Raw genomic sequence first — 56585 nt, 5'->3', positions numbered from 1 at the left:
GGACGGCTGGCGGCTGGTGACCGGACCGGTGCCCGCGCCGGAGGTCGTCGAGGCCGACGCCGTGGTCCTCGCCGTCCCGGCCACCCCGGCGAGCCGCCTGCTGGCGGAGGAGGTCCCGGCGGCCGCGGCCGAGCTGGCCCGGATCGAGTACGCGAGCATGGCCATCGTCAGCCTGGCCTACCCGCGCGATGCGTTCCCCCGGCTGCCCGAGGGGAGCGGCTACCTCGTCCCGGCGGCCGACCGCCGCCCGGTCAAGGCCGTCACGTTCAGCTCCGTCAAGTGGCCGCACCTGACCGAGACCGCCTCCGGGCTCGTCCTGCTGCGCTGCTCGATCGGCCGCCTGGGCGAGGAGGCGGTGCTCCAACGTGACGACACCGAGCTGGTGGCCTTGGCGACGGCCGAGATGGCCGAGGTCATGGGCGTGCGCGGGCTGCCGCTCGACTCCCGGGTGACCCGCTGGGGCGGCTCCCTGCCGCAGTACGAGGTGGGCCACCTCGACCGGGTCGCCCGCATCCGCGCGGCCGTCGCCGACCGGCCCGGCCTGGCGCTGTGCGGCGCCGCCTACGACGGCGTCGGCATCCCGGCCGTCGTCTCCACCGCCCGTACGGCGGCGGCCCGGATCCTGGACCACCTGGACCCCACGGGAGAATGGCGGAAGGAGTCGTCGAAGGCACGCTGACCGGGCGGCCCGAGACGGCCGGCACGACGAACACGAACACGACGCACACGAAGAACACGTCGGGAACGACGAGGACGACGGAGCCCCGCGGGGCTCCCGGAGGGGTGAGGACGACGGACGGGAACCCGAGGCCCAAGGCGCGCGACCTGAACCAGGTGATCCGCTACACGATGTGGTCGGTGTTCAGGATGCGTGAGCGCTGCCCGGCGACCGGACGAGAGGGCATGGCCGAGGAGGTCGAGGCCCTCCTGGCGCAGGCGGCGGAGAAGGACGTGGTCACCCGCGGCCTGTACGACGTGGCGGGCTTCCGGGCCGACGCCGACTTCATGTTCTGGTGGCACGCGCCGACCCCGGAGGACCTGCAGGAGACCTACTCGCGCTTCCGCCGCACCGCGCTGGGGGAGCTGACCGAGCCGGTCTGGTCGGTCATGGCGCTGCACCGCCCGGCGGAGTTCAACAAGTCGCACATCCCGGCGTTCCTCGCCGAGGAGGAGCCCCGCGGGTACGTGAGCGTCTACCCGTTCGTCCGTTCCCTGGAGTGGTACCTCCTGGACGACGCCGACCGGCGCCGCATGCTCGCCGAGCACGGCCGGATGGCCCGCGACTACCCCGACGTGCGGGCCAACACCGTCTCCTGCTTCTCGCTGAACGACTACGAGTGGATGCTCGCCTTCGAGGCCGACGACCTGCACCGCATCGTCGACCTGATGCGCACCCTGCGCGGCGCCGAGGCCCGCAGGCACACCCGGGTGGAGATCCCCTTCTACACCGGCATCCGCAAGCCCGTCGGCGAGCTGGTGGCGGCGCTGCCGTAGGCCGCGCCGGCGAATCCGGTGAAACGCTCGATTAGTTCCCCGGGCGTTGTCATACTCGGGGAAAACACCTGTCTATTTGACATCCTCCTCCGCCTGAAGGCGGGGGATTCCAACCGTTCCTACGCCGCTGGGGGGAGGTCGGGTTGAGGTTCACGGTTCACGAGCGCGCCCAGCGGCGGGCCTCCCCGTGCAGCCACCGCATGCCCTGCGGCGGTGTCTTTGATGTTGCGCGCCGCGTTGACGTCGGCGTTGGCCTGGTGCCCGCAGGCGACGCATCGGAAGAGGGCTTGGCTCTCGCGGCTCTCCCGGGCGGTGTGCTTGCAGGCGTTGCAGGTCTGCGACGTGTAACGCGGGTCGATTCTCTGGACGCGGCCCGGAGCCTTGTGCTCCAGCCGGGTCACGAGCCGGCCCCACCCGGCGGCGAGGATGCCCCGGTTCAGGCCCGCCTTCTGGCGGACGTTGCGGCCAGGTGCTTCGATCGTGCCCCTGGCCGCCCTGGTCATGGTGCGGACCTTCAGGTCTTCGACGGCGATCACGTCGAACCGGCGGGCCAGATCGGTGCTGGTCTTCTCGGCCCAGTCCTTACGCCGGTCGGTCTCGCGCGCCTTCAGCGTGGCTATCGCCTGCTTGACCTTGACGCGCCGGTTCGACCCGCGCTTGGCGCGCGAGACCTTGCGCTGAAGCCGCAGCAGACGGCTCTTCTCGGCCTTCCGCAGGCCGGGGACGCGCAGCATCTCCCCGGTGGACAGGGCGGCCGAGACGGTGACGCCCCGGTCGACGCCGACGATCTCGCCGGTGCCGGGTGCGGGGACCGGGGTGGGGATGGCGGCGAACGCCACGTGCCAGCGGCCGGCCCGGTCGCGGGTGATGCGGTAGGACTTCACGCCGTCGGGGACGAGGCGCGACCAGCGGAACCGCACCCAGCCGACCTTGGGGACCTTCACCTCGCCCGCGTTGCGCGAGAGGCGGCGGACGTCTCCGGCCTTGACCGCGACGATCCGGAATCCCTCGCCCCGGCCGCGCTTGCGCCACGTCGGCCGCTTGTGGGTCTTGCTGAAGAAGTTGCTCATGGCCTGGGCGAAGTCTTTGAGGGCCTGCTGCTGCACGATGATCGACCCGCCGCGCAGCCACGCGAACTCGGTGCGTGCCTCGGTGAGCTGGCGGCACTGTTCAGCGAAGCCCGGCGCGGACGTGCGTCCCGGCTTCCAGTGCGCGTGCTGTTCCACGGCGAGGTTCCACACGAACCGGGCGTGCCCGCAGTGCTCCGCCAGCGCCGCTTCCTGGGCGGGCGTCGGGGAGAGCCGGTAGCGGGACATGACATCATTCTACCATTATGAAGGCGGCTCGCTGCGGGTATTCTGATGTCATGAAACAGATCACACTGCGACTTCCCGACGACTTCCACGCGCGGCTCAAGGAGCTGGCCGAACATGAACACCGATCCCTGCACGCGCAGGTGCTGCACATCCTCCAGCAGGCCGTCCCGCCTTCGGCGGGCCGTCCCTGACGGGGTCCGGATTCCTCCCCGGCCTGAAGGCCGGGGCATCCTCCGGAGGTCATGGTGAGGCCGAAGGTGAACACGGGCGCGGGTCTGGCACGGTCCACGGGGCGCGGGGGCGGGCGCCGCAGAAGAAGGGCCCGGCCGCGGGTCCTGGAGGTCTCGGTCGGCGCGACCGCGCTGGCGGTCGCGGTCCTGGCGCTGGGCCGCTCGATGCTCGCCGCGGACCCGCCGCCCGTCCCGGAGGCGCAGAAGCACCTTCTGGCCGCGCCGCAGCAGGGCGCCGGGGACGGCAGGGCGGTGGGCGTGCTGCCCGGCGGCAAGGCGGGCAGCGGCCATGGGTCCGGCGACGCGGCCAAGGCGGACGGGCCGTCCAAGCACAGCGATCCGAGGGCGTTCGCCTACTTCGCGGCGCACAAGGCGACGAAGCGGGTCAAGGACATCCGCGTCGTCGGCGGCTACCTGCGGATATACACCGACCTGCCGGACTCTGCGGACAACTCCAAGCAGGCGATCAAGCTGTGCGAGACCGGTCTCGACTATCTCGTGGGGGAGCTCGGCTCGGTGAACCCCGTCGTCTTCGTGCAGGCGAGGTTCGGTGAGAACGGCAATCCCGTCCTGGCCAACATCCTGGGCCCCGGTGACTCCGACTGCCGCGTCACCTATCCCAAGCCCGGCGGCTGAGTTCTGTTTCGTGGATCCGCGCCGTGGCGAGGACCCACACCACAGAACCTAGGCCCCGCCTCGCGGGGCTTCGCCGTACCGGGGGTGCGGCCGGGGCGGGCCCGGCCGGGAGGGGTGCCCACTCCGGCGGGGCCGCCCGTGCGAGGCCGGGGCCGTCAGCCGTCGGCCGGCTCCAGTCGCAGTGACACGGAGTTGATGCAGTAGCGGTCGTCGGTGGGGGTGCCGTACCCCTCGCCGTGGAAGACGTGCCCGAGGTGCGAGTCGCAGGTGGCGCACCGGACCTCGACCCGGACCATGCCGAGCGAGCGGTCCTCGATGAGGGTCACCGCGTCCGACTTCGACGGCTCGTAGAAGCTCGGCCAGCCGCAGTGGCTCTCGAACTTGGTGTCGGACCGGAACAGCTCGGTGCCGCAGGCCCGGCAGCTGTAGACGCCCACGGTCTTGGTGTCGACGTACTCCCCGGTGAAGGGGCGCTCGGTGCCTGCCTGGCGGAGCACCTGGTACTCCTCGGGAGAGAGCTGGGCGCGCCACTCGGCGTCGCTCTTGACCACCTTGTCCATCCCCCCAGCCTATGCGGCGGGTGTTCCCGCCGGGACCACGTGCCTGCCGGGACTGCGCGTCCGGAATGCCGGGAAAAAAATCTTTGTGATGAAGCATCCATTTATGTCGGGTTTTGCGTCTTAGCAGATGTGGAGGGTTCTCCCTCCCGCTGAGGGGTCAGACCACCCGTCGGGCCGTCCATGGGCCAACAGGACGACCAGGTGGCCGTCGGCCGGACGACGCGCCAGCGTCCGGGCCGGTGAGCGGGCGGGTGGTCGCGCGGTCCGCCCCGTCGAGAGCCCGGTCCCGCCGCCGAGGTGACTCCGGGACGGGCCGCCCGACCCCCTCTCTCGTGATCCGGGGTGACCGGACGGGAACGGCGTGTTCTCCGGTGCCGGAATCGATGATCGCGGCTTTTGCTATGGTCTGCGGGATCGATCCATTCGGTTCCCGGGGGAGACCGCATGCCAACGATCCGGCCCTTACGCGCTGGGGATCCCAGCCATCTGGGCGGCTACCGCCTGCTCGGGTGCATCGGGCAGGGCGGGCAGGGCGTGGTCTACCTCGCCGAGACGTCCTCGGGCGAGCGGGTGGCGGTCAAGGCGATCCACCCGGAGAAGGTCGCCGACCCCCGCGCGGTGGAACGTTTCCTCCGGGAGGTCCGGACGGCGGGCAGCGTCGCGGAGTTCAGCACGGTCAGGGTGCTGGACGCGGCGGTCGACCACGAGCGGCCCTACGTGGTCAGCGAGTACGTCGACGGTCCCTCCCTGGCGGAGATCGTCGAGGGGGAGGGGCCCTACGGCGCCGGGGCGCTGCACCGTCTGGCGGTGAGCACGGCCGCCGCGCTGGCCGCCATCCACCGCGCCGGAGTCGTCCACCGTGACTTCAAGCCCGGCAACGTCCTCATCGGCCCCGGCGGCCCGCAGGTGATCGACTTCGGCATCGCGCGCGCCCTGGACTCCGCGGCGTCGACCACCGGGGGGATCGGCACCCCCGCCTACATGTCGCCCGAACAGCTCTCCGGCGGCGACGTCGGCGCCGCGTCGGACGTCTTCGGCTGGGCCGGGACGATGGTCTACGCGGCCACGGGACGGCCCCCCTTCGGCCGCGACTTCCCCGCGGTGATGTACCGGATCCTGCAGGCGGACCCGGATCTCTCGGCGCTCCCCGCGGACCTCCGGCCGCTGATCGCCCGCTGCCTGGACAAGGACCCGGCCGCCAGGCCCTCCGCCCGGGAACTGCTGATGGCCCTCGTCGGCGGCGATCCGGCCGCGGACCGGCTCCCGGAGGAACCCATTCAGGGCGTACCCATCCAGGAGGAACCCGCCTGGGACGGACCCGGGGAGCCGGAGACGGAGCCGTCGAGCCCTTCCCTCCGCCGGAGCCTCCGAAGGACCGTGTCCGGCGGGAAGGCCGCACCGCTCCGCCTGCCGGCCGCGGCGGTCCTCGCCGCCTCGGTGGCGGGCGCGGTCTTCCTGTACGTGAACAGCCGGCCCGCCGACGACTCGCAGGGAGACGACGGGGCCGCCGCGTCCTCCTCCCTGATCACCCTGGCGGGCTCCCGGCAGGCCGCCGGGGAGGTCGTGGCGGAGTGGACGCCGGAGGCGCTGGAGGCGGCCGTGCCGTACGAGGGCGCCGCCGGATCCGGGTCGCGGGGGAGCGGCGCCGAAGCGGTGGACGTGGGTGACCCCGCCACGGTCTCCCCGTACGATCTGGAGCCGTTGCGAGGGGAGGAGAAGCCCAGCCACATCGGGGCGTACACCCCCCAGACGGTCGGCAAGGTGTTCTTCCGGGCAGGGGAGCGCCGCCACTGGTGTTCGGCCACCTCGGTGAACTCCGAGGCCGGCAACCTCCTGGTGACCGCGGGGCACTGCCTCTACGACCCGAAGCGGCGCGCGGCCGTCGCCTCGCTGGTCTTCGTGCCGGCCTACCACCGGGGCAAGGCCCTCTTCGGGATCTACCCGGGCTCCTCCGCGGCCGTCCACCCGAAGTTCGTGGCCTTCGGCGACCGCGGTCACGACTACGCGTTCGTCACCGTCTACGGCGCGGGCGGCAAGCGTCTGGCCGAGGCCGTCGGGGCGCAGGGGCTGGCGTGGAACGGATCAGGTCGCGAGAAGGCCGATGTCTTCGGCTACCCGGAGGGGGCCCATCCCGACGGGGCGCCCTCCCGCACGGGTGACATCCCTTTCCGGTGCTTCCGCACCCCTCCCTTGAAAGCGTCCAGGGGCGCCGAACAGGCGCTGGGGTGTCCGATGACCCCCGGCGCCGACGGCGGTCCGCTGATCATCCGGTACGAGCCGGACCGCAAGACGGGATACGTCAGCGGCGTCGTCTCGGCCTTCGAGGACGCCAACGGGAACGGCCGCTACGACCGGTCGGTGTCACCGTACTTCGGGGAGGAGGCCCGCCGGACCTACCTCCGGGTGGCGGGCCTGTCCACCGACGTGCTCTGAGGGGGCATGGGGAGCACGGGGGAGTCAGGGGGAAGTCCCGGGGGAGTCCCGGGGAGAGGGTCAGCGGCGGGAGCCTGCGGCGAAGGCGATGTTCACGACGACGATCCCGATCCAGACGAGGATCATCGGACCTCCGTTCGCGCCGGTGACGGCGAAGGCGACCGTGCTGCCGACGCCGAGCACGATGGAGACGATCGCCAGGGCCAGGCGCTGCCCGGCGTCCACGCCCGGCCGGACCCCGGGGGCCTTGGGCTGCCGCTGCGGGACGCGGGCGGCGACCTGCTCCTCCACCCGCCGGTCGATCTCCTGGCCCATCTTGTCCAGGAATCCCTCGATGAGGGAGTCCTCGTACTCGGGACCCAGCTCCCGGCGGGCCTCGACGGCGGCGCGCAGCTCGTCACCGGTGGATGATCTCTTCTCCATGGAGCGAGATATATCGCTTATTTCACCCACTGTCCACGGGAGTCCGGCGTCCGCGGGAGCCCGCCGTCCACGGGGTCCGGCACCTGCGGGGGCCCGCCGTACGCGGGAGCCCGCCGCCCGCCGGGGTCCGGCGGCCAACGGCACGGCGCCCGGGACGCGGCCCCTCAGCCCTCCCTGACGTACCGGGTGAGCAGGAACCCCTCGTCCTCCAGGACGTGGGCCAGGCGCAGCCGGGTCGACGAGGCCGGGCCGTGGAGGATCCGGGCGGCGTCCCCGCCGATCATCAGCGGGCTCACCGTCAGGCACAGCTCGTCCACCAGGCCGGCCGCGGCGAGCTGGGCGTTGAGCCTCGCCCCGCCCTCGCACAGCACCCGCCCCAGGCCGCGCTCGCCCAGCTCCCCGACCGCCAGGGCGAGGTCCACCCGCTCCCGGCCGGCGACGATCACCTCGGCGTGCCGGGCCGCCTCCTCGCGCCGGCCGCGGGGGGCCGCCTCGCAGGTGACGACGATGGTCCGCGCGTCCGGACCGGTCTCGGCGAACAGCGGGCCCGACAGGTCCAGCTCCAGGCTCGCGGTGACCACCGCGATCGGCGGGGCGGCCGTACGGCCCGCGCGCAGCGCCTCCCACGACCTCCTGGGCTTCGCCGGGCCGTACCCCTCGGCCCGCACGGTCGCCGCCCCGGCCAGGACGACGTCGGCCAGCCCGCGCAGCACCCCGAAGACCTTCCGGTCACCCCGGCCGGACAACCCGCCGGACAGCCCGTCCAGCCAGGTCCCGCCGTCGGCGCTGGCCACCATGTTGAGCCGGAGCCACCGGTCGCCGGGGTAGGCGTAGAGCTCCGCGAGCTCCGTGAGGCCGGGCTCGCGGGGCTCGCGGAGCCCGGCGTCCCCACCGGGGACGGGATGGATGAGGCGCATCCCCCTACCCTGGCACACCCTCCGGGTCCCGGCGGTGGCGCAGGACCCGCACCGAGCGCGAGGTCACCGCGACCTTGGCGTCGGCCGGCCAGGACTCCCCGGCCGACCCGCCGGGCCGCTCCTCGGCGGTGTCCAGCACCGACTCCCACCGCGCCCCGTACCGCCCCCCGGGGACGGTGAACGTCATGTCCTCGTGGTGGGCGTTGACCAGCAGCAGGAACGAGTCGTCGGTGATCCGCTCGCCGCGCGGGCCCGGCTCGGTGATGGCGTCGCCGTTCAGGAAGACCGCGAGCGACTTGGCGTAGCCGGTGTGCCAGTCGGAGGCCGTCATCTCCTCGCCCGACGGGGTGAACCAGACGATGTCGCGCGTGCCGTCGTCGGCCCGGCGGCCATGGAAGAACCGGCGCCGCTGGAGGACGGGGTGCTCGCTCCGCAACTGCGACAGGCTCCGGACGAACTCCAGCAGGTCGCGCTCGCGCCCGGCGAGCGACCAGTCGACCCAGGAGACCTCGTTGTCCTGGCAGTAGGCGTTGTTGTTGCCGCCCTGCGTGCGGCCGAACTCGTCTCCGGCGGAGAGCATCGGCACCCCCTGCGAGACGAACAGGGTGGTCAGGAGGTTACGGCGCTGGCGGCGGCGCAGGCGGTTGATCCCCTCGTCGTCCACCGGCCCCTCGGCGCCGCAGTTCCACGACCGGTTGTCGTCGGTGCCGTCGCGGTTGTTCTCGGCGTTGGCCTCGTTGTGCTTGCGGTCGTAGGAGACCAGGTCGTTCAGGGTGAACCCGTCGTGGCAGGTGACGAAGTTGATGGAGGCCACCGGGCGGCGCCCGGAGGAGGCGTACAGGTCGGCCGAGCCGGTCAGCCGGGAGGCGAACTCCGGCAGCGCCGATCCGTTGCCCCGCCAGAAGTCGCGTACGGTGTCGCGGTACTTGCCGTTCCACTCCGTCCACAGCGGCGGGAAGTTGCCGACCTGGTAGCCGCCGGGGCCGACGTCCCACGGCTCGGCGATCAGCTTCACCTGGGAGATCACCGGGTCCTGCTGGATCAGGTCGAAGAACGCGCTCAGCCGGTCGACGTCGTGCAGCTCCCGGGCCAGGGCGGCGGCCAGGTCGAACCGGAAGCCGTCCACGTGCATCTCCAGCACCCAGTAGCGCAGCGAGTCCATGATGAGCTGCAGCGCGTGCGGCGAGCGGACGTTGAGGGAGTTGCCGCAGCCGGTGTAGTCGAGGTGGTAGCGCCGGTCGCCGTCGTGCAGCCGGTAGTAGGCGGAGTTGTCGATGCCCCGGAAGCCCAGGGTGGGGCCCATGTGGTCGCCCTCGGCGGTGTGGTTGTAGACCACGTCGAGGATGACCTCGATCCCCGCCTCGTGCAGCGACCGCACCATCGCCTTGAACTCCATCACCTGCTCGCCGCGCCGGCCCGAGCAGGCGTAGGCGGCGTGCGGGGCGAGGTAGGCGATGGTGTTGTAGCCCCAGTAGTTCGTCAGGCCCCGGGCGACCATGGCGTGCTCGGGCACGAACTGGTGCACCGGCATCAGCTCGACCGCGGTGACGCCCAGGCTCCGCAGGTGCTCGACGACCGCGGGGTGGGCGATCCCGGCGTAGGTGCCGCGCTGCTCGGCCGGGACGGCCGGATGGCACATCGTCAGCCCGCGCACGTGCGCCTCGTAGATCACGGTCTGGTGGTACGGCGTGCGGGGCAGCCGGTCGTCGCCCCAGTCGAAGAACGGGTTGACCACCACGTTCTTCGGCATGAACGGGGCGCTGTCGTCGTCGTTGCGCGCGGACGGGTCGGTGAAGGCGTAGGCGAACAGGGCCTCGTTCCACTCGACCTCGCCGTCGACGGCCTTGGCGTAGGGGTCGATGAGCAGCTTGGCGGGGTTGCAGCGGTGCCCCTGGGAGGGCTCGTAGGGGCCGTGGACGCGGTAGCCGTACCGCTGTCCGGGCATGACGCCCGGGAGATAGCCGTGCCAGACGAAACCGTCGGCCTCGGGGAGGTCGATCCGCTCCTCGCGGCCGTCGTCGTCGAAGAGGCACAGCTCTACCCGCTCGGCCACCTCGGAGAACAGGGAGAAGTTGGTCCCCGCACCGTCCCAGGTGGCACCGAGGGGGTACGGCTCTCCCGGCCATATTTCGCGCATGTAGCCCTATTCTCCTCCAATCACACCCTCGTGTGCAGGGTGCCACGGACCCGTGTCCCATTCGCGCCACGAGAGGGGCATGAGGGGAGGCGGACGGCCACGCCGTCGTGGCCCGTCCTCGGCGGCGGCGCCGCGCCCACGGGGGGCTCCCCGGCCGCCCGTTCCTCACCCCGGTGGGCGGCGGGCCCCGGCCGGGCCGCGGGGACCGGGGGCACGACCCTGGGCGCCCGATCCCCCGCGCGGCGCGCCGCCGGAGAGCTTCCGGCAGAGTCTATGCGCCCGCCCGCGTCCCGCCGCCCGCAAGGAACCGGGCGGCGGGACGCGGGCGGACAGGACGGACCGGGCGGGACGGCGGTCAGTCCACCAGCTCGGCGTCGAGGGTGATGGTCGTCCCCGCCAGGGCCTTGCTCACCGGGCAGTTCGCCTTGGCGGTCTCGGCGGCGGTCCGGAACTCCTCGGCCGACAGCCCAGGCACCTGGGCGCGGACCGACAGGACGATGCCGGTGATGCCCTCGCCGGGCTGGAAGGTCACGTCGGCCTTGGTGGCGACCGTCTGCGGCGGGGTGCCCGCCTGCGCCAGGCCGTGCGACAGGGCCATCGAGAAGCAGGCGGAGTGCGCCGCCGCGATCAGCTCCTCGGGCGAGGTCTTGCCGTTCGCCTGCTCGGCCCGGGAGGGCCAGGACACGTCGAACGTGCCCACGCCCGAGGTGTCGAGCGAGACGGTGCCCGAACCGTCGAGGAGGGCGCCCTTCCACTGCGTGGTCGCGGTACGTGTCGTCGCCATGGCGATAGTCCTTTCGATCATGGGTGCTACCCGATCGACCCTACTCCGCGCCGCGGGGGCGACCGGGCCCCGCCGCCCCCGGAAATCCGGCCCCGTCCCTCGCGGGGACCGGCGCCCGCCCGGCTCAGGATCGGGCGCCGGGAGCGCCGGGAGCGCCGGGAGCGCCGGAGTCGCCGGAGGAGGTGTCGGCCGCGAGGTCCCGGGTCGCGGTAAGCCCGGCGTCGGCGGCCTTGCGGAGGAAATCGGCGAGCAGCTTGAGTTGCCGTTCGTCGTATTCGGCGCAGATCGAGTCCATCGCCGAGTTCATGCCGGCGAACAGCCGGTGCATCTCCCTCCCGCGGTCGGGCAGCGCCCGGACGGTGACGGCGCGCCGGTCCGCGGGGTCGCGTTCACGGGCGATCCAACCGGCATGCTCCAGCCGGTCGAGGATCCCGGTCACGGTGGCCGGATGCAGCCTGGCCCGGCGGGCCAGGGCGCTCGGACTCAGCGGCCCGTGCCGGCTGATCAGGTCGAGACAGTCCATGTCGATGTCTTTGAGGGAGAGGTGGACGCCGACCTGGCGGTTGAGCATCGACAGCCGGTTGTTCAGGTCGCGAAGGGCGTCCTTGATCTGGCCGGTGAGCCGCCGGTGAATGCGCCGGTCTCCGGACTCCAGGTGATCCATGGTGTATCAGTACCCGATCCATATATTATGAGTTTCGTATTATATGACTTCAAAAGGAGACTGCCGTGATCCTGATCACCGGAGCCACCGGGGTCGTCGGCCGGGAGGTCGTCCGGCTGCTGGTCGAGGGAGGGGCGAATGTCGCGGCCGTCACCCGCGACCCGCACGCCGGCCTCCCGGCGGGCACCCGGCTCGTCCATCCCGCCGAGATCGCCGCCATCGACGGCGTGGAGGCCGTCCTGCTCAGCCCGCGTGCCGTCGGAGCCGCCGTCTCCGGCGTCCTGGCCCACGCCCGGGAGGCGGGCGCGAGAAGGGTCGTGGTGCTGTCCGCCGTGACCGTGCGGTACCCGGCGGGGCAGGCGCGCTTCCGGCGGGAGTTCCAGGAGGCCGAGGACATCGTCAGGGCGTGCGGCCTGGACTGGACGATCCTGCGCTGCGCCGATTTCGCCGCCAACACCCTGGCCTGGGCCGGACAGATCCGGGCGACCGGAGCGGTGCGGGGGGCGTACCCGCAGGCGAGGACCTCGACCGTCGACGAGCGCGACATCGCGGCGGTGGCCGCTCTCGCCCTGACCCACCCGCGGCACGCCGGCCAGACGTACCTGCTCACCGGCGAGCAGTCGCTGAGCCAGCCGGAGAAGACGGCCGCGATCGGGGTGGCGCTCGGCCGGGCACTGTCGTTCGTCGAGACCGCACCTGAGGAGGTGCGTCGCGGCATGCTCGCCGCCGGCCTGCCCGAAGAGGTGCCCGACCGGCTGCTCGGCTCGCTGGCCGACTACGCCCGCGAGGCCGGACCCACCACCGGCACCGTACGGCGGCTGCTGGGCCGGCCGGCACGGACGTACGCCGCCTGGGCGATGGATCACCACGCCGCCTTCGCCGGGGAAGGACGCCGATGAAACCCGCGATCACGGCCATCGGCATCGGACGGCGCCTGGCCGGGCAGGTGGTGACCGGCGGGCACGACGTCGCCCCTCGCCTCAGCCGCGGGAGTTCCCGGCCGGGGGAGCCGCGGGCCGTACGGCGGCGCGGTCGATGATCGCGTCCAGGTCCAGGCCCGCCGGGAGCGTGCCGAACGCCCGGCCCCCCTCGCCCGCGAGACGCGAGGCGCAGAAGGCGTCGGCGACGGCCGCGGGCGCGTGCCGCACCAGCAGCGAGCCCTGCAGCACCAGCGCCATGTCCTCGGCGACGGCGCGGGCGCGCAGCTCCGCCCCGTCCGGGTCGGCGAGGGTCTTGCCCAGCCGCCCGGCCGCCTCGTCCAGGCGCCGGTCGGCCCCGGCGGCGAGCGCCACCTCGGCCAGGAAGGCGTCCAGGGCGTCCGGCTCGCGCCGCAGGGCACGCAGCACGTCCAGCGCGGCCACGTTCCCCGAACCCTCCCAGATGCCGTTCAGCGGCGACTCGCGGAACAGCCGGGGCATCTGCGACTCCTCGACGTAGCCGTTGCCGCCCAGGCACTCCATCGCCTCGGCCGCGTGCGCCGGGCCGCGCTTGCAGACCCAGTACTTCCCGGCCGCCAGCGCCGTACGGCGCAGCGCCGCCTCGGCGGCGTCCCCGGCCACCGCCCGGTCGGTGGCGCCGGCCAGCCGGGTCATCAGCGTGGTCGCGGCCTCCGACTCCAGCGCCAGGTCGGCCAGGACGTTGCGCATCAGCGGCTGGTCGGCCAGCCTCCGGCCGAACGCGGCGCGGTGCGCGGTGTGGTGCACGGCCCGGGTCACGCCGTACCGCATGCCGGCCGCCGAGCCGATCACGCAGTCGAGCCTGGTCATGTTGACCATCTCCAGGATGGTCCGCACGCCCCGCCCCTCCTCGCCGACCGGCCAGGCGAGCGCGCGGTGGTACTCCACCTCGGCGCTGGCGTTGGACCTGTTGCCCAGCTTGTCCTTCAGCCGCATCAGCCGCATGGCGTTGCGGGCGCCGTCGGGCAGCACGCGGGGCAGCAGGAAGCACGTCAGCCCGCCGGGCGCCTGGGCCAGGACGAGGAACGCGTCGCACATCGGGGCGGAGTTGAACCACTTGTGCCCGGTCAGGGCGTAGGAGCCGTTGCCCAGGGGTTCGGCGCGGGTGGTGCCGGCGCGCACGTCGGAGCCGCCCTGCTTCTCGGTCATGCCCATCCCGGCGAGCACGCCGCGCTTGCCGAGCGGCGGGCGCAGCCCGAAGTCGTAGTGGCCCGAGGCCAGCAGGGGCTCCCACTCGGCGGCCAGAGCGGGGGAGTGGCGCAGCGCCGGGACCGCGGCGTAGGTCATGGAGATCGGGCAGCCGTGCCCGGCCTCGGCCTGGCTCCAGACGTAGAACCCGGCGGCGCGGGCCACGTGGGAGCCGGGCCGGGCGTCGGCCCACGGGGCGGCGTGCAGGCCGTTCTCCACGGCGACCGTCATCAGCTCGTGCCAGGCGGGATGGAACTCCACCTCGTCGATCCGGTTGCCGTAGCGGTCGTGCGTGCGCAGCACCGGCGGGTGCTCGTTGGCCAGCCGTCCCCACTCGGCGGCCTCCTCGGAGCCGGCGAGCACGCCGAGCCGGCCCAGCCCGCCCGCGGCCCAGCCGGCGCCCTCGCGCGTCACGCCTTCGAGGAGCGCCGGGTCGGCCGAGACGTCGTGGCCGGTGAACGGGGGTGCCTGGTTGAAGACCTCGTGGGTCGCGTCAGGGGTCACGGGTGCCTCCGAGGATGCCGGACCGGCCCTTTCGCCGGGTCCCGGCATCATCTCAAAGCCCTCGCGCGGCCGGTGCGGCGCGGACCTCCTCGCGGTGCCTCCGCCCGGTCCTCCCGCCTCCCGCCTCCCGCCTCCCGCCTCCCGAGCGACCGGAGGTCCTCGTGCGACTCAGAGCCCCCGGGCGGCGAGCGCGGCGCGGACCTCCTCACGGTGCTCCGCCAGACCGGCCAGGCCCGTGGAGGCCCAGTGGCGCACCTCCTCGTCGGGGTCCCCGGTCATCGAGACGAGCAGTTCCAGCCCCTCGGCGTGGCCCGGCGGCAGGACGGCGGCCAGCGCGGCCGGGTCGGCCTGGGTACGGGTCCAGCCCTCCGCGGTGATGATCGACAGCACCTCGGGCAGGGCACGCGGGTCGGCCTGGCCGCCGAGCGCGCCGAGCACCGAGCGCAGCACCCGCTCGTCGCCCTCGGTCACGGCCATCCGCCGCAGGATCGCCAGCGTCCGCTCCAGGAACGGCCGGTCGTCCCCGTCACCGTCTCCGTCCGCGTCCGTCCCCGCCGGGGAGGACCCGTGGTCCCTGTGGGCGCCGAGCTGGGACAGCACGTCGGCGGCGAACTCCCGCCTGCGCGGGTCCTCGCTCACGCACAGCTCCGCCGCCGCCTCGAACGTCTCCTCGTCGGCCCGCCCGCCCAGCGAGTCGGCCACCGTCCACCAGGTCTCGGCCTCCTCGTCGAGGTCCCGGTACGGCAGCGCCCGCTCGACCAGGTCCCCGAACGGCGCGCGCTCATCGGTCGCGTCCTCCAGGAGGGTCGCGACGGCCGCGTGGCCGCGCTGGCACACGATCTCGGAGGCCCCGCCGTCCGGCCGCAGCGCCGTGACGGTGACCAGGTCGGTGCCGTCCTCGGCGCGGGCGCGGCTCACCGTGAAGTCCGCGTCCTCGGGCGCCCGCTCGGCGAGCTGCTCCAGCAGCGCGCTCTCCAGGTGGGTGCCGAGCCAGTCGTAGGCGATGGACAGGGGCGTGTCGCCCTCGCCGTCGGCCCGGGTGGGGTCGGCCCCGGCGTCCAGCAGGAGGCGCACCACGCCGAGCGCGCCGCGCCGGGTGGCCAGGGTCAGCGCGGTCTCCCCGCCGTCGTTGGCGTCCTCGGCGGAGGCACCGGCCGTCAGCAGGGCCCGGACGGTCCCGGCGTGGCCGCCGGCCGCGGCCCACAGCAGGGCGGTCCAGCCGTGGCTCTCCCTGCGGCCGGGGTCGGCCCCCGCGGCCAGCAGCGCCTCCACGGTCTCGGTGCGGCCCCAGGAGGCGGCGCCGCACAGCGGCAGGCCCTCGTCCTCGCCGCCGCCGATCCGGTTCGGGTCGGCCCCCGCGGCCAGCAGCGCCCGTACGATCTCCACGTGGCCGCCGGTCGCGGCCCGGTACAGGGCCGTCGTCTCGTCGGCGCCGTCCGGGTCGGGGGAGGCGCCGTCCCGGAGCAGGCGCCCGACCTCCTCGGCGTCGTTCCCGGTCACCGCTTCCAGAAGTTCTGCGTACATCCTCCGGATGATAGGCGCCGGACGGGTTCTCCTGCTGGAGAGGGATCCACGGACCGCCTGTATCGCGATATGTTGTGATTCATGAGTGATCCGGGTGCGATGCGAGTCTCCGACGCCGAGCGGGAGGCCGCGGTCGAGCTGCTCCGCGTCGCCTCCGTCGAGGGACGGCTCACCCTCGGAGAGCTGACCGAGCGCACCGAGGCCGCCTACACCGCCGTCACCCACGCCGACCTCGCCGTCCTCACCTCCGACCTTCCCTCGGCGCAGGGCCCCGGGCCCGCCCCGGCCCCGGCCCCCTTCCCGGCTCCGGCCTTCCCGGCTCCGGCGCGGCCGGAGGGCGGCCGGCCGCGGCGCTGGCTCGTGGCCGTCATGAGCGAGTCCAAGCGCCGCGGCAAGTGGCGGATCGACCGGGCGCTGGGCGCGGCCGCGGTGATGGGCGAGGTCGTGATCGACCTGCGCCAGGCCGAGGTCCGCACCGACGTGGTCGACATCATCGCCACCGCGGTCATGGGATCGGTGAAGATCATCGTCCCCGACGGCGTGGACGTCGAGATCGACGGCTTCGCGATCATGGGAGAGAAGAAGGTCCAGGTCATCGAGGCCCCCGAGGGCATGCGGGCGCCGCTCGTCCGGGTGCGGGCCTACGCGCTCATGGGCGAGATCAAGGTGGTCGGCGACTCGCGGGCGCGCCCGATCGAGAAGGCGTGGGCGGCCTGGAAGGAGCACTGGCAGCGGGCGTACGGCGAGCTGTCCGAGAGGCCGCGGCCGCCCCTGCCCCCGCGCGGATGGGAAGACCGCCGGGAGGACCGGTGGGAGCGTCGCGAGGAGCGCCGCGACCGCCGCGACGAGCGGCGCGACCGCCGCTACTGAGCCTCCGGCCCGCCCCCGTCCCGGGCCGTTTCCAGGAAGATCCGTTCGAGGCGTGCAACGTCCCGGGGCCGCCGGAGCGTAGTGATCGGTGGAAGGTCACCGAGACACCGAGGACGGCGAGTGCGAGACAGAGCCGATTTCGAGCGGTACGTCGAGCAGCGCTCGGCCCGCCTGCTACAGGCCGCCTACCTGCTGTGCCGTGACTGGGGCACGGCCGAGGACCTGCTGCAGACCGCGCTGGCCAAGGCGTGGCTCGCCTGGCGGCGGGTGGGCGACGACCCCGACCCCTACGTCTACCGCATCCTCACCAACACCCACGCCTCCTGGTGGCGGCGCCGCTGGCGGGGCGAGGTGCCCACCGGGGCGCTGCCCGACACGGCGGGGGAGGACCGCACCGGCGAGGTCGGCACGCGCGAGGCCGTACGGCAGGCCCTGGCGGCGCTGCCCGACCGGCAGCGGGCCGTGGTCGTGCTGCGTTACTTCGCCGACCTGCCCGACCCGCGGATCGCCGAGATCCTCGGCTGTTCGGTGGCCACCGTCCGCAGCCAGGCCAGCCGGGCCCTGGCGAAGCTGCGCGTCGATCCCGCGGCGATCGCCGCGACCACCTCAGGGGAGCCGAGTTGACGATCACAGAGCCGGAACTGCGCGAGATCCTGGCGGCCGAGGGCGACGACGGCCACCGCGGGGGCGTGACCGTCGCCGCCGTCGACCGGCGGGTCCGGCGGATCAGACGCCGCCGCGCCGCGGCGCTGGGCGGGACCCTCGCGGCGGGCCTCGCCGCCGTCGCGGCGCTCACCCTGCCGGGGACCGGCGCCACCGTCGTCCCCGACGACGTCTGGACCGGCGTCATGGCCCAGCCGACGCCCCGGTACGGCGCCCGCTACGTCAACGACGTCATCCTGGAGAAGCGATTCTCCAGGATGGGCGAGCGGCTGCCCCTCGACCTGCCCGCGCGGCAGTACGGGACGATGACGCAGGTCGCGGTCCACTGCCCGTTCGGCGCGGAGCTCCTCTACTGGGAGGACGGGAGATATCGCAACGCCCAGACCTGCCGCGAAGGGCTGGAGGACCAGAACCGTTCGAAGAGTATGGCCATGCTGTTCCCGGAGTCCGAGACCGGGCGGCTGGAGATCGCGGTGGTCCCGCCCGGCTCGGTGCGGCGGCAGGGCCTCCCGTTGGCCGGCGACCGGGACGCCCGGCAGGTCGTCGCGGACGCCCCGAAGACCCGGGCCGACATCGGCGTCACCGTCACGCTCACCCGGACCGAGCCCTGCGACGGCGGCCCCGGCTGCCGCTTCGCCGACGAGATCCGGGTCGAGCCCACCTGTCCGGGCGCCGTCGTCGTGACGGACCCCCTCGACGGCCGGATCGTCGCGGTGCGCTGCCCCGGGGACGGCCGGGACGGCGCGAAGCCGAGTCCGGGAAGCGGCGGGGAAGGCGGCTGAGACACCGGGCCCCGGGGGATCGGACCCCGGAATCGCTGGTCTCGGGGCCTCGGAGTGCGGGAGCCGCCGAGGTCTGCGGGCCCGGCCCCGGCGGGCCCCGGTCCCACCGGGAGGTCAGGCCGCGGTCCCACCGGGAGGTCGGGCCGAGGTCTTACCGGGAGGTCAGGCCGAGGCGGACGCCGGGCGGCGCCGTACGGCCTCGTCGTAGCGCTCCGCCAGGACCGCCGCGACCTCGGGGGCCGCGCCGAGCACCCCGGCCACGACGGCCGCGCCCGCGGCGAGCGAGGCGTCACGGGTCCGGTCGGCGAAGTGGCCGGGGGCCAGTAGATAGGGAGCCACCGCCACCCGCGGGGCGCCGGCCGACAGCAGGCGGCGGACCTCCCGTTCCGGGGTGGGCTCGGCGGCCGAGGCGTAGGCGACGCCCACCGACCACCAGCCCCGCAGGCGGGCCCAGTCGGTGGCGACGGCGGCGACCGTCGCGTTGGCCCGCGGGTCGCTGGAGCCCGCCGACACCAGCACCACCGCGGTGTCCGGGTCACCGGGCTCGACCCCGGCCTCGGTGAGCCGGCGCTCCAGGGCGGCGACCAGCAGCGGGTGCGGCCCCAGGGTGCCGCCGACCCGGGTGCGCAGCGCCGGGCGGCGGGCGGTGATCTCGGCCAGCGAACCGGGGATGTCCACCCGGCTGTGGTAGGCCGCGGTGAGCAGCAGCGGCACCACCACCGCCTCGTCCAGCCCCGACAGCGCCGCGGCGAGCGTCGGGGCGGCGTGGTCTAGGTAGGCGGCGCGCACCGGAAGCTCCGGCCGCTCCCGCCGCAGGAGGCCGAGCAGCTCCTCCACCGTCGCCGCGGCGCGCGGGTCACGCGACCCGTGCGCCACCGCGACCAGCGGCGTCACCGGCGGAGAGCCGGGGACGGGCGGCGTCACAGATGCAGCCCGCATTCCGTCTTGCCCATCCCGGCCCAGCGGCCGCTGCGCGGGTCCTCGCCGGGGGCGACCTGCCGGGTGCAGGGCGCGCAGCCGATCGAGGGGTAGTCGTCGTAGTGCAGCGGGTTGATCAGCACGCCGTTGTCGGCCATGTAGTTGTCGACGTCGTCCTGCGTCCAGCGGGCGATCGGGTTGATCTTCACCATCTGGCGCTTGGTGTCCCACTCCACGACCCTGACGTCCGAACGGGTGACCGCCTCGTCGCGGCGGATGCCGGACACCCAGGCGAGGTACGGCTCCAGCGCCCGGTTGAGCGGCTCCACCTTGCGCAGATAGCAGCACAGGTCGGGGTTGCGGCCGAACAGCCGCGGCCCGAGGTCGCGCTCCTGCTCGGCGACCGTGCGGGACGGCTTGACGTCGATCACGTTCACGTCGTAGACCTGTCGCACCGCGTCCCGGGTGCCGATCGTCTCGGCGAAGTGGTAGCCCGTGTCGATGAACAACACGTCGATCCCCGGCTTCACCCGGCTGACCAGGTCGATCAGCAGGGCGTCGCTCATCGAGGAGGTCAGGCAGAGCCGGTCGCCGAAGGTGGCCGCCGCCCACCGGATGATCTCCAGGGCCGGGGCGTCCTCCAGGAACACGGCCGCGGACTCGGCGATGTCCTGCAGGTCGAACCCGGCCCGCTGCCGGTTCAGACCGATCTCGATGTCAACGATGCTCACGTTCATCACTCCCAATCCGCCGTGAGGGTCGCCCGTGCCGCTCGCGCCGCACCGGCCGCCCCGTTCGCCCCGCTCATCACGCCGTTCGCCGAACCGCTCGGCGAGCCGTCCGCCGCGCCGGTCCCGCGTCGTCCCGTCCCGCCCGCCGTATCGTCCGCCGTGCCGTGGCCGGTCACGACCGCACCCCGATCCCGAGGAACTTCAGCCGGAAGGCGCGGGCGCACGAGCGGCAGTACCAGCCCCCGTCGCCCTCGTAGGGCTCCAGGTCCTCCTCGCCGCAGTACGGGCAGTGGAAGGGGGCCATCCGCTCGCTCATCGCCGCCCCCTCCCGGAGCCCCGCCGTACGGCGCCGCGTCTCACTTGAGGTCCGCCTCGTCGGCCCGCCGCACCCACTCGGAGAACGTCTCGCCCTCGTCGCGCTGCTTGGTGAAGTTGCGCGCCACACGCTCGACGTAGTCGGGCAGCTCCGCGGCGGTGGCCTTCAGGCCCCGGACCTTGCGGCCGAAACCGGCGTCGACCCCCAGGGAGCCGCCCAGGTGGATCTGGAAGCCCTCGACCTGCTCGCCCGCGTCGTTGACGACGAGCTGGCCCTTCAGGCCGATGTCGGCGACCTGGATGCGCGCGCAGGAGTTGGGGCAGCCGTTGACGTTGATGGTCAGCGGCTCGGTGAAGTCCGGCAGCCGCCGCTCCAGCTCGTCGATCAGGTCGGACGCGACGGCCTTGGTCTCGACGATCGCCAGCTTGCAGAACTCGATGCCGGTGCACGCCATGGTCTGGCGGCGGAAGGTCGAGGGGTTGACCCGCAGGTCGGCGGCCTCCAGCTCGGCGACGAGGCTGTCCACCCGGTCGGGCGCGACGTCCAGGATGACCATCTTCTGCTCGACCGTGGTGTGCACCCGGTCCGAGCCGTGCCGCTCGGCGATGTCGGCGATCAGGTGCAGCGTGTCGCCGCTGAGCCGGCCGACCCTGGGCGCGAAGCCGACGTAGAAGTTGCCGTCCCTCTGCGGGAAGACGCCCACGTGGTCGCGGCGGCCGCCGCGCGGCGTCTCGGGCGCCGGGCCGTCGGGCAGGGCGTACCCGAGGTACTCCGTCTGCAGGACCTCCCGGAACCTCTCCACGCCCCAGTCGCTGACCAGGAACTTCAGCCGCGCCCGGTGGCGCAGGCGGCGGTAGCCGTAGTCGCGGAAGATGCCGATCACGCCGCCGTAGACCGCCGAGACCTGCTCGGGTGTGACGAAGACGCCCAGCCGCTTGGCCAGCATCGGGTTCGTGGACAGGCCGCCGCCCACCCACAGGTCGTAGCCGGCCTCGCCGCGCTCGTTGACGACGCCGACGAACGCCACGTCGTTGATCTCGTGCACCGTGCAGTGCGCCGGGCAGCCGCTCACCGCGGTCTTGAACTTGCGCGGCAGGTTGGAGTACGCCGGGTCGCCGATGTAGGCGTCGTGGATCTCGCGGATGTGCGGGGTGCCGTCGAGCACCTCCCCGGCGTCGATCCCGGCCAGCGGGCAGCCCAGGATGACGCGCGGGGTGTCGCCGCACGCCTCGGTGGTGGACAGGCCCACCGCCTCCAGCCGCTCCCAGACGTCGGGGACGGACTCGATCTCGATCCAGTGGAGCTGGATGTTCTGCCGGTCGGTGACGTCGGCGGTGCCGCGGCCGTACAGGTTGGAGATGTCGGCGATGGCACGCAGCTGCCGCAGGTCCAGGCGTCCGCCGTCGATGCGGACCCGGAGCATGAAGTAGCGGTCGTCGAGCTCCTCCGGCTCCAGGATCGCGGTCTTGCCGCCGTCGATGCCGGGCCGGCGCTGGGTGTAGAGGCCGTACCAGCGCATCCGGCCCCGCAGGTCGGCGGGGTCGATGGAGTCGAAGCCGTGCTTGGAGTAGATGTCGATGATCCGCTGACGGACGTTGAGCCCGTCGTCGTTCTTCTTGTTCTCCTCGTTCTTGTTCAACGGTTCGCGGTAACCGAGAGCCCACTGACCCTCGCCGCGCGGGCGCTTGTGGTGCCGGTTTGCCGGCCTGGCCGGGGTCGTCATGCGCGCGTCCTTCACGATCGATGAGGTGATCTCGGGCACGCGCGGGCGGCGCACCTCCCGCCTCGCCGTCGAGTACGGGGGTCGCTTCGCTTCAGAGAAGGCTTCGCTTCAGGGAAGAAGGACGCCTGTCGCGCGCCCGCAGCCGGATGGAATCAGCGGTGGGCGTCGGTCAACGGACGTCACAACAGATGGCGCTGCGGACACGCAGGAGGTCGACGTGGCGTCGCACGACGAGCAACGGGTCCGCTGGCATGTCTCTGACGATACCGTGATGGTGGGAGATGTCCAATGTGCGGTCCACACTCTGGACCGCCGCCAGGGCCAACCTTGGCCCGCCGCGGAGCCCTTCGCGGGTCCCGGGCGCCCTCCCGGCCCGCGACCCGCCCGGTACGGCGGGCGGCTCACCTGGTACAGCGCGCGACTCATCCGGTACGGCGCGCGGTTCGCCCGGTACGGCGCGCGATCCATCCGGTACCGCGGGCGGTTCACCCGGTACCGCGGGCGCCGCCTCACCCCTGGCGTGGCCAGCCCAGCTCCGACTCCTTGTCCTTCCCTGCCTGCTCGGTGGTCTTGTGCTGGCAGTCGCACCACGAGCCACCCCGGCACTCGTCGTGGCGGCGCTCCTTGCACAGGTCGCAGATCATTCTTCCATTGTGCCGTCTTCATCCGGGCGGCCCCGGAATCCCCGGCTCCGGGTCCCGCCGCGCCCCCGGACGGGTCCCGGAAGCGTCCGGGGGCGTTCCTCATGGAGCTTTTCCGGGACTCCTCCCCGGGACTCCTCCCCGGGACTCCTTCCCGGAGCCTTTCCGGGCCCCTTCCCCGGGGTCTTCGTGGAAGGGGCCAGGGAAGAGTCCGGGACGTACCCGATGGAACCGTCCGGATCCGGCCTGCCATCCTCGAAATATGAGGACCCTGCTCAACGTGATCTGGCTGGTGTTCGCCGGAATCTGGATGGCCGCCGGTTACGTCCTCGCGGGCATCATCTGTTGCGTTCTGATCGTCACGATCCCGTTCGGCATCGCCTCGTTCCGGATCGCCGCGTACGCGCTGTGGCCCTTCGGCCGGACCGTGGTGCGCGACCCCCGGGCGGGCGCGATGTCGGCGATCGGGAACGTGATCTGGTGCGTCGTGGCCGGGATCTGGCTGGCCATCGGGCATCTGCTGACGTCGATACCGCTCTTCCTGTCGGTGATCGGCATCCCCCTGGCGATCGCCAACATCAAGCTGATCCCCGTCTCCCTGCTGCCACTGGGCGCCCGGATCGTCCCGGTGGACGACCCGGACCTGCTCTACCGGCGCTGACGCGCCCCGGCCCGGAGCCCGGAGAGCCGGCGGCGTTCGGCGGCGTGCCCGGCCCGGAGCCCGGGGAACCGTCGGCGTTCGGCGGCGCGCCCCCGACCCGGAGCCCGGCGCGCCCCCGACCCGGAGCCCGCCGTGCCCCCGGACCGGGGCAGAAGGGTCGCCGGACACGCGCCGGCACCATGGCCGGACGGTTCGTGATCAAGAGGCACTGGGCATACCGTTGTGTGGCATGACGTCCACTGATGCCCAGGCGCACCGGCCGGGGCCGGAGAAGCCCACATCGCGTGGACGCGTGGCCCGGCTGCGGGCCGGGCTGACCTGGCTGCGCGGCACGGGCACCTGGGCCCTCGCCACCGCCACCACCAACGCGGGCATCGCCTACCGCGTCACCGGCCTGGCCGGGGAGGCGGCCTTCTTCGCGCTGCTGTCGCTGCCGCCGTTCACCCTCGGCCTGATCGGCCTGGTCGGCCGGCTCACCGGGGTGTTCGGCCCGGAGACGGTGCAGGACGTCCGGAGCTGGATCCAGTCCCAGGCCCACCTGCTGTTCACCGACAACGCCGTGAACACCGTCGTCACCCCGCTCGTCGACGACGTCCTGAACCCGCAGAAACAGGTCCCGCTGATCTCCGTGGGCTTCGTGCTGGCCCTCTGGTCGGGCTCGCGCGCCCTGTTCGTCTACGTGGACCTGATCTCGGTCGCCTACGGCCTCGGCGACGAGCGCGGCATCATCCGCACCCGCCTGATGTCCTTCGGCCTCTACGTCGCGGGCCTGCTGATCGGGCTGCTGATCATGCCGGTCCTCGTCCTCGGGCCGGTGGTGCTGCACGGCGTCCTGCCCCGCGACTACGCCTCCCTGGTCGACGGCCTCTACTGGCCGGTCGTCGTCACCGGCTCGGTGATCTTCCTGACCCTGCTCTACCACGTGAGCGTCCCGGTGCGGACGCGCTGGTGGCGGGAGCTGCCGGGGGCCCTGCTCGCCCTGATCATCTGGATCGCCTGCGCCGCCGTGCTGCGCGAGGTCCTCGCCGCCTGGTTCTCCCCGGTGTCGGTGTACGGCTCGCTCGCCGCCCCCATCGCGCTGCTGCTGTGGCTGTACATCACGGCGCTGGCCGTCCTCATCGGAGCCACGCTGAACGCCGAGGTGGACCGCCTGTGGCCCGTCGACGGCGCAGGCCGCGCCACTCGCACCGGTCAGTCCGCTATCGTCTGAAGCGCGACTGGCGCATTGGGTGGGAGCGACCACCGGGGAGCGGAAAGCGGAGGGCCGCGCGCCTGGGTCCTCCGCGCGATGTCAATGCCGACAGGGGAGTGAAGGCGCATGAGTTCTCTTTCGAGCGTCGATCCGCAGATCGCCGAGCTCATCAAGGCCGAGGAGCGGCGTCAGGCCGACACCGTCAAGCTGATCGCCTCCGAGAACTACGTCTCCAAGGCGGTTCTCGAGGCCACGGGCACCGTTCTCACCAACAAGTACTCCGAGGGCTACCCCGGCAAGCGGTACTACGAGGGCCAGCAGGTCATCGACCAGATCGAGACCCTCGCCGTCGAGCGGGCCAAGTCCCTGTTCGGCGTCGACCACGCCAACGTCCAGCCCTACTCCGGCTCGCCCGCCAACCTGGCGATCTACCTCGCCTTCCTCCAGCCGGGCGACACCGTCATGGGCATGGGCCTGCCGTTCGGCGGCCACCTCACCCACGGCTGGTCGGTCTCGGCCACCGGCAAGTGGTTCAACCCGGTCCGCTACGGCGTGCGCCGCGACACCGGCCGCGTCGACATGGACGAGGTCCGTGAGATCGCCCTGCGCGAGCGGCCCAAGCTGATCTTCTGCGGCGGCACCGCGATCCCGCGCACGATCGACTTCCCGGCCTTCGCCGAGATCGCCCGCGAGGTCGGCGCGGTGCTCGCCGCCGACATCGCCCACATCGCCGGCCTGGTGGCCGGAGGCGCCCACCCCTCGCCGGTCGGCCACGCCGACGTCATCTCCACCACCACCCACAAGACGCTGCGCGGCCCGCGCGGCGCCATGCTCATGGCCACCGCCGACGAGCACGCCACCGCGCTGAACAAGGCCGTCTTCCCCGGTCTGCAGGGCGGCCCGCACAACCACACCACCGCGGCGATCGCGGTGGCGCTGAAGGAGGCGGCGACCGACGAGTTCAGGGACTACGCCCGCCAGGTCGTGGTGAACTCCCGGGCGCTGGCCGAGGAGCTCCTGGGCCGCGGCTTCGACCTCGTCTCCGGTGGCACCGACAACCACCTCATCCTGCTCGACCTGACGCCCAAGGGCATCGGCGGCAAGCCCGCCGCCCAGGCGCTCGACCGGGCCGGGCTGGAGACCAACTACAACACCGTGCCGTTCGACCCGCGCAAGCCGTTCGACCCGTCCGGCATCCGGATCGGCACCGCCGGTGTGACCAGCCGCGGCATGGGCGCCGCCGAGATGCGCCAGATCGGCGCCTGGATCGACCAGGTCGTCTCCGCGCTCGCCAAGGATCAGGACGAGGCCGAGAACGTCATCGCCCGCGTGCAGAACGAGGTCAGGGAGCTCACCTCCCGCTTCCCGGCTCCGGGCCTGTAGGCCGCCCGCGCCGCGCCGCGCCGGCCGGACGTCCTCCCGAAGGTCCCCGGGAGGGAGCACCCGCTCCCTCCCGGGGACCTTCGGCGTTCCCAGGCGTTCCCAGGCGTTCCCGGGGGAGACGGGCACGCGGGGACGGGACGGAAAAAGGGTTTGCGCCGGGGGGCGGGTTCCGCGATAGGTTCCGTCATGCGGATCGTCCGCGCGACGGAACCGGTGGGTTCCGGTCACGGCGCCGCCCAGGGACGGGCGGCCACGAGCCACGGAGGTGAGGACTATGCGGGTCTTTCTGAGCAGCCTGCCGTCAACCGACCTCCGGGTGCCCGCCTGACCGATCTTGCCGCGGGCGCCCTCTTTCCGCAAAGGGTGTACCCACGTTGTCCGCTCCGGACCTGTTCGCTTCTTCCGCTTCTCCGGCGTCGCTGTCCCGCCTCGGCTGGGACGACTCTCTCGCCGCCGATCTCCCCGACGGCCTGCTGCCCGCCCGGGTGGCCCGCGTCGACCGCGGCGCCGCCGAGGTGCTGACCGCCGAGGGCCATCTCCAGGCGCACTACGGCGCCTCCGTACGGCGGGCCGCCGCCGCAGATCCCGTCGCGCTGCCCTGCGTCGGCGACTGGGCGGGGCTGCGCCGGCTGCCCGAGGGCCGCTTCGAACTCGCGGCGCTGCTGCCCCGCCGCACCGCCTTCGTCCGCGGCGGTGTCGGCAGGACGTCGCGTGGCGGCCTGTCCGGCGACTCCCAGGGGCAGGTGCTCGCCGCCAACGTCGACGTCGTGTTCGTCGCCGAGCCCGCCCTGCACGCCACCGACACCGCCGACCTGGGCAGGATCGAGCGCCTGCTGGCGCTGGCCTGGGAGAGCGGGGGACGGCCGGTGGTGCTCGTCACCAAGTCCGACCTCATCGGGGACGCCCTGCCCCACCTGCTGGAGGAGGTCGCCGCGGCGGCCCCGGGAGTGGACGTGCACGCGGTCTGCTCCGTCACCGGGGAGGGGGTGGACATCGTGCGCGGCCACCTGGACGGCAGGCGCACCGCCGTCGTGCTCGGCGCCTCAGGCGCGGGTAAGTCGACGCTGGTCAACGCGCTGGCGGGGGAGGAGCTCATGGAGACCCAGCGGGTCCGGGCGGGTGACGGCCGGGGCCGTCACACCACCGTCCACCGCGAGCTCCTCCGGCTCCCCGACGGCGGGCTGATCATCGACACCCCGGGGATCAGGCGCATCGGCCTGTACGACATGGCCGAGGGGGTGGACATGGCCTTCTCCGACATCGAGGACCTCGCCGCGCGGTGCCGGTTCGCCGACTGTGCGCACCGGGCCGAGCCGGGCTGCGCCGTGATCGCCGCCATCGAGGACGGCACGCTGTCCGAGCGGCGGCTGGAGAGCTGGCACAAGCTGCGGCGCGAGGCCGTCTGGATGGCGTCGCGGAGCGATCCGAAGCTGCGCAGGGAGCTGCAGAACAGGTGGAAGGCCATCCACAAGGAGATGCGCAAGCCCGGCCGGAATCGGCCCTAGGTTCTACTCCGCGGGTCTTCGCCGTGGCGAGGATCGGTCCGGGCGGCCCGACCCGGGATGAGACGCCGAAGCCCCCGTCCGGCGGATGGCCGGGCGGGGGCTCCGGGAAGCGGAGAGGTCCGGCGGTGCGACCGCCGGGCCGGAGGCCGCGGGAGGCGTGCGAGGCGGATCCGGCGGGATCGCCGGAGAAGGAGCCGCGGGAGGCGGGCACCGGGGAGGGACTTACCTGCCGGGTGTCCCGCCTGAAGACGGAACACCCTGATCGTGCGGCGACGTGTGATCCCGCGCAGGAACGGCGGGACCACACGCGGGGGAAGCCGGGTGGAGGTGTTGCTCAGGCGACGGCGCTGATGCCGGCGCTCGCGGCGCGGCGCATGCGACGGCGACGCTCGGAGGCGCGCTCGTCCTCGTTCAGGCCGCCCCAGGTGCCGTACTTCTCCGGACGCGACAGCGCGTAGTCGAGGCACTCGGCGCGGACGGGGCACTGGGCGCAGATGGCCTTGGCCTTCCGCTCCCGGATGTCGCGCTCAGGCTGGCGCTCGCCGTCGGGACCGAAGAAGAGCACGAGGTCCTCACCCCGGCACGCGGCGTCATCCTGCCAGCCCCAGCTGGGCCGAGGACGGGCGGTCTGCCGACGTACCTGAGACATGAGAAAACCACCTTTTACGTGAGAGGTAATTCGGGTTGATGCCGCATTGGACATTTGTGGCGTCCCTGAGTCCAACGCCGGTATTGGCCGTGATGTTCCCTCAGGTCAGGCGAGAGCGGGGGTGGCGTACCGCACAGGCGTGAGCCTGTCCAGCGTGACCAGCCGATAGGTGGTGACCGTCTCGGCACAAGCCGTACCACATGGCGTTGTGAGCGTCATGGGCTCGACCACCACCCGGAAACGAGCGTCGCCACCGCGCACGAAGGCTTCGGTGGTGACGCCGTCCGACCTGGAGGACTCCACGGCCACTCCGCCGACCGAGAGCTCACCCGTGTGGGCACGGATGAAATGCTCAGCGGCCTGCGACGGCTCGGGGATGCCCGCGCGTCCCCGGAAACGGTCGAGGATGACCTCGCCGGACCGGTACGCATCGACTACCGCGATCGCAGCAGCCTGAGACATGCTGCCGTAGTAAAGCCCGTGTGGCAAGCACACGAGGTTGGCGGCATAGCGATCGCCGCCAACATGTGATGTTTCCCATATTCTGTCCGGCAAAACCTCTGCCAAGGACCGAGCCAGGGGGAGTCCAATGCGGGCGCAGCACGCGTTGCGCTTGGCATGCGTGCACACCAGAAAAACCGGCTCACTCACAAGTATGCAGGACTCCGGGACCACTCCTGCCACCAGCGCGTCCATGTCAAGATCGGATGGACCTGCGATGACGCCCTCGGCGATCCACGGCTCGGGGGCCGTGGCATCGGCGACCATGACGTGGATGCCGCCTGGCACGGGCTTCCGGTGCCCCGGTCGGCGGATGAGCTGGGGCCGGACGCCGAGGCTCTGGGCGCGTCTGATAAGCGCGTGGATCTCCTCGGGCAGCCGGCAGTCCTCCAGGTGCGAGGCCCACGGGCCGGAGTGCTCGATGAGCAGCCAGAAGCGGGCCCCCACCGTGGCGCTGGCGAGAACCGGCAGGTCACCGGTGTGACAGCCCGCGGGATGCGAGCAACTTCCGGCCCACGCCCGTCTGTCCGTCCCCGAACCGCACCCCGAGCTCACGCGCCCCTCCTTCGACTTAGGTGAGACTAACCTAATAGATCGGCGGGTGTGACGTGAGATGTGAATGTGCTCTGTTCCGCCGCGCCGTGGCCGGTCGGAGCCGGAGAAGGCGGGCGGAGGTCCGGTGTCAAGGCCCCGGGGCTGAGAGATCCCTGTGAGAAATCTCCCGCCGCAAGCACGGTCAGGAGAGCCTGTCAAGGGATGGAGGGGAATCCATATGCCGTCTGAGAGCCGGGACTTCGCCGGTTCCGTGTCTCGGAGCGGCCGCCGGGTGCCCTCCGGGCCCTCCCGGAGGGCCCGGAGGGCCGGGAAGGGGGTCAGCCGGTCCCGTACTCCAGGGCGGCCAGGGCGGCGGGCAGGGCCGCCGCCCGGTCCTCGGGGACGAGGCCGATCCGGGTCCGGCGGTCGAGGAGGTCCCCGGCGTCCAGCGCCCCCTCGTGCCGGACCGCCCAGACCAGCTCGGCGCCGATGACGCCGGTCGGCAGCGGCTCCGCCAGCGCCGGGTCGCCGGCCGCCAGGGACCGCACCGCCGCCGCCTCGGCGCCGTACCGTGCCTCCAGCCGTCCCCGCGCCGCCGTGCCCGGCGGGAGGTACCCGACGAGGGGCAGCCGCGCCGTACGGCTCGCCCCGGCGGTCAGGCCCCGCAGCCGCACCGCGAGGTCGACCGCGTCCTCGGCCATCCGCCGATAGGTGGTCAGCTTGCCGCCCACGACCGTGACCGCCCCGCCGGGGGAGACCAGCAGCGCGTGCCGCCGCGACAGGTCGGCGGTGCGCCCGCCCTTCCCACCCCGTCCGCCGCTCCCGTCCGTCCGGCCGTCCCGGCCCCGTCCGCCCGCGTCGAGGAGCGGGCGCAGCCCGGCGAAGGCCCCGGCGACGTCCTCGCGCCGGATCCCCGCCGCCAGCACCGAGTTGAGCACGCCGAGCAGGAACGTGACGTCCTCCTCCGGCGCCTCCGGCACGTCGGGGACCGGCCCGTCCACCGGCTCGTCGGTGAGGCCGACGTAGACGCGGCCGTCGTCCTGCGGCAGGACCAGCGCGAACCGGTTGCCCTCCCCGGGGATCGGCACGTGCAGTCCGGCCCGCAGGCCGGGGAGGGACTCCGGGCGCAGCACGAGGTGGGTGCCGCGCGAGGGCCGCAGCGGGATGTCCGGATCGAGCCCGGCGGCCCAGACCCCGGTGGCGTTGATCACCGACCGGGCGCGGATCGTGAAGACGTCGCCGGTCGGCTCGTCGCGGACCTCGGCGCCGTCCCCGGCCAGCGCGAGTGCCCGGCAGCGGGTCAGGATCCGGGCCCCGTGCGCGGCGGCCGTCCTGGCCAGCGCCACCACCAGGCGCGCGTCGTCGCTCAGCCGCCCGTCCCAGGACAGCAGCGCGCCGCGCAGGCCGTCCGGCGCCAGGGGGGCGGCCAGCTCCAGCGCCCGCCGGGCGGAGATCCGCGCGGGGCCCGGCAGCAGGGCGCGGGGCGTGCCGGCCGCCGCCCGCAGCCCGTCACCGAGCCGGTAGCCGGCCATCACCGTCGCCGCCTGGACGCGGGAGACCCGCGGGGTCAGCGGCAGCAGGTACGGCGCGGCCCGCACCAGGTGCGGGGCGGTGCGGGCGAGCAGCGCGCCGCGCTCCACCGCGCTCTCCCCGGCCACCCCGACCTGCCCCCTGGCGAGGTAGCGCAGCCCGCCGTGGATCATCTTCGAACTCCACCGGGAGGTGCCGAACGCCAGGTCGCAGGCGTCGATCGCGGCCACCGACAGGCCGCGGGAGGCGGCGTCGAGCGCCGCCCCGGCGCCGGTGGCGCCCAGGCCGACCACGAGCACGTCGACCACGAGGCCGCGCGCCTCGGCCAGCTCGCGCGCCCGGCGGGCGGCGTTGAGGGAGGAGCCCGGCAGGGAGGGGCCGGGGAGGGCGGGGGAGCTCACGGGCGCAGGTACCTCTCCAGGATGGCGGCGAGTTCGTCGTCCAGCTCGCCGGGGGAGGCCGGGGCGAGCACGGCCGGGCCCGACAGCAGGAACGACTGGGCGGTCAGCAGCACGGTCCGGGCCAGCCGCGCCGGGTCGCCGGGCCGTACGGCGCCCAGCTCCTGCCCGCGCGCGACGGACTCCGCCACGAGCGCCAGCATGGCGTCCTGGCTGGCCCCCCGGCGGTGCAGCAGGTACGGCAGGAGCAGCTCGGGGTCCACCTCGACGATCTTGCGCCAGAGCGGGTGGCCGCGCAGGGCACGCACCGCCCCGACCGACGCGGCGACCGGGTCGTCCCCGGCGAACCGGCCGGCGACGAGCGTCCACTCGCGGGTCATCAGGTCGGCGACCAGGGCGCGGACGTCGGGCCAGCGGCGGTAGAGCGTCATCCGGGACACCCCGGCCCGCCGCGCCACGTCGGTGAGCGTGGTGCGCCGCACGCCCACCGCGAGCACCATCTCGCGGGCGGCGTCGAGGACCGGATCGAGCACGGGATCGGGGGCCGGGCCGCGCGCCGTCTCACGCGCCGCCTCACGTGCCGGCCCGGCGGCGGGGCCGGGTGCCGGGGAGGGGGCGGGCGCGGGTTCGCCGGCGCCGGGCGCGGAGGCGTCGCCGGGAGCCGGATCGCGGGCGGGTTCGCCGGGGTCCATGACCGCATTGTGACGAATGGACGTCATCTGTCACAGTGTAGACGTGGAAATTCCGACGACCGCCGCAGAACCGATGCTCTGGTCCGGCTGGGGCGACCCCGCGCGGGCCGCCGAGCTGCCCGAACCGGTCCGCCGCCTGCTGGGCGACCTGCTGGGCGTCCGCGCGCCGGACACCCCCGCCGCGACCCTCGGCGAGGTGCGGCTGCCCGGCCCGGCGCTCCCCGCGCCGGTCACGGCCGAGCTGGAGGAGGTCGTCGGCGCCGGGCACGTCCGCCGCGACCACGAGACCCGCGTCCGGCACACCCGGGGCAAGTCCACCCCCGACCTGCTGCGCCTCCGCGCCGGGGACGGCTCGGACGCCCCCGACGCCGTCGTGCTGCCCGGCTCCCACGACGAGGTGCTGGCGGTGCTGCGGATCTGCGCCGCGCACCGGGTGGCCGTCGTGCCGTTCGGTGGCGGCACCTCGGTCGTCGGCGGCCTGGCGGCCGACCGGCGCGGCTTCGCCGGGGTCGTCGCGCTGGACGTGACACGGCTGAACCGGCTGGTGTCGGTGGACGCCGAGTCCATGGTCGCCGAGCTGGAGCCGGGGCTGCGCGCGCCGCAGGCCGAGGAACTGCTGGCCGGGCACGGGTTCACGCTGGGGCACTTCCCCCAGTCGTTCGAGTACGCGACTCTGGGCGGCTTCGCCGCGGCCCGCTCCAGCGGGCAGGCGTCGGCCGGCTACGGCCGGTTCGACGACATGGTCGTCGGCATGACCGTGGCCACCCCGCGCGGCACCCTGGAACTGGGCCGCGCGCCCAAGTCGGCCGCCGGGCCCGACCTGCGCCAGGTGATCCTGGGCTCCGAGGGGGCGTTCGGGGTGATCACCTCGCTGCGGCTGCGGGTGCGCCGGATCCCCGCCGAGCGCCTCTACGAGGGCTGGCGGTTCCCGTCGTTCGCGCAGGGGACGGCCGCGCTGCGGCGTCTCGCCCAGGACGGCCCCGTGCCCACCGTGCTGCGCCTGTCCGACGAGACCGAGACGATGGTCGGCCTGGCCAGACCGGACGAGCTGGGCGACGTCGCCCCGGACGCGGGCTGCCTGGTCGTCGCGGGCTACGAGGGCGAGCCGGGGGAGGCGCGCGCGCGGCGGGACGGCGCGGCGGCGGTGCTGGCCGGGCTCGGCGGCGTCTGCCTGGGCACGGACCCGGGCGAGTCGTGGGCCCGGGGCCGCTACTCCGCGCCCTACCTGCGCGACTCCCTGCTCGCGGCCGGGGCCACCGTGGAGACGCTGGAGACGGCCGGCTTCTGGTCCGCCCTGCCCGGCCTCTACGACGCCGTACGGGGCTCGCTCCAGGGCTCCCTGGGCTCGCCGCTGGTGATGTGCCACGTCTCCCACGTGTACGGCACGGGCGCCTCGCTGTACTTCACGGTCGTCACGGCCCAGTCGGCCGACCCGCTGGGACAGTGGGAGGCGGCCAAGAAGGCGGCGAACGAGGCGATCGTCGCGGCCGGGGGCACGATCTCCCACCACCACGGCGTCGGCCGCGACCACCGGGACGCCCACGCCGCCGAGATCGGCGAGCTGGGCGTGGAGATCCTCCGCGCGATCAAGGATCGGCTGGACCCGGAGGGCGTCCTCAACCCCGGTGCGCTGGTCGCCCCGGCGGGGGACTGAGCGCCTGGTCGGGTCCCCGGGCCGGGCGTCGGGCTGGACGTCTGGTCGGGTCCCGGGCCGGGCACCGGGTTGAGCGCTCGTTGAGCGCCGAGCCGGGCGCCTGGTTCGGTGTCGGGCCGGGTGCCGGTCGAGCGCGGGGTCCGGTGCCGGCCGGTTCGGACTTCCCTGGATTTTCCAGGGAAATGTCCCCCTCCGCCGGATCCGCCGATCTATGATCATCTGTCGTGACGGCTTACGGTCCGCCTCCCGTGCTCGGTCTCGAACCCTCCGATCCGACCGTGCTCGGCCCCTACCGCGTCGCCGGGCGCCTGGGGCGAGGGGGCATGGGGACCGTCTACTTCGGGGAGAGCGCCTCGGGGCCGGTGGCGATCAAGGTGATCAACCCGGTCCTGGCCGCCGATCCGGAGTTCGTGGCGCGGTTCCGCAACGAGGTGGCCGCGGCCAGGAAGGTCAGCCGGTTCTGCACCGCGCCGGTCCTGGACGCGCGGCTGAACGGGGATCCGCTCTGGCTGGTGACCGAGTACGTCGCCGGACCCGACCTCGAACGCGTGCTGCGCCGGCAGGCCCTGCTGCGCGGATCCGACCTGGAGGCGCTGGCCGTCGGGGTGGCGACCGCCCTGACCGCGATCCACGGCGCGGGGGTCGTGCACCGCGACCTCAAGCCCGCCAACGTGCTGCTGTCCCCGCTGGGGCCCAGGGTGATCGACTTCGGCATCGCCCGCGCCCTGGACACGGGTGACGGGCACACCGCGACGAACCAGCTCATCGGTACCCCCGCCTACATGGCCCCGGAGCGGTTCGCCGGGCAGTCGGCGGGTCCGCCGGCGGACGTCTTCGCCTGGGGATGCGTGGTGGCCGCCGCCGCGACGGGCCGCTCGCCCTTCGCCGCCGGAAGCGTCCACGAGATCCCCTACCGCGTCCTGAACCACACTCCGGATCTCGGCGGGATCGACGACGGGCTGCGCGGCCTGGTCGAGGCGGCGCTCGACAAGAACCCGGCCTCCCGGCCGACCGCCAAGGAACTGCTGTCGGAGCTGGTCGGGCAGAACGACGCGGAGGACACCGCCAAGGTGGCCGGCACCCTGCGGCTGAACCTCCCCGGCCTCCTCGCGCCGACCGTCCGGGGGAGGGAGACCGGAGAGTCGGAGGAGCGTGAGGAGCGCGGAGCCGGCCGGGCTCCGGCACCGTGGCGGCGCCCGGCGGTCGTGGGCGGCGCGGCGGCCGGGGTGCTCCTGCTGGCGGCGGCCGGGGCGCTCTGGGCCCGCACCCTCCCTCCGGCTCCGCCGGAGCCCACCGGTGTGCTGTACCGGGACGACTTCGGCAACGACAGGTCGGGCTGGTCCAACGACGGAACCCGGACGGACACCTCCCGTGGCTACACCGGGGACGGCCGCTACACGATGGTCACCGACATCTCCAACGACTCCCGCTGGGCCGAGGCGCCCATCAACGCGGAGCCCGTCGAACGCGCGCTGGTCACCGTCCGGATCGACATCGAGGCTGGAAGGCCCAGCAAGTCGTGGACCGGGATCTACTGTGACTACAAGCCCGACGACGATCACGCTCACTACTACACCCTGGAGGTCCGTCCGGACGGGCGCGCGAGGATCCACAAGACCACCCAGGCGACCGGATGGGACATGACGCCCGACGTCCTCTCGCTCGCCTTCTCCAAGAAGAAGACGACGCTCCGGGCCGAGTGCTCCCGGAACGGGGACGAGGTGCGTCTGGCGCTCTGGGTCGACGACCACCTCGTGGTCGAGGCCGTGGACGAGGACGCGGGCGGGGCCAGGGGCAAACCCCGGTTCGGGCTCAGCGTGGGAAAGCAGCCCGGGGACGACCAGGAGACCCGGGCTTACTTCGACGACTTCGAGATCGGCTCGCTGCCCTGAGACGGGCGCGAACGCACGGCCATGGTCGATGCGCGGCGGACGGAGAACGAGGTCCTAGCGGTCCCGCTCGGGCTCAGTCCGGCGAAACAGACATGTCCGAAAAATCTACTTTGTAAAGGCGAGGGCTCGTCACGCGGAATACAGCCGTGACGGGCGGTCGGAGAGCGGCCAGACGTACGGCAGGTCGTTCGAGTCGTCACCGAAGTCGTCGCCGAAGACCGGGCGGTAGAACTCCGGGGACTTGCGCAGCAGCGCCGACCGGTGGCTGAGGTGCAGCTCCGGGTCGCCCAGCCAGGGCGGAAGCTCGCCGGCGGCGGCGAGTTCCGCCTGGGAGCGGGGCGCTGCGACGCCGAGGAGGCCGGACAGCTCCCGCGTCAGCGTGTCCGCGCAGGTGTCGGCCCGGCCTCCGGCGCACCATCGCTCGCAGATCTCCAGCCCGTACCTGACCAGCGCCTCCTCGTACCCGGTCCACATCCGCGCCGCGGGGTGGTGGCGCCAGCCGTACCCCGGGACGGTCAGGGCGCGCAGCACCTGGATGGTCTCCACGCGCTGCTTGCCGAGCCGCCGGGGGTCGAGGACCCGGGCGGTGGCGGCGAAGTCGGGATAGGGAAGGAAGGTCTGCATCGAAGGTCTTCCGTACCCCGGTATCGCTGCACCTGTCCGAGATCAACGCCAAGATATGGTCATGGTCGATATCGGTCGGGCCGCGAGTCGCGGGCGTGACGGTTCCTCCCGGGTGTCGGAGGAGGGGGCGGGCTGGTCATGCGCCCGGACGGGTACGTTCCGGGACATGCTCCCCGGCCGAGAGAGTTTCTCCTGGCTGAACCCGCGGACGCTGTGGCGGTCGAGGAACGAGGTCCTGGCGATCCTGTTCGGGGATCCGTCCGGCGAGGTGCGCGCGCGCTGGGTGGCGGCCCAGCGGGAGCGGGGCGCGGACCCGGGAATGCGGATCCCGGTGGACGTCGGCCCGGAGTTCTCCTTCTTGGTCCTGGGGGACACGGGGGAGGGGGACGCCTCGCAGTACGCGGTCGTCCCGGGGATGCTGAAGATCGGGCGGGGCACCGCCTTCGCCGTCATCGCCAGTGACGTGATCTATCCCGCCGGGTCGGGCAACGACTACGACGTCAAGTTCTTCCGCCCGTACCAGGACTATCCTGCTCCGATCTACGCCGTCCCCGGCAACCACGACTGGTACGACGGGCTCGGCGGTTTCATGCGCGTCTTCTGTGAGGCCCCGGCGCTGAAGGCCGAGCGGCGGGGTTTCCGGCTGTCGCCGCCGGGGTTGCGGGGTCTGCTGTGGCGTGAGCCGGACGCGATCGACGAGGCGGCGCTGGAGCGGGCGCGCGGACGACGGTCCGGGCCCGGGCAGCGGGCCGTGCAGCCGGGGCCGTACTGGGTGCTGGAGACGCCCTCGCTGCTCGTCGTGGGGGTGGACACCGGGATCCGCGGCGCGCTGGACGCCGGGCAGGCGCGGTGGCTGCGCGAGGTCTCGCGGGATCCGCGGCCCAAGATGCTGGTCACCGGCAAGCCCGTCTACGTCCGGGACGAGTATCTGCCGTCGGCGCTGGAGGGGGGCGGCACGATCGACGACATCGTCGCCGACCCCGCGCACGGCTACGTCGCCGTGATCGGCGGGGACGTGCACAACTACCAGCGGTTCCCGGTGAAAAAGGGCGGGCGGACGATCCAGTACATCGTGGCCGGGGGTTCCGGGGCGTTCATGCACGCCACCCACACGACTCCCAGGGTCACGGTCGGCGGTGTCAGCGAGGACGACTACCGCTGCTATCCGCTGCGCGGTGACTCGCTGTCGTTCTACAGCAGGCTCTACAGCGACCGGCTGCGGATGCGCCGGCTCTACCTCACGCCGGCCGAGAGCGCGGCGGTGATGTCGGAGCGGATCGGCGTCACCCCGGTCCGGGGGGCTCCGTCCGTGCCCGTCACGGCGCGGATGAGGTGGGCGGCGCGGATCCTCGGGGGTCTGCCGATGCCGTTCCGGCTGCCGGTGGGCCGGACGTTCCACCGTTATCTGTCGGAGTTGTCGGACTGGGACACGCCGCCGTTCTTCAAGAGCTTCCTGCACGTCTCGGTGACTCCGGAGGTGCTGACGATCCGGTGCTTCGCGGCGACGGGCTGTCTGGAGCAGGAACTCGAACCCCCGCTCGAGGACGAGGTGGTGATACCGCTCGTCTGAGCGGAAGTGTCGGGGCGGCGTGGCAGGCTGGCCTCATGTACGTGGCAGTGGCGGCCGGTCCGGGGGGCGGGGGCGTCCTGCTGCCCGCGGGGGGTGAGGCGCGGGCCGTCGCGGATCTGGCGGCGGCCGTGCGGGATCTTGAGACGGGGTCCGGGGCGGCGGGCGGGCGTTCGCGCTGGGTCTGGGCCGACACCCGCGCGGTCTATCCCGCCCTGCTCGGCGCCGGGGCGCGGGTGGGCCGCTGTCATGACCTGGCGCTGACCGAGGGCCTGCTGCTGGGATACGAGGGGCGGTACGGCGAGCCGCGGTCGGCCGCGGCGGCGTACGCCCGGTTGCACGGCCTGCCGGTGCCCGGCGACGACCACCACGCGCCCGGTGGGGAGCGGGCGCGTCAGGCCGCTCTGTTCGAGGAGGAGCCGCCACCGCCGGACGCCGGTCCGGTGGCGGAGGTCCTCGCCGACCAGCTCCGGCGGATCGAGGCCACCGCCGACCCGCACCGGTTCCGGTTGCTGGTGGCGGCCGAGTCGGCCGGGGCGCTGGTCGCCGAGGAGATGAGCCGCGAGGGCATGCCCTGGCGGCGTGACGTGCACGACGCGCTGCTGACCGAGCTGCTCGGCCCGCGCCCGGTGCACGGCATGCGCCCGGCGAAGCTGCAGGCGCTGGCGGATCGGGTGTCGGCGGCGTTCGGCACGCCGTTCAACCCGGACTCCCCGCAGCAGATCGTCCGGGCCTTCAAGGCGGCGGGGGTGCCGGTGGCGTCCACCCGGGCCCACGAGATCAGGAAGGTCGACCATCCGGGGGTCGAGCCCCTGCTGGCCTACAAGGAGCTGGCGCGGCTCCACAGCTTCCACGGCTGGGCGTGGGCCGACCAGTGGGTGCGCGGTGACCGTTTCCGGCCGGAATACGTCGTCGGCGGGGTCGTGTCGGGCCGGTGGGCCACCAGCGGCGGCGGGGCGTTGCAGATCCCCAAGGTGATGCGCCGGGTGGTGGTGGCCGACGAGGGGTGGGTGCTGGTGGTGGCCGACGCGGCGCAGCTGGAGCCGCGGGTGCTGGCCGCGATGGCCGGGGACGGCGGGCTGGCGCGGGCGGCCGGGGAGGCCGACCTGTACCAGGCGCTGTCGGGGGCGTTCGGCGGTGACCGGGCCCACGCGAAGATCGCTCTGTTGTCGGCCATGTACGGCGGGACCAGCGGTGACGCCCCCAAACTGCTGGCCGTGATGCGGCAGCGCTTCCCCCAGGCGTACCGGTTCGTGGAGGAGGCGGCGCGCAGCGGTGAGGAGGGGCGGCTGGTGCGGTCGTGGCTCGGCCGTACCTGCCCGCCGCCGTCGGCGCGGTGGCGGGAGCTGGTCTCGGGTCCCGAGGGCAGGCGTGCGGCGCGTGACCGGGGGCGGTTCACCCGTAACTTCGTGGTCCAGGCGACGGCGGCGGAGTGGGCGTTGTCCGTGCTGGCGGTGCTGCGCGGGCTGCTGCCGGATCCGGCGCGGCTGGTGTTCTTCCAGCACGACGAGGTGATGGTGCACTGCCCGGCCGAGCTGGCCGATGAGGTGGTGGCGGCGGTGGGCCGGGCGGCCGGGGAGGCGTCGCGCCTGCTGTTCGGCGCGACGCCGGTGCGTTTCCCGATGCAGGCGGCCGCGGTGCGCTGCTACGCCGACGCGAAATGACGAGGGGCGCGGCGCCGCGCGGGCCGGTGCGGCGGCTCAGGGGTCCGGGGACGGTGCTCCGGCCGGCGGTCCGGGAGGTTTCATGGTGCTCCGCGGGTCCGGCCGGTCGGCGGCGCGGTGCCGTGCGGATGCCGATGGCCGGTGCCGTACGGCGGTCCGGGAGGTCAGGCGGTGCGTGACGGGCGGCTGGTGAGGGCCAGCCAGGCGGCGGTGACGGTCACCATGACGGCCACGGCCGTGCCGAGGGTGCCGTAGGACAGGCCGCTCACGATCAGTCCGGCGATGATCGTGCCGCCCGCGCCGCAGACGTTCATCAGCAGGTCCGACAGGCCCTGTACGGCGGGGCGGCGTTCCAGAGGCACGGCCTCGGTGAGCATCGCCGAGCCCGCGATCAGGCCGCAGGACCAGCCGATGCCGAGCAGGCCGAGGCCGACGGTCACCTGGCCGATGTCGTGCGGCCCGGCTCCGCCCGAGAGGAGGGCGGCGGCCAGGAGGATGCCCATGCCGAGGACGAGTACGCGGGTCCGGCCGATCCGGTCGGCCAGCCAGCCGACGCCCGGCGACAGGACGAACATCCCGGCGATGTGCACGCTGAGCACGAGGCCGATGGTGCGGTAGCCGGCGCCGTCGTGGTCGAGGTGGACCGGGGTCATGGACATGACCGACACCATCGCGGTGTGGGCGACCGCGATCGCCACCAGTGCACGGGAGGCGGCGGGGCTCTCGCGCAGGGCCCGCCAGCCGGCGCGCAGGCCGCCCCGGCCCCGGGCGCCGGGCGGGGTGGTCCCGGGTGCGGCGGGGGAGCCCGAAGAGGCCGGAGCCGAGGAACCCGGAGAGACCGGGGAGCCGGGAACAGGGCTGGGAGAGGCCGGGGAGTCCGTGGAGCCGGGGGAGCCGGGGGAGATCGTGCGGGCCAGCAGCAGCGGGTCGGGCCGCAGCGCCACCAGTACGATGGCCAGTGCGATCGCGAACGCCAGCAGGGAGAGCGCGAAGGGGCCGGCGTCGGGGGCCAGGCCGATCCGGCGGCCGAGGCGTTCGGCGGGTTCGGCCAGGTTGGGGCCGGTGACCGATCCGATCGTGGCCGCCCAGACGACCCACGCCAGGTGCCGGGCGGAGTGGCCGGGGGCCGACAGGTCGGTCGCGGAGTAGCGGGAGGCGAGGTTGCCCGCGCTGCCGCCGCCGAACAGCGTCAGGCCGACGAGGAGGATGGGCCACACGCGGGTGGCGATGCCGAGCAGCGCGACCAGGCAGCCGAGCACGGCGCAGGCGTAGGCCAGTGTCAGCCCGGCCCGCCGCCCGCCGCGGCTCGCGGCGCCCGCGGTGGGCAGGGCCAGCAGTGCGGCGCCGAGCACGGTGGAGGTCCCGGCGAGGCCGCTGAGCGCCACGGAGCCGGACAGCTTGGCGACCAGCAGCGAGCTGAGGGCCGTGCCGACGGCGACCCCGATCCCGCCGGTGATCTGCGCGGCGGACAGCACCACGAGGGTTCGCCGCTGCACCGCCGCGAGGCCGGCAGGGCTTTCAAGGGGAACGGCGTCTTTTTCAGGGGTGGGGGAGGGGGTGCGTGTCACGCGTGAAGTCTGCCATCACTCATGACTCCATCTGAAGCGGTATTCCGGTCTCCCGAGGCTCGCGGGCCCGGCCGCCCGCCCGGGACGCGGGCGGCGGGGCGGTCGGGCGGCGGGCGTGCGGGACGCGGCCGGGTGACGGCCGACGAGGCGGATGAACGGGCGGGACGACGGGACGGGTGGCCGGGCGGTCAGGCGTTCGGGGTGAAGGTGTCGAGGAAGACCTGCCGGAACGCCGAGCTCTTCCCCCAGTCGAGGTCCTGCACGGCGAACGTGATCCGGTAGGCGGTCGCGTCGTCCACCGCGACGTACCGGGTGAGCCCGTGCATGGGGACGGCGCCACCGGACACCGCGTAGGTGTACTCCAGGTCGGCGGCCTTCCAGTCGCGATAGGGGGCTCGGGAGAGTCCGATCTCGGTGTACTCGTCCAGGCCGTTGCGGTCGGCGCGGCGCAGCGCGGTCATCGGGTCGAGCACCGGGACGGGGGTGACGGTGACGCTCCGCCCGCTGTCCCGGGGGCCGGTGAACACGGCGCCGCCGTCGTCACCCGGCTTGGCGGTCCAGCCCTTGGGCAGCGCCGCCGCGACGCCGGCCTCGCTGAGCCGCCGGTATCCGTCGGGGACCTCGGTCCGCGGCCGGTCCGGGGCCGTGGCGTCGGCGGGGTCGGCGGGCGTCGAGGCGCCCACGGTGGCGGTCGGGGGCGCCGGGGCGTCGGATGAGCGGGGCAGCAGCAGGACCAGCGCGACGATCACCAGAAGCAGCGCCACGGCCCCGCCCGCGGCCAGCGTGCGCGGTGTCAGGCGGCCGCCGGATCGGCCGTCCCGCCGTACGCCGAGGGGGTCGGGGTCCTCCGGCGCCGCGTGCCGCCGGCCGCGCGGGGGCGCTCCGGGGGCCCCGCGGACCGCTGGAGCGTTCCCCCCGGACGGTCGCGGCGAGGCGCCGGCCGTACCGGTGGGGGCGTCGGGCGGGGGGTCGCCGAAGAAGGGGGAGGAGAAGTCGGCGGAGGAGCTGCGCAGCGCGTCGTAGCCGCGCATCCCGGCCGGGGGGCCTCCGGGGCCGTCGGACGGCGGGCCCGGGAAGGGGGCGGTCTCGGCGCCGGACGTGGCCTGCGGGTCGTAGGGCACCCGTACCGGGCCGGAGGGGGTCTCGATGATCCGCGACGGCATCGGCCCGGGTGAGGGGGCCTGCGGTGACGCGGGGCGGGCCGCCGGGACGTCGGGGGGGAAGGACGGCTGGGAGCCGAAGGCGGAAACCCGATCGGAGGAGGTGGAGAAGGGGTCCTGCGCGGGGGGAACGGAGGGGGGCGCCTGCCGGGAGGAGGCGGGGAAGGGGTCCTGGGAGGAGTGGGAGGAGAAGGACGCCTGCCCGGGAGCCGCGCGGAAGGGGTCCTGGGCGGAGGGCGCGGGCCCGGGGGGGGTGGGGAAGGGGTCCTGCGGGGTGGGGGCGGGCAGCGGCGTCCACGCGGCGCCGTGGCCGGACGGCTCGGCATTGCGGCCCGGCAGACTCGGCAGACCCGGTAGACCCGGCAGGCCGGACGAGCCGAGTGGATCGGACGGGGTGGTTGGGCCGGACGGGACGGGCAGTGCCCGTTCCAGCAGGCGGGCCGCTTCGGCGGCGGTCATCCGGCCGTCGGGGTCCCTGCGCAGCAGCCCCTCCAGGACCGGGGTCAGCGACCCGGCCCGCACCGGCCGGGCGGGTTCGCCGGAGAGGATCTCGTTGAGCACCGTCATCGCGTCGGGCCCCTCGTACGGGGGGCGGCCCTCGACCGCGGTGTACAGCGTGGCGCCGAACGCCCACAGGTCGGCGGCGGGGGTGGCCGCCCGGCCGGTCAGGCGCTCCGGCGGGACGTAGGCGGGCGAGCCCACCAGCAGGCCGGCCAGCGGGGCGCCGCCGTCGTCCTCCAGCGCGGCGAGGCCGAAGTCGGTGAGCACCACCCGGTCGGCGGTCAGCAGCACGTTGCCGGGCTTGACGTCGCGGTGCAGGATCCCGGCGGCGTGGGCCTGGCGCAGCGCGTCGAGGACCCGGACGCCGATCTCGGCGGCCTGCGCCACCGGAAGCGGCCCGCCCTGCCGTACGGCCTGCTCCAGGGACCAGCCGCGGACCAGCTCCATCACGATCCAGGGGCGGCCGTCCTCCTCGGCGACGTCGTGGACGGCGGCGATGCCCGGGTGGTTGAGCCGGGCCGCCGAACGGGCCTCGCGGATCATGCGCCGGTGGGCGGCCCGCGCGCCCGCGGGATCGAGGCCCGGGGGCAGGATCAGCTCCTTGACCGCGACGTCGCGGTCGAGGAGCACGTCGTAGGCGTGCCACACCCGGCCCAGGCCGCCGCGGCCCACCGGCGACACCAGCCGGTAGCGCCTGCCGATCAGCCTGTCGGGTCCCGGGGCCGCGCCCGGCGGGACAGGGCCGCCGTCCGATCCGGCAGGGGCGTCACCGGTCAAGCGATCGGTCATCGTATCCAGTCCCCCCGGAGGCAGCCTGATTTATGAGGCTGGACACAATATAAGTCTTACATTCAGTAATGGAAGTTGATGTTTGGGAAACCATTCGCAGGTGGCATCGCCCGGAGATCGTCCGCTGCGGCACGCCGCCTCCGGGACGGCCGGGCTGACGTCGTACGATGCGCCGCGGCCCGGGGTGGCCCGCGGGTCCGGCCGCCGCGCTCCCGGCCCCTGAGATCAGTCTCCCGCGCCGCCGCCGGGTCCGGCCGCCTCGGCGAGGGCTGTCAGGGCCGTTGTGAAGGCCGACGCGGGCGGGCTCACCAGGCCGGCGCCCACCTGCCCGGTGCCCGCGACCCGGCCCGCGATGCCGGTGTTGACCGCGGGCAGCAGCCCCGTCCGGGCGACCAGGGTGACGTCGACGCCCACCGGCGTGCCGCGGAAGCCGAGGACGGGGATCCGGTGGACGGGGTGCTCGGCGAGGGTGATCTCATACATGGACCGGGTGGCCCGCATCGCGTCCGGCACGTCGCCGCCGACGAACCTGACGATCGCCGGGGCCGCGGCCATCGCGAAGCCGCCCAGACCGGCCGTCTCGGTGATGGTGGAGTCGCCGATGTCGGGGTTGGCGTCGGCCGGGCTGTACGCGCCGAGGTACAGCCCGTCCGGCACGCCCGCCGGGCCGGTGAACCAGCGGTCGCCCAGCCCGGAGACCTGGATCCCGAAGTCGGTGCCGTTGCGGGCCATCGCCACGACCACGGTGGATCCGGGCACGTCCCGGGCGGCGTCGGCGCTCACCTTGCAGGCCGCCATGCCGGCGTTGAGGAAGAAGTGGTCGTTGCCGTGCACGAAGCGCAGCACCTCGGCCGCCCGGCCCGGCGCGGCGTCCACGATCGCCGCGGCCAGCTCGCGCACCAGCAGCGACGTGGCGGCGCGGTTGCGGTTGTGCAGCTCGTCGCCCATCTGCAGGGCCTGGGCGATCAGCGTCCCGAGGTCCAGCGGTCCGGTCAGCTCCAGCGCGGCCCGCAGCACCGGGCCCAGGACCTCACCCATCCAGGTGAGCCGCCGCAGCACCTCCGGGCCGTAGGCGCCGTAGCGCAGCACCTTGCCGAGCCCCTCGTTGAGCGAGCAGAAGGCGGTGCCGCCGTGCTCGGCGTCGCGCACCTCCAGCATCCACATCGACGGGCTGACCACCCCGGCCATCGGCCCCACCGCCCGGTGGTGATGGCAGGGCTCCAGCCGGACGCGCCCGGAGGCCAGCAGCCTCCCGGCCTCCTCGGGGTCGCCGGCCAGCCCCTCCAGCAGCGCCGCCCCGACGAGCGCGCCGCGCATCGGCCCGGAGGCCCGTTCCCAGGTGATCGGCGGCCCGGCGTGCAGGAAGACGCCCGGCGGCAGGTCCAGCGCCTCGCGTGCCGGCCGTACGGTGACCAGGTGGGGGCGGGCGGAGACCAGGCGGCCGACGGCTCTCTCGTTGGCCCTCGTCCTGCGCGGGTCGGCCAGCACCCGGGCGAGGGCGTCGCCGGTGCCCGGCATCGGCGGGCGCCAGTCCACCCGGACCCTCGGCACGGCCTGCGCGTCCAGCGCCTCGCCGAGCGGCTCGGCTCCGACGGTGATCACGCGGAGCTCCCCGGAGAGCAGCGGCGTCGTCATGGGCGTCCTCCGCGCGCGAAACGGCTCGCGGGCCGGTGGGCCACCGGGTATTCCCGGAGGGGGCCGGTCATGGATTCATGGGCTCTCGTCGGGTGGTGGCCGGGCCGGTGGGCCGCCGGGCGCCCCCGGAGGGGCCGGGTCATGGGTTCGCGGGTTCTCATCGGGCACCCGCCGTCAGGTCCGCGGCGTGCCGGGCCGCCTGCGCGTTGGAGGCGAACACCGCCGCCCCGGCCGCGCGCAGCGCCTCGGCCTGCCGGGACAGCCCCTGCGGGTCGCCCTCGGCGCCGACCAGCGCCACCACCGTCGCCGTCCCCCGGGCGACGGCCGCGGCGACGGCGGGGGCGAGCCGCTCCGCCGGGTCGGGGTCGGCGCCGTGCCCGAGGACCACGTCCAGGAGCGCGACGTCGCCCGCCGGCACGCCGGCCAGGGCCTCCAGCCGCAGCGTGGGGTCGATCATCGGGTGGGCCCGGCCGCGGGTGTAGGCGTCGTCGCCGAAGTCGGTGAACCGCCCGGTCCCGGCCACCAGCCGGGCCTCGGCGCACAGGGTGCCCCCCGCGTACAGGCCGTGCAGCGTCGCGCCGCCCCGGCGGGCCGGTCCGCCGGGGCCGTTCAGGCCGCTCGTTCCACCCGTTCCGTCTGTTCCGGGCGAGACGGTCGTCCCGTCGTCCGGTCCCGGTGCCCCGCCGTTCCCGGTTTCCCCGCGGGCCGGTCCGGGGCCGGGCCGGGAGGACCAGGAGGGCCAGGCGGGGACCGCCGCCCCGAGTGCGCGCAGGGCGTTCTCGGCCGCCGCGGTCAGGTCGCCGCCGTCGGGGCCGAGCAGGGCGCTGACGACCGGCGTGGCGAGCCCGGCGACGGCGTCCCGCACCGTCCGGGCCGCCTCCGGGGCCGGCGGCTTGGAGACCAGGACGATCAGCTCGGTCGCCGGGTCGGCGTCGAGCGCGGAGAGGGCCCGGAGCGTGGACAGGCCGCCGACCTCCGCCGACAGGTCCCGGCCGCCCACGCCGAGCACGTGCCGCACGCCCACGCCCGCCAGGTCCAGAAGGCAGGCGATCTGCTGCGCGCCGGTGCCTGAGGCGGCGACCATCCCGACCGGGCCGGGCCGCAGCACGTTGGCGAAGCCCAGGCCGGTCCCGCCGATCACCGCGGTGCCGCAGTCGGGCCCCATGACCAGCACGTCCCGTTCGGCGGCCCGCCGTTTGAGCAGCACCTCCTGCTCGACGGGCACGTTGTCACTGAAGATCATCACCGGTAGGCCGGTCTCGATCGCGTCCATCGCCTCGGCGAAGGCGTACGGCCCCGGCACCGAGACCAGGGCCAGCGCCGGGCCGGATCCGGCGGCGAGGGCGCGGGCGGCGGCGCCGACCGTGCGCGGGGCGTACCCGGCCGCGCCGCCGAAGCCGCCGGGATCGTCCGGGCCGGCCGGGCCGCCGTCCCCGCCGCCCGCCGTACGGCTCGCGAGACCGGCCAGCAGCCGGTCCAGCTCGGCGGCGGCGGCCTCCAGGGCGGCGCGGTCCTCACCCCGCAGCGCGACCAGCAGGTCGCCGGGACCGGCCTCGGGCAGGCCGAAACCCAGGTCGGCGGCGACGCCGCGGTTGAGGCCGGTGGCCATCGCCACCAGGGCGACCTCGACGCCGGGCAGCTCGGCGGCCGTCCGGCTGACCCGCATCAGGGTGACCGAGTCGTGGTAGGCGCCCGCGCGTACCCGGACCAGATCGACGCTCATCGGACCCGCCCTCCGTCCCGGGCGAGATCTCCTGCGAGGTCTCCTGCGAGGTCTCCTGCGAGGTTTCCGGAGAGCGCGACGACGGCGGCCAGGCCGATGCGCAGGCCCCAGGCGAGGTCGGCCCCGGAGGTGTGGCCGAGCCCGAGCAGCCGCTCCAGCGCGGGCTCGGGGGACCTCCCGCCGGTCACGCCCCGCAGGACGGCCAGCACCTCCGCGCACGCCTGACCCCTGGTGGCGCAGTGCAGCAGCGTGGCCGAGACCGCGGTGGTCCGGTCGCGCGCGTCGAAGGCGACCGCGGCGCCCAGCCAGTCGGCCAGCCAGACGGCGCGGGGCGTCCCGGACGCCGTTCCGAGGTGACGCAGCGCCACGAGCGTCCCGGCGAGCACGTCGTCGCCGCTCGGGGTCAGCCCGGGACCCAGCCCGACGAGCTGCTCGGCGGCCGTGACGCAGTCGAGCAGCGAGGCCCGCGCGCACCCGGCGGCCAGCAGCCCGGCGGCGGCGGAGCCCTCCAGTCCCGGCCGCCGCGGCGACCGGTCGCACACCCCGGTCAGCACCGGCAGCGCGGCGGCCAGCCTCGCCGGGCCGGCCCGTTCCGGCGCCGGCGCCGGATCCCACCAGCGCCGCACCCGCAGGCGCAGCCGTCCCAGCTCCACCGCGCCGTCGCCCACCCACGCCTCGTCGCCCACGGCGGCCTGCGGCAGCGCCCCGGCGGTCACCAGCGCGTTGGGCAGCCGGACCGCCGCGCCGGTCGTCACCGCCACCACATGCGGCTCCAGCTCCGCGCGGACCTCCAGATAGATCGCCGAGGGGAACACCGCCAGCACCCGCGCGGGCCGCCGGGGCGGATCCAGCACCGGCCGCAGAGCCACGCTCGCCGCACCGGTCGCGTCCGCCCGCACCGGGAACGGCCGCGGTCTCCTCGGGCCTGCCGTGACGCTCATGTCGCGTCCGCCCGTGCCGGAGCCGGTCGCGGTCTCCTCGGGTGTGCCGTGACGCTCATGTCGCGTCCGCCCGTGCCGCAGCCGGTCGCGGTCCCCTCGGGCGTGCCGTGACGATCATCCCGCCTCCCCGCCGGCCGTCCCCCTCGTCGAGCCGACCGTAGAACGGCAGGTGAGCCGGGCCGTACGGGTAAAGATGCCAATGCTCGGACGGAGAGTTGGCTCTTCCTGACAGAGGTCGCATCGGTCAGAATCAGCGCATGGAACCTCCCGTGCGGCCGGCGAGCACCGGAACGATCATCCACGGTGTCGCGGTCGGCGAGGTGCTGGGCGTCTCCGCGCTGGCCGGGGCGCGGCTGATCGCCGGGGAGAGCGGGCTGGGCCGGATCGTGCAGCGGCTCAACGTGATGGAGGTCCCCGACATCCTGGCCTGGGTGAAACCGCACGAACTGCTGCTCACCACGGGCTACCCGTTGCGCAACACCCCCCAGTCGCTCGGCCGGCTGGTGGCCGACCTCGACGAGCGGGGCCTGGCGGCGCTCGCCGTCAAGCCGGGCCGCTACCTCGACCGGCTGCCCGCGGAGATGGTGGAGCAGGCCGACCGGCTGGGGTTCCCGCTGATCCGGCTCCCCGACGGCGTCGGGTTCGACGACATCCTCAACCAGGTCCTCACCGACATCCTCAACCGGCAGGCCGCGGTGCTGGCCCGCGCCGAGGAGGCCCACCGGGCGCTGGTGCAGGTCGTGCTGGCCGGCGGCGGCCTGCGGGAGGTGACGGCGGAGGTCGCCGGGCTGCTCGGGGTGGCCGTGGCCGTGCTCGACCGGGGCGACCGCACGCTCGCCGCCGCCGGGCCCGCCGAGTACCTGACCGCGCTGCGCAGCGCCCCGGAGGGCAGCCGCACCTCCGTCCCCGTCGTCGCGGGCGGCCACCATCACGGCCGCATCGTCGCCTGCGGGCCGGTCGGCTCGATCGCCGACAGCGACGTCGGAATCCTGGAACGTGCCGCCACGGTCGCCGCGCTGGTCGTGACCCGGCAGGAGGCGGTCAACGCGGTGGAGAGCAAGTATCGCGCCGACTTCCTGCGCGACGTGCTGACCGGCCGGGACGGCGACCCCGCCCGCGTCGCGGCGCGCGCCCGGACCTTCGGCTGGGAGCTGGAGCGCCCGGTGACCGTGCTGGTGGCCGAGCTCGACCCCGGCGGCGACGAGCGCGCCGTCCAGGACCGCCTGCCGGCCTGCTGGGCCGCGGCGGTGCGCCGCCACGACCCGCGCGGCGCGGTGGCGGGCTTCTCCCACGAGGTCGTCGCCGTCGTGGACGCCGCCGCCGACGTCGCGCGCCTGGCGAAGGACGCCGCCGCGGCCTTCGCCGAGTGTGCGCCCGCGACCTTCTCCACCGGCGCCAGCCGTACCGCGCCGGCCGTGGAGGGGCTGCCCGGCGCGTACGGCCAGGCGCTGAAGGCGGCCCGGGTGGGCCGGCAGCTCCACGGTTCCGGAGCGGTCGCCCATTTCGACCAGCTCGGCGTCTACCGCCTGCTGTCGCTGGTCGGCGACACCGACGAGCTGCACGCCTTCGTCCGTGAGACCCTCGGCCCGCTCGCCTCCGACGACGACGCCGAGAACGCCGACCTGCGCCGGACCCTGCAGGTGCTGCTGGAGACCAACCTCAACGTCGCCGAGACGGCCCGCAGACTGCACTTCCACTACAACACGCTGCGTTACCGCATCGGCAAGCTGGAGCGCCTGCTGGGGGGCTTCACCGAGGACGCCCACCTGCGGCTGAACCTCACGCTGGCCCTGCACGTCCTGCGGATGCGCGGCATCTAGACTCTGGAGGGTGAACGAGACCTTCGAGCTGGAAACCGACTACATCCCGCTCTGCGACCTGCTGAAGTACTGCGCCGTCACCGACACCGGGGGCCAGGCCAAGCATTTCATCGCCGAGGGGAACGTCATGGTCGACGGTGAGGTCGAGACCCGCAAGACCCGCAAGATCCGCGAGGGTCAGGTCGTGGCCGGCGAGGGTTTCGAGATCCGGGTGATCGCCGCCCGGTGAGGTCGTCACGGCCCGCGAGACCCACCTGATCCGCCCGGCGGCCGGGGGTCCGCCTGCCGACTCGGATGATCGGTTTCGGCAGTTCGTGCCAGTGCGAGAAGTGACAGGACGGGCCTAAGGTGCCCGCAACGAACAGCTTGGGATTCGGGAGGGATGCCTACGGGGCGGCCACCGACCGACCGCCCGTTGAAAGGCAGGGCTTGATGGTTGCAGGTTGGACCAAGCACGGTGACGGCAAACACCTCGCGCCGGGCGAGGTGGTACGGCCGGACGAGCGGCTGTCGTGGCCGCGGATGATCGGGTTCGGGGCCCAGCACGTCATCGCGATGTTCGGCGCCACGTTCGTCTTCCCCCTCGTCATGGGGCTCGACCCCAACGTCGCCATCATGTTCTCGGGCGTGGCGACGATCATGTTCCTGCTCATCGTGCGCGGGAAGATCCCCAGCTACCTCGGCACCAGCGCCTCGTTCGTGGGCGGCGTGCTGGCCATCCGGGCGCTGTACGGCGGCGACACCCCGGCCGGGGACGCGGTGGTCACCGGGGCGATCCTGCTGGTCGGCCTGGTGCTGGCCCTGGTGGGCCTGGCCATCCACTTCGTGGGCGTGCAGATCATCAACCGGGTGTTCCCACCGGTCGTCACCGGCGGCGTCGTCATGCTGATCGGGTTCGGCCTGGCCTACGTCGTCGCGGACGTCTACTGGCCCAGCGACCAGTGGCTCGCGCTGATCACCATGATCGTCACGTTCGTGATCATCGTGGCGTTCCGCGGGTTCGTCGGGCGGATCGGCATCCTCCTCGGCCTGGTCATCGGCTTCGCGCTGTCCTGGGCGGCCGACCGCGTCTTCGGCGACATCACCGCCTTCAACGCCGGGACCGGGAAGATCGACACCCATCCCCGGGTGAACCTCGACGCGGTGGCGAGCGCCGACTGGATCGGCCTGCCGCACATGCACCTGCCCGACATCAAGGTCTCGGCCGCGCTGCTGGTGCTGCCCGCGGTGATCGCGCTGATCGCCGAGAACGTCGGCCACGTCAAGGCGGTCGGCGAGATGACCGGCACCGACGTCGACCCCTACCTGGGCCGGGCGATCGCCGCCGACGGCGTCACCACCGCGGTCGCCACCGCCTTCGGCGGCTCCCCGACCACCACCTACGCCGAGAACATCGGCGTCATGGCCGCCACCCGGGTCTACTCCACGGCCGCCTACTACATCGCGGCCGCCATCGCGATCCTCTTCGGCCTGTGCCCGAAGTTCGGCGCGCTGGTGGCGGCCACCCCCAACGGCGTGCTCGGCGGCATCACGGTGATCCTCTACGGCATGATCGGCCTGCTCGGCGCGAAGATCTGGATCGAGAACCGCGTCGACTTCTCCAACCCGGTCAACATGGTCCCGATCGGGGCGGGCATCATCCTCGCCATCGGCCCGGTCAAGCAGATGTTCGGCTCCGACTTCGCGCTGGAGGGCATCGCCTTCGGCACCATCGTCGTCGTGGGCGGCTACCACCTGCTGCGGGTCGTCTCTCGGCGGACCGGGGCCGTGGAGGTCCCCGCCGAGGAGGTCGGGCAGACCCGGGAGACGTCGGGATGACCGGCGGACGCAGCGGGTCCCGGCCCGGACGGCCGGGCGCGGGCGGTTCCGGGCCGGGCGCGCGGGCACGGGAGATCTCCGGATGAAGCCGCCTCCGTTTGAATACCACGCCCCCCGTTCCGTCGCCGAGGCGATGGAGGTCCTGGCCGCGGCCGGGCCGGAGGGCAAGGTGCTCGCCGGAGGCCAGAGCCTGATCCCCCTGCTGAACATGCGGCTGGCCGCCCCCGGCCACCTCGTCGACGTCAACCGGCTCACCGCGCTGGACACGGTCGAGGTCGAACCGGGGGGCGTACGGGTCGGCGCGCTGGCCCGGCACGCCCGCGTGGAGCGCTCGGCCGAGGCGGCCGCCGCCCAGCCGCTGCTGCGCCAGGCGCTGCGGCTGGTCGCCCACCCGGTGATCCGCAACCGGGGCACGGTCGTCGGCAGCCTGGTGCACGCCGACCCCGCCGCCGAGCTGCCCGCGGTGCTGACGCTCCTCGGCGGCTCGGTACGGCTGGCCCGGCCCGGCGCGGTCCGCGACGTCCCGGCGGCCGGTTTCTTCACCGGCCCCCTGGAGTCGGCCGCCGCGCCGGGCGAGCTGGCCGTCTCGGCGTTCTTCCCCGCGTCCGGCCCGCGCTGCGGAACCGCCTTCCACGAGGTGGCCCGGCGGCACGGCGACTACGCCCTGGCCGGGGTCGCGGCCCTGGTCCGCCTGGACGACGGCCTGCGCGTGACCGCCGCCCGGGCGGCGTGCGTGAGCGCGGGCCCGGTCCCGGTCGTGGTGGACGTCACCGGCCACGCCCGCGCGGACGGGTGGGCGGCGGCGGCGCGGGCCGTGGCGGAGCGGGCCGAGCCGGAGGACGACATCCACGCGAGCGCCGGCTACCGGCGGCACCTGACCGGCGTCCTGGCCGAGCGGGCGCTGCGGGAGGCGGCGCTGTCCGCGGCGAGCGGTGAGGAGCGGTGAGCCGATGACGAACATCGCGGTCACACTGACCGTGAACGGGGTGGTCCGGAGGGCCGAGGCGCCCGGAAGGCGTCTGCTGTCCGACTTCCTGCGCCACGACCTCGGGCTGACCGGCACCCACGTCGGGTGCGAGCACGGGGTCTGCGGCTGCTGCACCGTGCTGCTGGACGGCGAGCCGGTGCGTTCCTGCCTGACGCTGGCCGCCACCGCCGACGGACACGAGATCACCACGGTGGAGGGGCTGGCCGGGCCGGAGGGGGAGCCGTCGCCGGTGCAGCGGGCCTTCGCCGAGTGCCACGGCCTGCAGTGCGGCTTCTGCACCCCGGGTTTCCTGTGCACGGTCACCGCCCTGCTGCGGGACAACCCGGCGCCGAGCGAGGAGGAGGTGCTGGAGGGGCTCTCCGGCAACCTCTGCCGCTGCACGGGTTACCAGAACATCGTCAGGTCCGTCCACCGCGCCGCCGAACTCATCGCCGGGGAGGGCGGCGACGCCCCGGCCGGATGGCCGTCCGCGCCCCTCCGGGACACCGGACCCGCCGGGGAGGCCGGGCCCGCCGGGACCACCGGCCTCGCCGGCACCGGATCCACAGGTCCCGCCGGATCCACCGGGGAGCGTGCCGGGGCGGAGGGGGCATGACGACCAGGTTGTTCGGCGAGCCGGTGCCCCGCCGTGAGGACCCCCGTCTGCTCACCGGGCGGGGCCGCTACCTGGACGACCTCGGCGCGGGCGCGCTGGAGGCGGCCTTCGTCCGCTCCCCGCACGCCCGCGCCCGCATCATCGACATCGACGTCTCCGCGGCGATCGAGGTCGAGGGGCTGGTGGCGATCTACACCTGGGAGGACCTGCCGGAGGAGGTCGGCGCGCCGCTGCCGCTGCTCATCCCGCACCCGGCCCTGACCCACGGCCGCACCGCCCGCCCCCTGGCCCGCGACGTCGTCCGGCACGTCGGCGAGCCGGTCGTGATGGTCGTCGCCCGTGACCGCTACCTCGCCGAGGACGCCTGCGCGCTCATCCGGGTCGACTACGAGGTCGCCGGGGCCGTCGTCGGGGTGGAGGAGGCGACGCGGTCCGACAGGCTCGTCCACGACGACGTGCCGGGCAACGTCGGTGCGCACCTGGTGCAGGAGGTGCCCTCGGTGGCCGGGCTCGGCGCCCGGGAGGCGATCGAGGCGGCCCCGCACGTCCTGTCCTTCCGCCTCGACATCGAGCGCAGCGCCTCCATGCCGCTGGAGGGCCGCGGGGTCTGCGCCCGCTGGGACGCCGACGACCGCTCCCTGCGGGTCTACTCCAGCACCCAGACCTCCACCAGCGTCCGGATGGCGATCGCGGCCCGGCTGGGCCTGCCGCCGACCAAGGTCGAGGTGATCGCCCCCGACGTGGGCGGCGGGTTCGGCGTCAAGATCGTTCATCCGTGGCCGGAGGAGGTCCTCGTCCCCTGGGCCGCCGTGCTGCTCGGCCGCGAGGTCAAGTGGACCGAGGACCGGCGTGAGCACTTCGTCTCCTCCGCCCACGAGCGGGCCCAGGTGCAGCACGTGCGGGTCGGTTTCGACGACGCCGGGCGGGTGCTGGGGCTGGACGTGACGATCCTGCACGACCACGGGGCCTACACGCCGTACGGGATCATCGTGCCGATCATCACCGCCACCCAGCTTCCGGGCCCGTACCGGATCGGCGCCTACCGGGTCGAGTTCTCCTCCGTCTACACCAACACCGTGCAGGTCACGCCGTACCGGGGGGCGGGCCGGCCGCAGGCGGCCTTCTGCATGGAGCGGACCATGGACCGCATCGCCGCCCACCTCGGCCTGGACCGTACGGCGGTGCGCGAGGCCAACTTCATCCAGCCCGGCGAGTTCCCCTACGACCAGGGACTGACCTTCCAGGACGGTCGGCCGCTGATCTACGACAGCGGCGACTACCCCGAGTCGCTGCGGATGCTCAAGGAGCTCATCGGCTGGGACTCCTTCGGCGAGCTGAGGGCCCGCGCGGCGGCCGGGGGGCGGCGCCTGGGCATCGGGCTGGGCTGCTACGTGGAGGGCACCGGCGTCGGCCCCTACGAGGGCGGCCACGTCCAGATCACCTCCGACGGGCGGGTGCACGTCTCCACCGGCCTGACGTCCCAGGGGCAGGGCCACGAGACGGTGTTCGCCCAGATCGCCGCGTCCGAGCTGGGCGTGCCGCTGGAGCGGGTCTCGGTGGTCACCGGCGACACCCGCAGGTTCGGCTACGCGGTCGGCACGTTCGCCTCGCGGGCCGCGGTGATGAGCGGCAACGCGATCGCGCTGGCCTGCCGCAGGGTGCGGGAGAAGGCGCTGCGGATCGCCGCCGACGCGCTGGAGGCCGACCCGGGCGACCTGGAGATCGTCGACGGTGAGGTCCGGGTGGCCGGCACGCCCGGCGTGGCGGTGCCGCTGGCCACGGTGGCGGTGCTGGCCAACCCGCTGCGCTACGCCTTCGACGCCGAGGCGGCCCGCGCCACCCAGTTCGCCGGGACGGCCTCCCCCGACCGTCCGCCGGTGGCCGAGGGGGACGAGCCGGGGCTGGAGGGGCGCGACTACTACTCGCCGGTCCGCTCGACCTTCGCCTCCGGCATGCACGCGGCGATCGTCGAGACCGACCCGCTGACCGCCGAGATCCGCGTCCTGCGCTACGCCGTCGTCCACGACTGCGGCAACCTGGTCAACCCGATGATCGTCGAGGGGCAGATCCACGGCGGCGTCGCCCAGGGCGTGGGCGGCGCGCTGTACGAGCGGATGGTCTACGACGAGCACGGGCAGCTGCTGAACGCCTCGTTCATGGACTTCCTGATGCCCTACGTCACCGAGGTGCCGCGGATCGAGACCGCGCACCTGCAGACCCCGTCCCCGCTGAACCCCCTGGGCATCAAGGGCGCGGGGGAGGCCGGGGTCATCCCGGTGTCGGCGGTGATCGCCTCGGCCGTGGAGGACGCCGAGGGCATCCGGATCGACCGGATGCCGATCTCCCCGTCGGAGCTGTTCGACCTGCGCCGCCGGTGAGGGACCCGCCCGTCCGGTCGCGGCGGGCGGGCGGAGTGCGCCATCATGATCCCGCGGAACCGCTCGCCGAGGAGAGACATGGTCATTCCCCCCGCCAGGCATCGTGACCGGCGTCCCGCCGGAGCCCCCGCTCCCGCCGCCTCCACCGGAGCCCCTGAACCCGGCGGCCTCCGCGGCCCGCACGGTTCCGGAGTCCGCTGATGGGCCTGCAGCCGCCCGGCGAACTCGTCGCCGTCCTCCACCTGGTGGGCATCCCGTGGCCCGCGCCCGACGAGGAGACACTGTGCGGCGCGGGTATGCGGTGCCTGGCGCTCGCCGGGACGTTCGAACACGCCGGGTACACCGCCGATGACCACGCCGCTCCCGTCTGGACCCGCAACTCCGGGCAGGACGTGGCGGCCTTCCAGACGCGGTGGACCGCCGCCGACGGACCGGGCGCCCAGGCCGACGACGCCGCCAGGGCGGCCAGGATCCTGGCCGGCGCACTGGTGCTGTCGGCCATGCTCGTCTTCGTCCTCAAGATCTCCATGATCAGGACGCTCTTCCGGTTGCTGCTGCGGCTCCTGACGAGGAACGTCGGTCCCTGGGCCGCCGTGACGGCGGTGGAAGGCGTCATGTCCGCCCAGGTCCTGCTGCGCCGGCTCCACCGCCAGGTCCTGGAGCGGCTCGGCCGCGAGGTCGGGCCGGCCTTCTCCAGGGCCGGCCGGCTGCTGGACGCCCCCGCTCCCCGCCCCAGGGTCGTGGGAACGCCCGTGGACCACGCCCGGCCCTTCCCGGGGGCCGCCACCCGCGTCGGCCCGGAGCAGCTGCGGCGCCCGTCGTCCGCTGCCGGGGAGTCCTCCCGGCAGGTGGCGCCGGAGGAGATCGTCTGGCGTACCGGCCGCGAGCCCCTGTGGGTGGGCGTCCGCCCCGGACAGTCGCCGGAGGACATCTTCAGAAACGGCCTGCGGCCCGCCGACCCGCACGGTCCGATCGACTTCGTGCCGGGCGGGATCGACTCGGACGCCGTCGTCCGGGCGAGGCTCCACGCCGCCCCCGGTGACTACTACCTGGTCAAGGTCGATCCGCCCGGCGGCATCCACGAGGCGGAGACGCTGCGGGCCCTGGGACTGCCCGCAGACCCGGCGGTCGAGGGCCGCGTGGTCTTCGGCGGAGGCATCGACCGGCGTCACATCGCGGGGCTCTACCCGCCGGGGGTCCATCCGTCGGAGGCGGGGATGTTCTTCCGCAACCACCGGTGGTACGAGCGTCCCCCGGACTGACCGGCGACCGGGTGACGCCCGGCCCGGGGAGGCGGGCGCGGGGCGGGTGACGTCCGGCCCAAGGAGGCGGGCGCGGGGCGGGTGACGTCCGGCTCGGGGAGGCGGCCGGAGGTGACGCCCGGCCCGCCGTGACGCCTCAGGCCGGTGACGAGTGCCGGCGGGCGAGGGCGGCCATCACCTCCTCGGCGCCGGTCTGGGCCGCGCGATGCGTCCGGGAGGCGGCGGCGACCTCCTCGGCGGCCGCTTCGTACCGTTCCGCGATGGCCTCTCCCCGGGCCAGGGCCTTGCCGACCAGGTGCCGGTAGGCCGCCCCGATCTGGCCGACCAGGTCGCCTTCGCCCCAGGGGTCGCCGTCACCGGCGAACCCGTCGCCGAGGATCCGCAGCTCCTCGCGCAGGACCTCCGCCGCGTCCGCCAGCCCCGAGGCCGAGCCCAGCAGGTCGTGGTGGGAGACCTCGAGTTCGCGCATCCGTCCTCCTCGCGTGCGGCCCGGGAACCGCGGAGCGATCATAGCCGCCGCCGTACATCCGCGCCGTCCGGGCCGTGCCGTC

The 56585-nt window shown here is 74.1% G+C and carries 48 protein-coding genes and 1 pseudogene (1 of these 49 cut by a window edge); 24 read left to right on the top strand and 25 right to left on the bottom strand.

The features are described 5' to 3' along the window. Together hemG and hemQ are read left to right on the top strand one after the other, a co-directional pair. Positions 1-679, top strand: partial view of a protoporphyrinogen oxidase gene (gene hemG / locus AB0D67_RS04405; RefSeq protein WP_362929787.1) — the end only. It extends 758 nt beyond the left edge of the window; 679 of the gene's 1437 nt are visible here — the last part of the coding sequence; the start codon falls outside the window, past its left edge; its stop codon occupies positions 677-679. 104 nt (positions 680-783) lie between these two features. Next, positions 784-1494: a hydrogen peroxide-dependent heme synthase gene (hemQ, locus tag AB0D67_RS04400; RefSeq protein WP_362929785.1), complete on the top strand. Its 711-nt coding sequence runs from the start codon at positions 784-786 to the stop codon at positions 1492-1494. Between the two features lie 119 nt (positions 1495-1613). Here hemQ and AB0D67_RS04395 read toward each other — a convergent pair whose 3' ends face one another. After that, entirely contained in the window at positions 1614-2810 is a 1197-nt protein-coding gene (locus AB0D67_RS04395; RefSeq protein ID WP_362929783.1) for a transposase, read from the bottom strand. A gap of 50 nt (positions 2811-2860) precedes the next feature. Here AB0D67_RS04395 and AB0D67_RS04390 point away from each other — a divergent pair, with 50 nt between their 5' ends. Continuing rightward, positions 2861-3001 carry an Arc family DNA-binding protein gene (locus tag AB0D67_RS04390; protein WP_362929781.1) on the top strand — a complete coding sequence of 47 codons (141 nt, stop codon included), beginning with the start codon at positions 2861-2863 and terminating at the stop codon, positions 2999-3001. A gap of 51 nt (positions 3002-3052) precedes the next feature. Beyond that, positions 3053-3676, top strand: coding sequence for a hypothetical protein (locus AB0D67_RS04385; protein ID WP_362929779.1), 624 nt, complete (start codon positions 3053-3055; stop codon positions 3674-3676). 155 nt (positions 3677-3831) lie between these two features. Here AB0D67_RS04385 and msrB read toward each other — a convergent pair whose 3' ends face one another. Beyond that, positions 3832-4236, bottom strand: a complete 405-nt coding sequence (gene msrB / locus AB0D67_RS04380) for a peptide-methionine (R)-S-oxide reductase MsrB (protein ID WP_362929777.1) — start codon at positions 4234-4236, stop codon at positions 3832-3834. A 444-nt stretch (positions 4237-4680) separates the two neighbouring features. Between msrB and AB0D67_RS04375 the strand changes: the two genes are divergently transcribed. After that, positions 4681-6669, top strand: a complete 1989-nt coding sequence (locus tag AB0D67_RS04375) for a serine/threonine-protein kinase (RefSeq protein ID WP_362929775.1) — start codon at positions 4681-4683, stop codon at positions 6667-6669. Between the two features lie 60 nt (positions 6670-6729). Here the strand turns inward: AB0D67_RS04375 and AB0D67_RS04370 are convergent, their stop codons facing one another. The 5 genes from AB0D67_RS04370 to AB0D67_RS04350 all read right to left on the bottom strand — a co-directional run bounded on the left by AB0D67_RS04370 (position 6730) and on the right by AB0D67_RS04350 (position 11594). Next, entirely contained in the window at positions 6730-7092 is a 363-nt protein-coding gene (locus AB0D67_RS04370) for a hypothetical protein (protein WP_362929773.1), read from the bottom strand. Between the two features lie 164 nt (positions 7093-7256). Beyond that, positions 7257-8009: a pyrimidine reductase family protein gene (locus AB0D67_RS04365; RefSeq protein ID WP_362929771.1), complete on the bottom strand. Its 753-nt coding sequence runs from the start codon at positions 8007-8009 to the stop codon at positions 7257-7259. A 4-nt stretch (positions 8010-8013) separates the two neighbouring features. Then, positions 8014-10146 carry a glycogen debranching protein GlgX gene (glgX, locus tag AB0D67_RS04360; RefSeq protein WP_362929769.1) on the bottom strand — a complete coding sequence of 711 codons (2133 nt, stop codon included), beginning with the start codon at positions 10144-10146 and terminating at the stop codon, positions 8014-8016. A 355-nt stretch (positions 10147-10501) separates the two neighbouring features. Continuing rightward, on the bottom strand, positions 10502-10930 hold the full coding sequence (locus AB0D67_RS04355) for an OsmC family protein (protein WP_362929767.1): 429 nt from the start codon (positions 10928-10930) through the stop codon (positions 10502-10504). Positions 10931-11054: 124 nt separating this feature from the next. After that, positions 11055-11594: a MarR family transcriptional regulator gene (locus tag AB0D67_RS04350; protein WP_362929765.1), complete on the bottom strand. Its 540-nt coding sequence runs from the start codon at positions 11592-11594 to the stop codon at positions 11055-11057. A gap of 65 nt (positions 11595-11659) precedes the next feature. On the opposite strand from AB0D67_RS04350, the gene AB0D67_RS04345 reads away from it, so the two are divergent. Beyond that, positions 11660-12493, top strand: a complete 834-nt coding sequence (locus tag AB0D67_RS04345) for an NAD(P)H-binding protein (RefSeq protein WP_362929763.1) — start codon at positions 11660-11662, stop codon at positions 12491-12493. Between the two features lie 81 nt (positions 12494-12574). On the opposite strand, the gene AB0D67_RS04340 is transcribed toward AB0D67_RS04345, so the two are convergent. Then, entirely contained in the window at positions 12575-14242 is a 1668-nt protein-coding gene (locus AB0D67_RS04340) for an isovaleryl-CoA dehydrogenase (protein WP_362929761.1), read from the bottom strand. Between the two features lie 168 nt (positions 14243-14410). Further along, positions 14411-15766: an ankyrin repeat domain-containing protein gene (locus AB0D67_RS04335; protein WP_362929759.1), complete on the bottom strand. Its 1356-nt coding sequence runs from the start codon at positions 15764-15766 to the stop codon at positions 14411-14413. Positions 15767-15847: 81 nt separating this feature from the next. Here AB0D67_RS04335 and AB0D67_RS04330 point away from each other — a divergent pair, with 81 nt between their 5' ends. The 3 genes from AB0D67_RS04330 (at position 15848) to AB0D67_RS04320 (ending at position 18081) form a co-directional block, all read left to right on the top strand. Beyond that, positions 15848-16636: a DUF1707 domain-containing protein gene (locus AB0D67_RS04330; RefSeq protein ID WP_362929757.1), complete on the top strand. Its 789-nt coding sequence runs from the start codon at positions 15848-15850 to the stop codon at positions 16634-16636. Positions 16637-16756: 120 nt separating this feature from the next. Beyond that, positions 16757-17260 (top strand): SigE family RNA polymerase sigma factor, encoded by a 504-nt coding sequence (locus AB0D67_RS04325; RefSeq protein ID WP_362929755.1) that lies wholly within the window; start codon positions 16757-16759, stop codon positions 17258-17260. After that, positions 17257-18081 (top strand): hypothetical protein, encoded by an 825-nt coding sequence (locus AB0D67_RS04320; RefSeq protein ID WP_362929753.1) that lies wholly within the window; start codon positions 17257-17259, stop codon positions 18079-18081. The genes AB0D67_RS04325 and AB0D67_RS04320 overlap by 4 nt, the downstream gene beginning before the upstream one ends. 162 nt (positions 18082-18243) lie before the next feature. Here the strand turns inward: AB0D67_RS04320 and AB0D67_RS04315 are convergent, their stop codons facing one another. The 5 genes from AB0D67_RS04315 to AB0D67_RS04295 all read right to left on the bottom strand — a co-directional run bounded on the left by AB0D67_RS04315 (position 18244) and on the right by AB0D67_RS04295 (position 22413). Continuing rightward, positions 18244-19020, bottom strand: a complete 777-nt coding sequence (locus AB0D67_RS04315) for a sirohydrochlorin chelatase (RefSeq protein WP_362929751.1) — start codon at positions 19018-19020, stop codon at positions 18244-18246. Next, positions 19002-19736: a phosphoadenylyl-sulfate reductase gene (locus AB0D67_RS04310; RefSeq protein ID WP_362929749.1), complete on the bottom strand. Its 735-nt coding sequence runs from the start codon at positions 19734-19736 to the stop codon at positions 19002-19004. Before AB0D67_RS04310 ends, AB0D67_RS04315 begins: the two co-directional genes overlap by 19 nt. A 166-nt stretch (positions 19737-19902) precedes the next feature. Beyond that, complete coding sequence (locus AB0D67_RS04305) at positions 19903-20046, bottom strand: Insertion element protein (RefSeq protein ID WP_362929747.1); 144 nt, start codon at positions 20044-20046, stop codon at positions 19903-19905. A gap of 40 nt (positions 20047-20086) precedes the next feature. Beyond that, positions 20087-21769 (bottom strand): nitrite/sulfite reductase, encoded by a 1683-nt coding sequence (locus tag AB0D67_RS04300; RefSeq protein WP_362929745.1) that lies wholly within the window; start codon positions 21767-21769, stop codon positions 20087-20089. A gap of 509 nt (positions 21770-22278) precedes the next feature. Then, the gene (locus tag AB0D67_RS04295) at positions 22279-22413 is read right to left on the bottom strand and encodes a hypothetical protein (RefSeq protein WP_362929743.1); all 135 of its coding nucleotides are present in this window, start codon (positions 22411-22413) and stop codon (positions 22279-22281) included. 259 nt (positions 22414-22672) lie between these two features. On the opposite strand from AB0D67_RS04295, the gene AB0D67_RS04290 reads away from it, so the two are divergent. The 4 genes from AB0D67_RS04290 (at position 22673) to rsgA (ending at position 27151) form a co-directional block, all read left to right on the top strand. After that, positions 22673-23071, top strand: a complete 399-nt coding sequence (locus AB0D67_RS04290; RefSeq protein WP_362929740.1) for a YccF domain-containing protein — start codon at positions 22673-22675, stop codon at positions 23069-23071. Positions 23072-23300: 229 nt separating this feature from the next. Next, positions 23301-24281, top strand: coding sequence for a YihY/virulence factor BrkB family protein (locus tag AB0D67_RS04285; RefSeq protein ID WP_362929738.1), 981 nt, complete (start codon positions 23301-23303; stop codon positions 24279-24281). Between the two features lie 108 nt (positions 24282-24389). Beyond that, a complete protein-coding gene (gene glyA, locus AB0D67_RS04280) occupies positions 24390-25646 on the top strand; it encodes a serine hydroxymethyltransferase (RefSeq protein ID WP_362929736.1) in 1257 nt (418 codons plus the stop codon). Positions 25647-26020: 374 nt separating this feature from the next. Beyond that, positions 26021-27151, top strand: coding sequence for a ribosome small subunit-dependent GTPase A (rsgA, locus tag AB0D67_RS04275; protein ID WP_362929734.1), 1131 nt, complete (start codon positions 26021-26023; stop codon positions 27149-27151). A 334-nt stretch (positions 27152-27485) separates the two neighbouring features. Here rsgA and AB0D67_RS04270 read toward each other — a convergent pair whose 3' ends face one another. The 4 genes from AB0D67_RS04270 to AB0D67_RS04255 form a co-directional block, all read right to left on the bottom strand. After that, positions 27486-27800, bottom strand: coding sequence for a WhiB family transcriptional regulator (locus tag AB0D67_RS04270; RefSeq protein WP_012893126.1), 315 nt, complete (start codon positions 27798-27800; stop codon positions 27486-27488). Between the two features lie 105 nt (positions 27801-27905). Continuing rightward, positions 27906-28856: a sucrase ferredoxin gene (locus AB0D67_RS04265; protein ID WP_362929732.1), complete on the bottom strand. Its 951-nt coding sequence runs from the start codon at positions 28854-28856 to the stop codon at positions 27906-27908. Positions 28857-29173: 317 nt separating this feature from the next. Further along, positions 29174-30766 carry a glycerol-3-phosphate dehydrogenase/oxidase gene (locus AB0D67_RS04260; RefSeq protein ID WP_362929730.1) on the bottom strand — a complete coding sequence of 531 codons (1593 nt, stop codon included), beginning with the start codon at positions 30764-30766 and terminating at the stop codon, positions 29174-29176. Beyond that, positions 30763-31482 carry a TetR/AcrR family transcriptional regulator gene (locus AB0D67_RS04255; protein WP_362929728.1) on the bottom strand — a complete coding sequence of 240 codons (720 nt, stop codon included), beginning with the start codon at positions 31480-31482 and terminating at the stop codon, positions 30763-30765. The genes AB0D67_RS04260 and AB0D67_RS04255 overlap by 4 nt, the downstream gene beginning before the upstream one ends. Positions 31483-31528: 46 nt before the next feature. On the opposite strand from AB0D67_RS04255, the gene AB0D67_RS04250 reads away from it, so the two are divergent. Beyond that, positions 31529-33109: an FAD-binding oxidoreductase gene (locus AB0D67_RS04250; RefSeq protein ID WP_362929863.1), complete on the top strand. Its 1581-nt coding sequence runs from the start codon at positions 31529-31531 to the stop codon at positions 33107-33109. A 224-nt stretch (positions 33110-33333) separates the two neighbouring features. Next, positions 33334-35001, top strand: coding sequence for a serine/threonine-protein kinase (locus AB0D67_RS04245; RefSeq protein WP_362929726.1), 1668 nt, complete (start codon positions 33334-33336; stop codon positions 34999-35001). A gap of 129 nt (positions 35002-35130) precedes the next feature. Here the strand turns inward: AB0D67_RS04245 and AB0D67_RS04240 are convergent, their stop codons facing one another. Continuing rightward, on the bottom strand, positions 35131-35625 hold the full coding sequence (locus tag AB0D67_RS04240; RefSeq protein WP_362929724.1) for an MSMEG_6728 family protein: 495 nt from the start codon (positions 35623-35625) through the stop codon (positions 35131-35133). 166 nt (positions 35626-35791) lie between these two features. Between AB0D67_RS04240 and AB0D67_RS04235 the strand changes: the two genes are divergently transcribed. Further along, complete coding sequence (locus tag AB0D67_RS04235; protein WP_362929722.1) at positions 35792-37195, top strand: metallophosphoesterase; 1404 nt, start codon at positions 35792-35794, stop codon at positions 37193-37195. 35 nt (positions 37196-37230) lie between these two features. Further along, positions 37231-38856, top strand: a complete 1626-nt coding sequence (locus AB0D67_RS04230) for a bifunctional 3'-5' exonuclease/DNA polymerase (RefSeq protein WP_362929720.1) — start codon at positions 37231-37233, stop codon at positions 38854-38856. A gap of 164 nt (positions 38857-39020) precedes the next feature. Here AB0D67_RS04230 and AB0D67_RS04225 read toward each other — a convergent pair whose 3' ends face one another. The 5 genes from AB0D67_RS04225 to AB0D67_RS04205 all read right to left on the bottom strand — a co-directional run bounded on the left by AB0D67_RS04225 (position 39021) and on the right by AB0D67_RS04205 (position 47173). Continuing rightward, positions 39021-40424, bottom strand: coding sequence for an MFS transporter (locus tag AB0D67_RS04225; RefSeq protein WP_362929718.1), 1404 nt, complete (start codon positions 40422-40424; stop codon positions 39021-39023). Between the two features lie 188 nt (positions 40425-40612). Then, a complete protein-coding gene (locus AB0D67_RS04220; RefSeq protein WP_362929716.1) occupies positions 40613-42874 on the bottom strand; it encodes a protein kinase in 2262 nt (753 codons plus the stop codon). Between the two features lie 225 nt (positions 42875-43099). Beyond that, positions 43100-44509, bottom strand: coding sequence for a DUF1116 domain-containing protein (locus AB0D67_RS04215; protein WP_362929714.1), 1410 nt, complete (start codon positions 44507-44509; stop codon positions 43100-43102). A 157-nt stretch (positions 44510-44666) separates the two neighbouring features. Beyond that, positions 44667-46232, bottom strand: a complete 1566-nt coding sequence (locus AB0D67_RS04210) for an FdrA family protein (protein WP_362929712.1) — start codon at positions 46230-46232, stop codon at positions 44667-44669. After that, on the bottom strand, positions 46229-47173 hold the full coding sequence (locus AB0D67_RS04205; RefSeq protein WP_362929710.1) for a DUF2877 domain-containing protein: 945 nt from the start codon (positions 47171-47173) through the stop codon (positions 46229-46231). The genes AB0D67_RS04210 and AB0D67_RS04205 overlap by 4 nt, the downstream gene beginning before the upstream one ends. A gap of 257 nt (positions 47174-47430) precedes the next feature. Here AB0D67_RS04205 and AB0D67_RS04200 point away from each other — a divergent pair, with 257 nt between their 5' ends. The 7 genes and pseudogenes from AB0D67_RS04200 to AB0D67_RS04170 all read left to right on the top strand — a co-directional run bounded on the left by AB0D67_RS04200 (position 47431) and on the right by AB0D67_RS04170 (position 56034). After that, positions 47431-48993 (top strand): PucR family transcriptional regulator ligand-binding domain-containing protein, encoded by a 1563-nt coding sequence (locus AB0D67_RS04200; RefSeq protein WP_362929708.1) that lies wholly within the window; start codon positions 47431-47433, stop codon positions 48991-48993. A 10-nt stretch (positions 48994-49003) separates the two neighbouring features. Then, positions 49004-49222 carry an RNA-binding S4 domain-containing protein gene (locus AB0D67_RS04195; protein WP_362929706.1) on the top strand — a complete coding sequence of 73 codons (219 nt, stop codon included), beginning with the start codon at positions 49004-49006 and terminating at the stop codon, positions 49220-49222. Between the two features lie 203 nt (positions 49223-49425). After that, positions 49426-50811, top strand: a complete 1386-nt coding sequence (locus tag AB0D67_RS04190) for a solute carrier family 23 protein (protein ID WP_362929704.1) — start codon at positions 49426-49428, stop codon at positions 50809-50811. 82 nt (positions 50812-50893) lie between these two features. Beyond that, positions 50894-51757 carry an FAD binding domain-containing protein gene (locus tag AB0D67_RS04185; RefSeq protein WP_362929702.1) on the top strand — a complete coding sequence of 288 codons (864 nt, stop codon included), beginning with the start codon at positions 50894-50896 and terminating at the stop codon, positions 51755-51757. 4 nt (positions 51758-51761) lie between these two features. Beyond that, positions 51762-52226 (top strand): annotated as a pseudogene (locus AB0D67_RS04180) ((2Fe-2S)-binding protein); the annotation flags it as partial. Positions 52227-52390: 164 nt separating this feature from the next. After that, positions 52391-54772, top strand: a complete 2382-nt coding sequence (gene cutA, locus AB0D67_RS04175) for an aerobic carbon-monoxide dehydrogenase large subunit (RefSeq protein WP_362929700.1) — start codon at positions 52391-52393, stop codon at positions 54770-54772. 200 nt (positions 54773-54972) lie between these two features. Continuing rightward, positions 54973-56034 carry a hypothetical protein gene (locus AB0D67_RS04170; protein WP_362929698.1) on the top strand — a complete coding sequence of 354 codons (1062 nt, stop codon included), beginning with the start codon at positions 54973-54975 and terminating at the stop codon, positions 56032-56034. A gap of 136 nt (positions 56035-56170) precedes the next feature. Here AB0D67_RS04170 and AB0D67_RS04165 read toward each other — a convergent pair whose 3' ends face one another. Beyond that, on the bottom strand, positions 56171-56503 hold the full coding sequence (locus AB0D67_RS04165; RefSeq protein WP_362929696.1) for a hypothetical protein: 333 nt from the start codon (positions 56501-56503) through the stop codon (positions 56171-56173). Positions 56504-56585 lie beyond the last annotated feature (82 nt).

Source organism: Streptosporangium sp. NPDC048047 (genome assembly GCF_040653115.1).
Classification (GTDB): domain Bacteria; phylum Actinomycetota; class Actinomycetes; order Streptosporangiales; family Streptosporangiaceae; genus Streptosporangium.
The sequence above is the reverse complement of the archived record's forward strand: the minus strand, read 5'-3'. Positions and strand labels throughout refer to the sequence as shown.

Bases quoted from the DNA above. Each gene is read 5' to 3' on its own strand.
- AB0D67_RS04395 (WP_362929783.1), bottom strand. From the start codon at position 2,810: ATGTCCCGCTACCGGCTCTCCCCGACGCCCGCCCAGGAAGCGGCGCTG.
- AB0D67_RS04390 (WP_362929781.1), top strand. From the start codon at position 2,861: ATGAAACAGATCACACTGCGACTTCCCGACGACTTCCACGCGCGGCTC.
- AB0D67_RS04385 (WP_362929779.1), top strand. From the start codon at position 3,053: ATGGTGAGGCCGAAGGTGAACACGGGCGCGGGTCTGGCACGGTCCACG.
- msrB (WP_362929777.1), bottom strand. From the start codon at position 4,236: ATGGACAAGGTGGTCAAGAGCGACGCCGAGTGGCGCGCCCAGCTCTCT.
- AB0D67_RS04375 (WP_362929775.1), top strand. From the start codon at position 4,681: ATGCCAACGATCCGGCCCTTACGCGCTGGGGATCCCAGCCATCTGGGC.
- AB0D67_RS04370 (WP_362929773.1), bottom strand. From the start codon at position 7,092: ATGGAGAAGAGATCATCCACCGGTGACGAGCTGCGCGCCGCCGTCGAG.
- AB0D67_RS04365 (WP_362929771.1), bottom strand. From the start codon at position 8,009: ATGCGCCTCATCCATCCCGTCCCCGGTGGGGACGCCGGGCTCCGCGAG.
- glgX (WP_362929769.1), bottom strand. From the start codon at position 10,146: ATGCGCGAAATATGGCCGGGAGAGCCGTACCCCCTCGGTGCCACCTGG.
- AB0D67_RS04355 (WP_362929767.1), bottom strand. From the start codon at position 10,930: ATGGCGACGACACGTACCGCGACCACGCAGTGGAAGGGCGCCCTCCTC.
- AB0D67_RS04350 (WP_362929765.1), bottom strand. From the start codon at position 11,594: ATGGATCACCTGGAGTCCGGAGACCGGCGCATTCACCGGCGGCTCACC.
- AB0D67_RS04335 (WP_362929759.1), bottom strand. From the start codon at position 15,766: ATGTACGCAGAACTTCTGGAAGCGGTGACCGGGAACGACGCCGAGGAG.
- AB0D67_RS04330 (WP_362929757.1), top strand. From the start codon at position 15,848: ATGAGTGATCCGGGTGCGATGCGAGTCTCCGACGCCGAGCGGGAGGCC.
- AB0D67_RS04315 (WP_362929751.1), bottom strand. From the start codon at position 19,020: ATGCGGGCTGCATCTGTGACGCCGCCCGTCCCCGGCTCTCCGCCGGTG.
- AB0D67_RS04310 (WP_362929749.1), bottom strand. From the start codon at position 19,736: ATGAACGTGAGCATCGTTGACATCGAGATCGGTCTGAACCGGCAGCGG.
- AB0D67_RS04305 (WP_362929747.1), bottom strand. From the start codon at position 20,046: ATGAGCGAGCGGATGGCCCCCTTCCACTGCCCGTACTGCGGCGAGGAG.
- AB0D67_RS04300 (WP_362929745.1), bottom strand. From the start codon at position 21,769: ATGACGACCCCGGCCAGGCCGGCAAACCGGCACCACAAGCGCCCGCGC.
- AB0D67_RS04295 (WP_362929743.1), bottom strand. From the start codon at position 22,413: ATGATCTGCGACCTGTGCAAGGAGCGCCGCCACGACGAGTGCCGGGGT.
- AB0D67_RS04290 (WP_362929740.1), top strand. From the start codon at position 22,673: ATGAGGACCCTGCTCAACGTGATCTGGCTGGTGTTCGCCGGAATCTGG.
- AB0D67_RS04285 (WP_362929738.1), top strand. From the start codon at position 23,301: ATGACGTCCACTGATGCCCAGGCGCACCGGCCGGGGCCGGAGAAGCCC.
- glyA (WP_362929736.1), top strand. From the start codon at position 24,390: ATGAGTTCTCTTTCGAGCGTCGATCCGCAGATCGCCGAGCTCATCAAG.
- AB0D67_RS04270 (WP_012893126.1), bottom strand. From the start codon at position 27,800: ATGTCTCAGGTACGTCGGCAGACCGCCCGTCCTCGGCCCAGCTGGGGC.
- AB0D67_RS04255 (WP_362929728.1), bottom strand. From the start codon at position 31,482: ATGACGTCCATTCGTCACAATGCGGTCATGGACCCCGGCGAACCCGCC.
- AB0D67_RS04250 (WP_362929863.1), top strand. From the start codon at position 31,529: ATGCTCTGGTCCGGCTGGGGCGACCCCGCGCGGGCCGCCGAGCTGCCC.
- AB0D67_RS04240 (WP_362929724.1), bottom strand. From the start codon at position 35,625: ATGCAGACCTTCCTTCCCTATCCCGACTTCGCCGCCACCGCCCGGGTC.
- AB0D67_RS04235 (WP_362929722.1), top strand. From the start codon at position 35,792: ATGCTCCCCGGCCGAGAGAGTTTCTCCTGGCTGAACCCGCGGACGCTG.
- AB0D67_RS04230 (WP_362929720.1), top strand. From the start codon at position 37,231: ATGTACGTGGCAGTGGCGGCCGGTCCGGGGGGCGGGGGCGTCCTGCTG.
- AB0D67_RS04220 (WP_362929716.1), bottom strand. From the start codon at position 42,874: ATGACCGATCGCTTGACCGGTGACGCCCCTGCCGGATCGGACGGCGGC.
- AB0D67_RS04215 (WP_362929714.1), bottom strand. From the start codon at position 44,509: ATGACGACGCCGCTGCTCTCCGGGGAGCTCCGCGTGATCACCGTCGGA.
- AB0D67_RS04210 (WP_362929712.1), bottom strand. From the start codon at position 46,232: ATGAGCGTCGATCTGGTCCGGGTACGCGCGGGCGCCTACCACGACTCG.
- AB0D67_RS04205 (WP_362929710.1), bottom strand. From the start codon at position 47,173: ATGAGCGTCACGGCAGGCCCGAGGAGACCGCGGCCGTTCCCGGTGCGG.
- AB0D67_RS04200 (WP_362929708.1), top strand. From the start codon at position 47,431: ATGGAACCTCCCGTGCGGCCGGCGAGCACCGGAACGATCATCCACGGT.
- AB0D67_RS04190 (WP_362929704.1), top strand. From the start codon at position 49,426: ATGGTTGCAGGTTGGACCAAGCACGGTGACGGCAAACACCTCGCGCCG.
- AB0D67_RS04185 (WP_362929702.1), top strand. From the start codon at position 50,894: ATGAAGCCGCCTCCGTTTGAATACCACGCCCCCCGTTCCGTCGCCGAG.
- cutA (WP_362929700.1), top strand. From the start codon at position 52,391: ATGACGACCAGGTTGTTCGGCGAGCCGGTGCCCCGCCGTGAGGACCCC.
- AB0D67_RS04170 (WP_362929698.1), top strand. From the start codon at position 54,973: ATGGGCCTGCAGCCGCCCGGCGAACTCGTCGCCGTCCTCCACCTGGTG.
- AB0D67_RS04165 (WP_362929696.1), bottom strand. From the start codon at position 56,503: ATGCGCGAACTCGAGGTCTCCCACCACGACCTGCTGGGCTCGGCCTCG.